This window comes from Pseudoalteromonas sp. SWYJZ12 (assembly GCF_015864395.1).
Classification (GTDB): Bacteria; Pseudomonadota; Gammaproteobacteria; order Enterobacterales; family Alteromonadaceae; genus Pseudoalteromonas; species Pseudoalteromonas arctica.
Map to the genome: position 1 here is coordinate 346,028 of NZ_JADYXH010000002.1, position 57,671 is coordinate 403,698.

The 57,671-nt window shown below is 38.4% G+C and carries 48 protein-coding genes and 2 tRNA genes (2 of these 50 running past the window's edge); 37 read left to right on the forward strand and 13 right to left on the reverse strand.

Annotation, left to right across the window (positions count from 1 at the left end):
* The 3 genes in view from tusC to I6F42_RS03780 are tightly spaced (at most 55 nt apart) and all read right to left on the reverse strand, a layout consistent with a single transcriptional unit that may run on beyond the window.
* Positions 1–312: the 5' portion of a sulfurtransferase complex subunit TusC gene (tusC, locus tag I6F42_RS03770; protein ID WP_007580210.1), read on the reverse strand. Its footprint begins 45 nt before the window's first position; only the first 312 of its 357 coding nucleotides appear in the window; its start codon is at positions 310–312; its stop codon lies beyond the left edge, outside the window.
* Positions 309–662, reverse strand: coding sequence for a sulfurtransferase complex subunit TusD (gene tusD, locus I6F42_RS03775; protein ID WP_007580212.1), 354 nt, complete (start codon positions 660–662; stop codon positions 309–311). Before tusD ends, tusC begins: the two co-directional genes overlap by 4 nt.
* A gap of 55 nt (positions 663–717) precedes the next feature.
* The gene (locus I6F42_RS03780) at positions 718–1,383 is read right to left on the reverse strand and encodes a Bax inhibitor-1/YccA family protein (protein WP_007580214.1); all 666 of its coding nucleotides are present in this window, start codon (positions 1,381–1,383) and stop codon (positions 718–720) included.
* Positions 1,384–1,634: 251 nt separating this feature from the next.
* Here I6F42_RS03780 and I6F42_RS03785 point away from each other — a divergent pair.
* The 21 genes from I6F42_RS03785 to I6F42_RS03885 all read left to right on the forward strand — a co-directional run bounded on the left by I6F42_RS03785 (position 1,635) and on the right by I6F42_RS03885 (position 30,683).
* Positions 1,635–1,725: transfer RNA gene (locus tag I6F42_RS03785), tRNA-Ser, on the forward strand.
* Between the two features lie 83 nt (positions 1,726–1,808).
* Positions 1,809–1,899, forward strand: a tRNA-Ser gene (locus tag I6F42_RS03790).
* Positions 1,900–2,077: 178 nt separating this feature from the next.
* Complete coding sequence (locus I6F42_RS03795; RefSeq protein ID WP_007586920.1) at positions 2,078–2,458, forward strand: hypothetical protein; 381 nt, start codon at positions 2,078–2,080, stop codon at positions 2,456–2,458.
* A gap of 128 nt (positions 2,459–2,586) precedes the next feature.
* On the forward strand, positions 2,587–3,045 hold the full coding sequence (locus I6F42_RS03800) for a GAF domain-containing protein (protein WP_007586917.1): 459 nt from the start codon (positions 2,587–2,589) through the stop codon (positions 3,043–3,045).
* A complete protein-coding gene (locus I6F42_RS03805) occupies positions 3,045–3,323 on the forward strand; it encodes a hypothetical protein (RefSeq protein WP_002961910.1) in 279 nt (92 codons plus the stop codon). Before I6F42_RS03800 ends, I6F42_RS03805 begins: the two co-directional genes overlap by 1 nt.
* Before the next feature lie 15 nt (positions 3,324–3,338).
* Positions 3,339–3,989: an RNA chaperone ProQ gene (gene proQ, locus I6F42_RS03810; RefSeq protein ID WP_007586916.1), complete on the forward strand. Its 651-nt coding sequence runs from the start codon at positions 3,339–3,341 to the stop codon at positions 3,987–3,989.
* A 26-nt stretch (positions 3,990–4,015) separates the two neighbouring features.
* Positions 4,016–6,040, forward strand: coding sequence for a carboxy terminal-processing peptidase (gene prc, locus I6F42_RS03815; protein WP_165726183.1), 2,025 nt, complete (start codon positions 4,016–4,018; stop codon positions 6,038–6,040).
* A 181-nt stretch (positions 6,041–6,221) separates the two neighbouring features.
* Positions 6,222–7,685, forward strand: a complete 1,464-nt coding sequence (gene nhaC, locus I6F42_RS03820) for a Na+/H+ antiporter NhaC (protein ID WP_197150988.1) — start codon at positions 6,222–6,224, stop codon at positions 7,683–7,685.
* A gap of 46 nt (positions 7,686–7,731) precedes the next feature.
* A complete protein-coding gene (gene pepN / locus I6F42_RS03825) occupies positions 7,732–10,326 on the forward strand; it encodes an aminopeptidase N (RefSeq protein WP_197150990.1) in 2,595 nt (864 codons plus the stop codon).
* Positions 10,327–10,548: a DUF2835 family protein gene (locus tag I6F42_RS03830; protein WP_024589184.1), complete on the forward strand. Its 222-nt coding sequence runs from the start codon at positions 10,327–10,329 to the stop codon at positions 10,546–10,548. It abuts the gene before it with no gap.
* Positions 10,549–10,800: 252 nt separating this feature from the next.
* Positions 10,801–12,900 (forward strand): DUF1302 domain-containing protein, encoded by a 2,100-nt coding sequence (locus tag I6F42_RS03835; protein WP_197150993.1) that lies wholly within the window; start codon positions 10,801–10,803, stop codon positions 12,898–12,900.
* A 13-nt stretch (positions 12,901–12,913) separates the two neighbouring features.
* Positions 12,914–14,278 (forward strand): DUF1329 domain-containing protein, encoded by a 1,365-nt coding sequence (locus I6F42_RS03840; protein WP_197150995.1) that lies wholly within the window; start codon positions 12,914–12,916, stop codon positions 14,276–14,278.
* A gap of 132 nt (positions 14,279–14,410) precedes the next feature.
* Positions 14,411–15,406, forward strand: a complete 996-nt coding sequence (locus I6F42_RS03845) for a YCF48-related protein (protein WP_024595577.1) — start codon at positions 14,411–14,413, stop codon at positions 15,404–15,406.
* On the forward strand, positions 15,406–17,727 hold the full coding sequence (locus tag I6F42_RS03850; RefSeq protein ID WP_007586903.1) for an RND family transporter: 2,322 nt from the start codon (positions 15,406–15,408) through the stop codon (positions 17,725–17,727). The genes I6F42_RS03845 and I6F42_RS03850 overlap by 1 nt, the downstream gene beginning before the upstream one ends.
* A gap of 208 nt (positions 17,728–17,935) precedes the next feature.
* Entirely contained in the window at positions 17,936–22,777 is a 4,842-nt protein-coding gene (locus I6F42_RS03855; RefSeq protein WP_197150996.1) for an NAD-glutamate dehydrogenase, read from the forward strand.
* Positions 22,778–22,897: 120 nt separating this feature from the next.
* Positions 22,898–23,908 carry a quinone-dependent dihydroorotate dehydrogenase gene (pyrD, locus tag I6F42_RS03860; protein WP_197150997.1) on the forward strand — a complete coding sequence of 337 codons (1,011 nt, stop codon included), beginning with the start codon at positions 22,898–22,900 and terminating at the stop codon, positions 23,906–23,908.
* 117 nt (positions 23,909–24,025) lie between these two features.
* A complete protein-coding gene (locus tag I6F42_RS03865; protein WP_007586900.1) occupies positions 24,026–24,556 on the forward strand; it encodes a cell division protein ZapC in 531 nt (176 codons plus the stop codon).
* Between the two features lie 91 nt (positions 24,557–24,647).
* Positions 24,648–26,765: a bifunctional 23S rRNA (guanine(2069)-N(7))-methyltransferase RlmK/23S rRNA (guanine(2445)-N(2))-methyltransferase RlmL gene (gene rlmKL, locus I6F42_RS03870; RefSeq protein ID WP_007586899.1), complete on the forward strand. Its 2,118-nt coding sequence runs from the start codon at positions 24,648–24,650 to the stop codon at positions 26,763–26,765.
* A complete protein-coding gene (locus I6F42_RS03875) occupies positions 26,758–26,997 on the forward strand; it encodes a glutaredoxin family protein (protein ID WP_166376836.1) in 240 nt (79 codons plus the stop codon). The genes rlmKL and I6F42_RS03875 overlap by 8 nt, the downstream gene beginning before the upstream one ends.
* Before the next feature lie 15 nt (positions 26,998–27,012).
* Entirely contained in the window at positions 27,013–28,926 is a 1,914-nt protein-coding gene (locus I6F42_RS03880; RefSeq protein WP_197150998.1) for an ABC transporter ATP-binding protein, read from the forward strand.
* Positions 28,927–28,937: 11 nt separating this feature from the next.
* Positions 28,938–30,683 (forward strand): DUF3466 family protein, encoded by a 1,746-nt coding sequence (locus tag I6F42_RS03885; protein WP_197150999.1) that lies wholly within the window; start codon positions 28,938–28,940, stop codon positions 30,681–30,683.
* A 107-nt stretch (positions 30,684–30,790) separates the two neighbouring features.
* On the opposite strand, the gene I6F42_RS03890 is transcribed toward I6F42_RS03885, so the two are convergent.
* Positions 30,791–31,297 carry a DUF2062 domain-containing protein gene (locus I6F42_RS03890; RefSeq protein ID WP_007586895.1) on the reverse strand — a complete coding sequence of 169 codons (507 nt, stop codon included), beginning with the start codon at positions 31,295–31,297 and terminating at the stop codon, positions 30,791–30,793.
* Between I6F42_RS03890 and I6F42_RS03895 the strand changes: the two genes are divergently transcribed.
* From I6F42_RS03895 to tcdA, 7 genes are read left to right on the forward strand one after another with little or no spacing between them, the layout of a single operon-like run.
* Positions 31,277–33,544, forward strand: a complete 2,268-nt coding sequence (locus I6F42_RS03895; RefSeq protein ID WP_197151001.1) for a DNA internalization-related competence protein ComEC/Rec2 — start codon at positions 31,277–31,279, stop codon at positions 33,542–33,544. The genes I6F42_RS03890 and I6F42_RS03895 overlap by 21 nt on opposite strands.
* A gap of 60 nt (positions 33,545–33,604) precedes the next feature.
* Positions 33,605–35,350, forward strand: coding sequence for a lipid A export permease/ATP-binding protein MsbA (msbA, locus tag I6F42_RS03900; protein ID WP_197151003.1), 1,746 nt, complete (start codon positions 33,605–33,607; stop codon positions 35,348–35,350).
* Entirely contained in the window at positions 35,347–36,327 is a 981-nt protein-coding gene (gene lpxK, locus I6F42_RS03905; protein ID WP_197151005.1) for a tetraacyldisaccharide 4'-kinase, read from the forward strand. Before msbA ends, lpxK begins: the two co-directional genes overlap by 4 nt.
* A complete protein-coding gene (locus I6F42_RS03910) occupies positions 36,317–36,514 on the forward strand; it encodes a Trm112 family protein (protein WP_002961789.1) in 198 nt (65 codons plus the stop codon). Before lpxK ends, I6F42_RS03910 begins: the two co-directional genes overlap by 11 nt.
* On the forward strand, positions 36,502–37,263 hold the full coding sequence (kdsB, locus tag I6F42_RS03915; protein ID WP_024592577.1) for a 3-deoxy-manno-octulosonate cytidylyltransferase: 762 nt from the start codon (positions 36,502–36,504) through the stop codon (positions 37,261–37,263). Before I6F42_RS03910 ends, kdsB begins: the two co-directional genes overlap by 13 nt.
* A complete protein-coding gene (locus I6F42_RS03920) occupies positions 37,260–37,940 on the forward strand; it encodes a TIGR01621 family pseudouridine synthase (RefSeq protein ID WP_197151008.1) in 681 nt (226 codons plus the stop codon). Before kdsB ends, I6F42_RS03920 begins: the two co-directional genes overlap by 4 nt.
* The gene (tcdA, locus tag I6F42_RS03925) at positions 37,941–38,738 is read left to right on the forward strand and encodes a tRNA cyclic N6-threonylcarbamoyladenosine(37) synthase TcdA (protein WP_182724426.1); all 798 of its coding nucleotides are present in this window, start codon (positions 37,941–37,943) and stop codon (positions 38,736–38,738) included.
* 6 nt (positions 38,739–38,744) lie between these two features.
* Here the strand turns inward: tcdA and I6F42_RS03930 are convergent, their stop codons facing one another.
* From I6F42_RS03930 to I6F42_RS03940, 3 genes are all read right to left on the reverse strand, one after another.
* Positions 38,745–39,161: a SufE family protein gene (locus I6F42_RS03930; RefSeq protein ID WP_008172666.1), complete on the reverse strand. Its 417-nt coding sequence runs from the start codon at positions 39,159–39,161 to the stop codon at positions 38,745–38,747.
* Positions 39,162–39,194: 33 nt separating this feature from the next.
* Entirely contained in the window at positions 39,195–40,421 is a 1,227-nt protein-coding gene (locus I6F42_RS03935) for a SufS family cysteine desulfurase (RefSeq protein ID WP_197151010.1), read from the reverse strand.
* A 115-nt stretch (positions 40,422–40,536) separates the two neighbouring features.
* The gene (locus tag I6F42_RS03940) at positions 40,537–41,823 is read right to left on the reverse strand and encodes a citrate synthase (protein WP_007586875.1); all 1,287 of its coding nucleotides are present in this window, start codon (positions 41,821–41,823) and stop codon (positions 40,537–40,539) included.
* 420 nt (positions 41,824–42,243) lie between these two features.
* Here I6F42_RS03940 and sdhC point away from each other — a divergent pair, with 420 nt between their 5' ends.
* The 8 genes from sdhC (at position 42,244) to sucD (ending at position 52,110) form a co-directional block, all read left to right on the forward strand.
* Positions 42,244–42,621, forward strand: coding sequence for a succinate dehydrogenase, cytochrome b556 subunit (sdhC, locus tag I6F42_RS03945; protein WP_076914908.1), 378 nt, complete (start codon positions 42,244–42,246; stop codon positions 42,619–42,621).
* A complete protein-coding gene (gene sdhD, locus I6F42_RS03950) occupies positions 42,612–42,959 on the forward strand; it encodes a succinate dehydrogenase, hydrophobic membrane anchor protein (RefSeq protein WP_007586873.1) in 348 nt (115 codons plus the stop codon). The genes sdhC and sdhD overlap by 10 nt, the downstream gene beginning before the upstream one ends.
* Positions 42,960–44,732 (forward strand): succinate dehydrogenase flavoprotein subunit, encoded by a 1,773-nt coding sequence (gene sdhA / locus I6F42_RS03955; RefSeq protein ID WP_007375750.1) that lies wholly within the window; start codon positions 42,960–42,962, stop codon positions 44,730–44,732.
* Positions 44,733–44,742: 10 nt separating this feature from the next.
* Entirely contained in the window at positions 44,743–45,459 is a 717-nt protein-coding gene (locus tag I6F42_RS03960; RefSeq protein ID WP_007375751.1) for a succinate dehydrogenase iron-sulfur subunit, read from the forward strand.
* A 94-nt stretch (positions 45,460–45,553) separates the two neighbouring features.
* Complete coding sequence (sucA, locus tag I6F42_RS03965) at positions 45,554–48,373, forward strand: 2-oxoglutarate dehydrogenase E1 component (protein WP_010552673.1); 2,820 nt, start codon at positions 45,554–45,556, stop codon at positions 48,371–48,373.
* A 3-nt stretch (positions 48,374–48,376) separates the two neighbouring features.
* Positions 48,377–49,894 (forward strand): 2-oxoglutarate dehydrogenase complex dihydrolipoyllysine-residue succinyltransferase, encoded by a 1,518-nt coding sequence (gene odhB / locus I6F42_RS03970; protein WP_007586871.1) that lies wholly within the window; start codon positions 48,377–48,379, stop codon positions 49,892–49,894.
* Between the two features lie 177 nt (positions 49,895–50,071).
* Positions 50,072–51,238, forward strand: coding sequence for an ADP-forming succinate--CoA ligase subunit beta (gene sucC, locus I6F42_RS03975; RefSeq protein ID WP_007586870.1), 1,167 nt, complete (start codon positions 50,072–50,074; stop codon positions 51,236–51,238).
* Positions 51,238–52,110 carry a succinate--CoA ligase subunit alpha gene (sucD, locus tag I6F42_RS03980; RefSeq protein WP_007586864.1) on the forward strand — a complete coding sequence of 291 codons (873 nt, stop codon included), beginning with the start codon at positions 51,238–51,240 and terminating at the stop codon, positions 52,108–52,110. Before sucC ends, sucD begins: the two co-directional genes overlap by 1 nt.
* 60 nt (positions 52,111–52,170) lie before the next feature.
* On the opposite strand, the gene I6F42_RS03985 is transcribed toward sucD, so the two are convergent.
* Positions 52,171–53,241, reverse strand: coding sequence for a DUF3083 family protein (locus I6F42_RS03985; RefSeq protein ID WP_010552675.1), 1,071 nt, complete (start codon positions 53,239–53,241; stop codon positions 52,171–52,173).
* Positions 53,242–53,459: 218 nt separating this feature from the next.
* Here I6F42_RS03985 and glnS point away from each other — a divergent pair, with 218 nt between their 5' ends.
* Positions 53,460–55,118: a glutamine--tRNA ligase gene (glnS, locus tag I6F42_RS03990; RefSeq protein ID WP_165721945.1), complete on the forward strand. Its 1,659-nt coding sequence runs from the start codon at positions 53,460–53,462 to the stop codon at positions 55,116–55,118.
* 306 nt (positions 55,119–55,424) lie between these two features.
* On the opposite strand, the gene fur is transcribed toward glnS, so the two are convergent.
* The 5 genes from fur to I6F42_RS04015 all read right to left on the reverse strand — a co-directional run.
* Positions 55,425–55,868, reverse strand: a complete 444-nt coding sequence (gene fur, locus I6F42_RS03995; RefSeq protein WP_007586857.1) for a ferric iron uptake transcriptional regulator — start codon at positions 55,866–55,868, stop codon at positions 55,425–55,427.
* A gap of 186 nt (positions 55,869–56,054) precedes the next feature.
* Positions 56,055–56,582: a flavodoxin FldA gene (fldA, locus tag I6F42_RS04000; RefSeq protein WP_197151012.1), complete on the reverse strand. Its 528-nt coding sequence runs from the start codon at positions 56,580–56,582 to the stop codon at positions 56,055–56,057.
* Between the two features lie 14 nt (positions 56,583–56,596).
* Positions 56,597–56,875, reverse strand: a complete 279-nt coding sequence (gene ybfE / locus I6F42_RS04005) for a LexA regulated protein (protein ID WP_002962928.1) — start codon at positions 56,873–56,875, stop codon at positions 56,597–56,599.
* Between the two features lie 2 nt (positions 56,876–56,877).
* Positions 56,878–57,099 (reverse strand): DUF2788 domain-containing protein, encoded by a 222-nt coding sequence (locus tag I6F42_RS04010; protein WP_002962930.1) that lies wholly within the window; start codon positions 57,097–57,099, stop codon positions 56,878–56,880.
* 95 nt (positions 57,100–57,194) lie between these two features.
* Positions 57,195–57,671 carry the 3' portion of an alpha/beta fold hydrolase gene (locus tag I6F42_RS04015; RefSeq protein WP_169043710.1) on the reverse strand. 291 nt of this gene lie beyond the right edge of the window, so only the last 477 of its 768 coding nucleotides appear in the window; its start codon lies off the right edge, out of view; its stop codon occupies positions 57,195–57,197.

The following is a 57,671-nucleotide window of genomic DNA, read 5'->3' on the forward strand; positions in this document are numbered from 1 at the left end:
TTGGCTAAAGTTGAGTGCTTTTGCCTCTATGAGCAAATCATGTTTATTTAAACCATAATCAAGCAATGACTTTTCACACACGTAGATGTTTTCAACATCATAGATTTCGAGTGTTTTAATGTTTTTAAAAAAATCTTTTAAGCCAATATTGTTTGGTTGTTGATGCTTTTTTAAAGCCAAAACGGCGGGGCCGCTAAACAACCAACTCACATTTTGGTCAACGGCAGCAAAGATCAATGTCATATCAAGTGCATCACGAATATTTAAATCGTCAAATGGACTGCACTGACTCATTACTAATACGTTTATCATTTAAATTGCACCCATTTATCAGCGTCGCTTGCAAGCATTGCAAATTCAGCTAACCCTGCGACTGCAAATACACCTGTGTTTTTAATATCTAACCCGCGTTTTTCAGCGGCGGTAACACACAGCATTAAATTTAGTTTTTGATCGGCGAGTTGCTGCCAAAGTGCTGAAATTTGAAGTTCGTCTGAGGATAAATCAAAGTGGGTAGATGCATGATAAATACCTTGCTGGTATAAAAAAATAGCATCAATGGTGTGCCCTTGGGCTAAACATGCATTCGCAAACTTAACAATGCGTTGCGTTGTATCGTGATCGGATGGTGGTGTATGTAATGAAAGAACAAAACGTGACAAAACAATTCCAATAAAAAAGCCCCAATTAAGGGGCTATTTTAACAGAACTATTTAATTAGTCATCACTTGCGCCAAGTAGAGCAAGTAAAGACGTAAATAAGTTATATACGCTTAGGTATAAAGACACTGTTGCGCGAATGTAGTTGGTTTCGCCGCCGTTAATGATTCGGCTTGTATCGAATAAAATCAAACCAGACATGATCAATACAACTGCAGCATTAAGCACCATAAACATAAGTGAACTGCCAACAAAAATATTAACAATGCTAGCTACAATCACGACGATTAAGCCAACTGTTAAAAAGCCACCCATGAATGAGAAGTCTTTTTTAGTGTTCAGTGCGTAAGCAGATAAACCAAAAAAGATAAGCGCAGTAGAACCTAACGCTTGCATAATAAGCATTGGGCCATTAGGCATTGCAGCATAATGGTTAAGCAATGGACCTAAGCCAGCCCCCATTAAACCTGTGAAAGCAAAAACCCAAAATACACCAGATGCTGTATCTGCTTTTTTATTTACAACAAATAATAAACCGAACGAAACAAGTGTAAACACAATTCCCATAAAGTAAGGTAATTGTAGTGCCATTGAAATACCGGCTGTAACTGCACTAAATGCAAGTGTCATAGCTAGTAAAAAGTAGGTGTTTTTAAGTACCTTGTTTGTTTCAATGGTAGACATTACCGGTTTCGCGGTATTGTACGATTGATTAAACGCCATTGTAGAGCTCCTTTAAGTGAAACGTGTGTCTTTCGATAATTTAACTAAAATTAGATTACCAACTCTTATATGTTTGGGCAAACCTTTGTAGATCAATAGAGTTAAATATTTAAATAAAAGAGTATTGACGGCTAAATTAAAAACACTTTGTTCTAACTTTAGACAAATTAATTGTTTTTTAAGCACTTAAACAATTAATTTAAAAAAAAGCTTCACAAAAGGGATGGGTTTCCCTATTATGCAGGCCGTGCGGAGAGATGGCAGAGTGGTCGAATGCACCGGTCTTGAAAACCGGCATGGGTTTATAGCCCATCTAGGGTTCAAATCCCTATCTCTCCACCACTTATTTAATAAGTGTGTGGTAATTAAAGTATCATTCATTTAAATAGTTATTAGTACACTCTTACTTTTAACTTAGCAGTATCGGAGAGATGGCAGAGTGGTCGAATGCACCGGTCTTGAAAACCGGCATGGGTTTATAGCCCATCTAGGGTTCAAATCCCTATCTCTCCACCATATAAAAAAATAGCCCGCTAATATAGCGGGCTTTTTTGTGCCTGTAAAATAAATAGGTACGAATAGAAATTGTGCGTTTTGTCATCATAAATTACGACCATAGTCTCTATTTCTAAGCTTTAGATCTTGGTGCATGCTTAATACATTAAAATTTATACTCTGTATTAAGGATTATTAGATGAAACATCAACTCGCAAAAAGCGTCGCGCTTTCATTATTGTCCCCGGTAATTATTGGCAGCTTGTTAGGATTGTATTATGCACTAACGCTACAGGGTGATTTCTTATCCGTATTTTTTCAACTGTTGATGACTGCTATCTCAAATGCACATATTGTAGGCTTAACGATGGCGGCCTTTGTTGTGCCAGGGTATTTACTAATGTTTAAGTATTCTAAAGTTAATTATTCAGGTGTATTAACGCTTGGTTTGTTAGGTGGCGCTATATTTAGTTACTTATTAAGTGCCTCAACTGGCGAGATATTTTTGATTAATAGTGTTATGTCAGCATTTGCAGCCGGACTGTTTTTATTTGGTCTTCGCAAATCGGTAAAAAAATAATCGCAGCATTATTAACCAAGCACGCTGATAAACGGTGCGATTTCCTTTTTTTTACCTCCAAAAGGTTCCAATTTTTCACGACAAAGAGTACCTTTAGCTACTGTATGTTTAATAAGAAGTAGTTTGGTATGCAAAAGCACGATTTTTACCAGTCATTAGTTAAGCAAACTGAATCGCTGATAGCTGGTGAATCTAATGTAATTGCCAATTTGGCAAACATAAGCGCGCTGTTATTTACCTCTTTAGAAGATGTAAATTGGGCGGGCTTTTACTTTATGGATTCTCCTACTGAATTAGTACTTGGCCCGTTTCAAGGTAATCCTGCATGCATCCGTATTCCCGTTGGGAAAGGGGTATGTGGAACAGCTGCGGCAACCGCTGAAACACAATTAATTGAAGATGTTCACGCTTTTGACGGGCATATAGCCTGCGATGCAGCGTCTAACTCTGAAGTAGTTGTACCTATCATGAAACATGGTAAAGTATTCGCAGTACTAGACATTGATAGTCCAAGTATTGGCCGATTTGATGCTGATGATAAAGCTGGCCTTGAAGCATTAGTGAAATGCTTAGAGGCGAGCCTGTAATGAAAGATTTGCTAAATGTTCAAGACTACCTATTTGCTGTGCAAGATGTTGGCGACTGGGAAGGCGAAGAAGAGCATGTAGCGGAAACGCTCAATGATTTAATTCATATTGCATGGGATCGTCTTCCAGATGATTCAGAATGTGAATTTATTGATGAAACAATTAATGGTATTTGGGAACACCTTCGGGGTGATATGGCTGTAATTGAAGCCGATTTCGAAGAGTTGGTCGACTGGGTAACACACTACGTCGATTCGTCCCTTGATGAAAAGATGTGAAAAATAGGTTCTAAAATGGAAACCACAAACAAGCTAAAAGATATTAATGAAGTGTTGGAATTTTTATATCAAGAATTCCCACAATGTTTTAAACAAAAAGATGGCATCAAGCCGCTTAAAGTAGGTATTTTTAAAGATATTGCTGAGCGTATTGAAGGGTCTGAAAAAGTAAGTAAGACTCAAGTTCGTCAAGCGCTTAGAAAATACACGTCTAATTGGCGTTATTTAGAAGCTGTGACAAAGTCAGAGTTTCGTATTGATCTTGATGGTAATCAAGGTGAAAAAGTTGAGCAAGAGCATATCGACCATGCACAAAAAGCATTGGAAGAAAGCCGCGCTAAAATGGCAAAACGCAAAAAACAACAGCGTCCTCGCCAAGATTCTGATTCTAAATCTTTCAAGAAAAAACCAGCTCATGCTAGCAAAGCAGGCGATAAAAATGCACCTGCTGCTAACAAACCTGCTAAAGCAGCGCCAGTTAAACGTTCAGGAAAAATTGAACCTTTACCAGCAACTGAGGTCAAGGTTAATAATAAGGTTAAGGTTAAACTTGGCCAAGCACTTGTAAATGCAGTAATCACTGAAGTGAACAAAGATGACGTTCATGTTGAATTAGTGACAGGTATGCAAGTTAAAACCAAAGCTGACAGCTTATACATCGTTTAAGTTGTAAATAAATTAAGGAGTTGTGTATGAGTAAAAAGTTTACGCTCATTCCGTTAGTTGCTGCCCTGTTTTCAGGTTCATTATTTGCTGCTGTAGAAGCCGTTACAATTGACGATTTACCCCAGCTTAAGCAAGAGAGTCAACATGGTACTGCTAGCAAACGAGTGGCTAGCTTATTTGCTCGTTCACACTATACACCGGTTCGATTTAACGATGAGCTTTCTAGTAAAGTGTACGATCGTTATATCGAATCCCTTGATTTTAATAAAAGCGTTTTCTTAGCCAGCGATATTGCTTCTTTTGAGCAATATCGTGATGACTTTGATAACGCTATTACTACCGGTAAATTAGACTTTACGTTTGATATTTTTAACTTAAGTCTTAAACGCCGTTTTGAACGTTACGAGTATTCACTTACTTTACTTGAAAAAGAAATGACGTTTGATAAAGAAGATGAATACTTTTTTGACCGTGAAGATTCAGCATGGCCTGTGTCACAAGCTGAGCTTGATGAAATTTGGCGTGAGCGTGTAAAGTACGACGCACTGCGTTTAAAAATGACGGGTAAAGATTGGGAAGGCATTAAAGAAGTGCTGACCAAACGCTATAAAAATGCAGAAAAACGTTTAGTACAATCTAATTCAGAAGATGCTTTTCAAATTGTTATGAATTCGCTAGCACGTAGTATTGAGGCGCATACGTCTTATTTATCGCCACGTCGTGCAGAGCAATTCAAAATGGATATGGATTTAGAGCTTGAGGGCATTGGTGCCGTACTAAGCCCTGATGAAGACTACACTGTTATTCGCAGCTTAGTGCCGGGAGGCCCCGCAGATAAAACAGATCAAATTAAAGCTGATGACCGCATTATTGGTGTTGCCCAAGATGGCGAAGAATTTGTAGACGTAATTGGCTGGCGTTTAGATGACGTAGTTGATTTAATTAAAGGTCCTAAAGGGACTAAAGTACGTCTACAGTATTTAAAAGGTGTTGACGCTCACGGCGCACCTAAAGTTGTTGAAATCACGCGTGATAAAATTCGACTTGAAGATAGAGCGGCTAAATCAGAAGTATTTGAAGCCAAATACTCTGATTTAACAAGTAAAGTTGGCGTGATTGAAATTCCAGGCTTTTACAATAATCTTTCGAAAGATGTAAAAGTTGAGCTGGCTAAGCTTAAAGAAGAAAAAGTTGATGGTATTATTATCGACTTACGCCAAAATGGTGGTGGTTCTTTATATGAAGCAACACAACTGTCTGGTTTGTTTTTTGACCAAGGTCCAGTTGTTCAAATTCATACCTTAAATAACCGTATTGAAGAGCAAAAAGATCGTGATGGTATAACTTATTACGATGGTCCTTTAACTGTTTTAGTTGACCGTTACAGTGCCTCTGCTTCTGAAATATTTGCAGCAGCTATGCAAGATTATGGTCGTGCAGTTATTATTGGCGAACAAACTTTTGGTAAAGGTACAGTACAGCAGCACAAAGGCTTAGGCCGCGCTTACGATTTATATGATAATGCGCTGGGTAGCGTACAATATACGATTGCTAAGTTTTATCGTATTAACGGTGGTAGTACGCAACATAAAGGTGTGATCCCTGATATTTCGTTTCCATCAGCAATCGACCCTGCAGAGTGGGGCGAAAGTAAGCAAGATAATGCACTTCCTTGGGACAGCATTGTTAAAGCGAAATACAAAAAATTAGGTAATTTAACACCTATTATTACGTACCTTGAGAAACAACACGAAGTACGAATTAAATCAGAACCAGAATTTGGTTATGTATTTAATGACATTACCTTATACAACGAAGAGAAAGACCGTAAAACTATCTCTTTAGTTGAAGCAGACCGTATTAAAGAAAAAGATGAAGGTGAAGCACGTGCACTTGTACGTACTAACGAACGTCTTAAGCGTTTAGGTAAAGATCCGGTAGAAAACTTAGACGATTTACCTGAAGTAATTGAAGAGCTTGACCCATTTTTGGAAGAAGCTGCATTAATTACTCAAGATTATATTAATTATGGTCGTATAGCTAAGAAGTAACAACTGGTTTTACCTCTATAAAAAAGGCGCTTTAGCGCCTTTTTTACTACCTAAAATTTACCAAATTGTTATAATCCTTGATTACATAAAGTTGAGCTAGATCAATCATGCTCAATTAATGCGCTTTACGTGCTGAAAATAATAATTAAACACACGGTAAGTGTGTCTAGGAGTCTCTACTTTGAAGCTATTGGATGACAAGCCAATCAAGCCCGCCTCGTTTTTTGATGCGTTAATTCCTATCTCTGTATTAATTTGTTTACTTGGTGCTGCAGTTTACTTATTTGGTGATAACTCTTCGTCAGGCCCTAACCAAATTGCACTTTTATTTGCTACTTTTGCAGCGGCTTTAATTGGGCTTAAAAACGGTTATACATGGAAAAAGTTAGAACAAGCCATGATAGAAGGTATAACGCTTTCGCTTGGCGCTATCCTAATCTTACTTATGGTAGGAGCACTAATTGGCACTTGGCTACTTTCTGGAACTGTACCGACTTTAATTTATTATGGCTTGCAAGTTATAAACCCAAGTTGGTTTTATGCAGCGAGTTGTTTAATTTGTGGCATTGTAGCTATGAGTATTGGTAGTTCTTGGACTACTGCCGCTACGATAGGTGTTGCTTTATTAGGCGTTGCAACGGGTCTTGGACTTGAACAAACAGTTACAGCAGGCGCTGTTATATCTGGCGCGTACTTTGGTGATAAGCTAAGCCCGCTGTCTGAAACAACCAACTTAGCGCCAGCAGTTGTAGGCGCTGATTTATTTGAGCATATTCAACATATGCTGTGGACGACAGTACCTAGTTTTGTAATTGCACTGATTATATTTATATTCATGGGCTTTAACGCAACTGCTTCAAGCGAAGCGGGGCGTATTGATGAAATAACGGCTATTTTACAGCAAAACTTTAATATTGGTTTTGAAATGCTAATCCCGCTAATTGTACTTTTAGTTTTAGCGATTAAAAAAATGCCAGCCTTTCCTGCTATCTCTATCGGTGCTGTTGTGGGCGCTGTTTGGGCCATGTTGTTTCAATCTGATTTAATTGCTAGCCAAATTGATGTTTCTCAAGGACAGCTAGTTGGCTACTTTAAGCTTGTTTGGACGACGTTTTTTGATGGTTTTAGCATAAGTACAGGCGATGACAAAATGGACTCCCTACTCAGTGGTGGCGGTATGTCCGGAATGCTTACAACCACATGGCTTATTATGACTGCACTGATGTTTGGTGCCATTATGGAAAAAACAGGCCTTTTGGATGTTTTTGTTAAAAGCATACTTAAAATAGCTAAAAGTACGGGATCGTTAATTGCGGCAACAATAGCAACGTGTATTGGTACTAACGTGATAGCGGCCGATCAATATATTGCAATTGTTGTACCTGGTCGTATGTTTAAAGATGAATATGAAAAACGTGGTTTGAAGCCTGTTAACTTATCTCGTACATTGGAAGATGGCGGTACAATTACCAGCCCACTAATTCCGTGGAACACGTGTGGCGCATATATGCAAAGCGTTTTACTAATAAATCCTTTTGATTATGCACTCTACGCTTTCTTTAACTTAATTAACCCTGTTTTAGCGGTGGTTTATGCCTACTTGGGCATTAAAATTTTACGTATTAAGCCAAAACAATCCGCCTAATTTTAAACAGCTCCTTTAACTTAAAAGGAGCTGTTTTGGAGTATCTATGACTGAATCAAGTAAACCTCAAGCACAATATCTTAAAGACTATAAAGCTCCTGATTTTTTAATTGACCACACAGAGCTAACCTTTGACTTACAGCCATTATCAACCAAAGTAAGCTCTTTGCTAACGCTTACGCGTGTTGGTGATAAAAAAGCACCTTTAGTGCTTGATGGTATTGATTTACGCTTACTGTCTTTATCTATTGATACGGTTGATATAACTGATTATGAAATTATTGGCGAGCAGCTAATAATTAATAACCTACCGGATAGTTGCCAATTAAGTATTGTGACCGAGATATCGCCTGAGACGAATACTTCTCTAGAGGGTTTGTATTTATCTGGCGGTGCGTATTGTACACAGTGTGAAGCGCAGGGTTTTAGAAAGATCACCTATTACATGGATCGCCCTGATGTACTTGCCACGTTTGATGTAACTATTATTGCCGATAAAAAGTATCTACAACTTCTTTCTAATGGTAATCAAGTAGACAGTGGTGAAACACAAGATGGTCGTCATTTTGTGAAATGGCAAGACCCATTTAAAAAGCCGAGCTATTTATTTGCACTTGTAGCGGGCGATTTTGATGTTTTAAAAGATACGTACATGACTAAAAGCGGCAGAGATGTAGAATTAGCATTGTTTGTTGATAAAGGTAATTTATCTAAAACACCCCATGCTATTGCCTCACTCAAAAAGGCAATGCAGTGGGATGAAGAACGCTTTAATTTAGAGTATGACCTTGATATTTATATGATTGTAGCCGTCGATTTTTTCAACATGGGCGCGATGGAAAATAAAGGGCTAAACGTTTTCAATAGTAAATGCGTATTAGCTAATCAAGAAACAGCCACAGATAAAGACTACCATACGATTGAATCCATTGTAGGGCATGAGTACTTTCATAACTGGACAGGTAACCGAGTTACTTGTAGAGATTGGTTTCAGTTATCGCTAAAAGAAGGGTTAACTGTATTTAGAGACCAAGAGTTCAGTAGTGATTTAGGCTCTCGTGCACTTAACCGAATTGATGCGGTCAAAGTTATGCGTACGCATCAGTTTAGCGAAGATGCAGGCCCTATGGCTCACCCAATTCGCCCTGAGAAAGTTATTGAAATGAATAACTTTTATACAGTAACTGTATACGATAAAGGTGCTGAAGTTATCCGTATGATGCACACATTACTGGGTGAAACTAACTTTCAAAAAGGGATGACGCTTTACTTTGAGCGCCACGATGGGCAAGCAGTTACATGTGATGACTTTGTAAGTGCGATGAGCGATGCATCAGGTGTTGATTTAGAGCAATTTAAACAATGGTACAGCCAATCAGGTACACCGCGTTTAAATGCAATTCAAGAATTTGATAGCAGCTCAAATACATACACTTTGACAATCGAGCAAACAGCGCCAGCTAATCAGCCAGAGAATAAAAAGCTTCATATACCTTTTGCTATTGAACTACTTGATGCCAATGGACAAAGTATTGCTCTGCAATATAAAGGTAAAAAGTTAGATCATGTACTCGATGTAACTAATGCGACTCAAACATTTAGCTTTGATAATATTTTAGAAAAGCCTGTTGCGGTTTTACTCGAAGACTTTTCTGCACCTTGTATTTTAAACCAGCAAACAACAGAGCCTGAACTATTGCATATTATGCGTTTTGCGCGCAGTGATTTTTCACGTTGGGATGCACAACAGCAGCTATTCATTAAGGCGATTAAATCTCAAATCACCGATGCAACGAATAGCGTATTAAGCAGCGAAATTATAAATGCGCTACGTGTACTTATAAACACCAAAGAGGGCGATTTAGCTTTAATTGCAGAGCTGTTTAAATTGCCGAGTTTTGACACGTTAGCTGCTGAATTTGATGTAATACCTGTAGATGACATTATTGAAATAACAGAAAAGTTTGAGCAACAAATTGCTGATGAACTTGCTGATGAGCTTCTTAGTTGTTACGAATCTCTTGAAGATGATGGCAGTATAAGTGCTAGCGCTGTTGCGAATCGTGCTTTAAAGCAAATATGTCTGCACTACCTTGCTAAAACACAAAGTCCAGAAGCTGTAACCTTTATTAAAGAAGCTGCAAGCTCGACTAATATGACTAATGTACTTGGTGCCCTAAGCGCTGTGGTAAAAGCTTCACACCCTGTTAGAGATGAGCTTTTGAGTCATTTTGATAGTCAGTGGCGTCATGATGTTTTAGTCATGGATAAGTGGTTTGCACTGCAAGCTATGCAATCAGGCAGTACTGCTATAGATGATATTAAGGCACTTTACGAACACCCGTGTTTTGATTTTTCAAATCCTAACCGTGTACGTGCACTTGTAGGAAGTTTTAGCCACTTTAATACAGCACAATTTCATCGAGCAGATGCTCAAGGCTATGCGTTATTAGGTGATTTATTAATAAAACTTAATGCAATTAATCCACAAAATGCATCGCGTATGTTAACACCGTTTATGTCGTGGAAGCGTTACGATGATGTACGCTCACAAGCAATGAAACTGCAATTACAACGCTTAGCCAATTTAGATGGCCTAAGTGCTGACTTGTATGAAAAGGTTGAAAAAGCGCTCGCATAAATGATTGAGTATTATTTTACCTTAAGATTGAGCTATAACGAGTGCATGGATTACTACCATGGCCGTTTTAGCTCTTTACAAGTTATAGAAGATGGCGGTAAAACAATTCGTTTTGCTGCTACGCATTTGAGGCCCTTCATTTCGAGCTTGGGTGTACGTGGCCGTTTTAGACTCTTATTAACCCCCGAAAACAAGTTCATCCGCCTAGAGCGAGTGGCCTGACACTCAGTTTTTATGTTATATATACATAAAAATATTGTATTTTTGTTAATTTCAATTTGTCCTATTGTTAAATTACGTGTATAAATTATCTGGTACGACGTCTTACCAATACGTAAGCGTTAACCAGAATAAAAAATATATGACAGATTAGAGCGAGTATTTGTAATTTCACTGATTCGCTTCTATCGTTATGATTACACTAAAAACAATAACTTGATCACACAAAATGACCCGCGACAGGGGGGAACCAAAATGATAAGAAGATCGCTTTTTGTTAAAAATAGAATCGCTATAGGTTTAGCAGCCGTTAGCTTAGGTTTATCTGCAGCAAGTACTCAAGCTGTAACATTTGAAGCTGGAGGTTTTGATATTACCTTCGATTCAACCTTTTCATATGGGCAAAGTGTTCGTGTAGAAGATAGAGACTTTAACCTAATTGGCAAAAGTAATAATCCAGCCTTTGATTGGACAGGATACAACCCAGCGCTAAACAACACTATTTACTCATCTCAAGATGTATGGGCTCAACCTGGGTCTTATTCAAATAACGGTGACGCGGGTAATTTAAATTTTGATAGTGGTGACTCATTCTCAAAACTATTGAAGGGCACACACGACCTTTCAATAAATAAAGATAACTACGGTTTGTTCACTCGCTTCATGTATTTTTATGACTTTGCCTTAATGGATGGGTACCACGCTTATTCAAATCCTACATCAGGGCAGGGGGTTGACCCGTGTGACGATAAAGACACCAAAGCACAAAGCTGTGCCGACATTCGTTTATTAGATGCGTTTGTATGGGCCGATTTTGATTTAAATGATGGTAATAACCCTTTATCTGTCCGTTTAGGCCAGCAAGTAGTTAACTGGGGTGAAAGTACGCTTATATCTCATGGTATTAACGTAAACCCAGTTGATATAGATCGATTAAAAGCACCTGGCGCTGAGCTAAAAGAAGCATTTATACCAATCGGTATGCTTTGGGCATCGCTCGGTATTACTGAGAACATTACGCTTGAAGGTTTCTACCAATATCAATGGCAAGAAACACGTTTACCAGCAGCAGGTACATACTTTTCTACTAATGACTTTGCAGCAGAAAATGGTTATCAGCAGAATGTTCAATTAGGCTTTACGTCTAATCCTGATATTGATGTTGCTTTTTTAACGGATAGTTTAAATAACCTAACATCTGATTTTGCATTAGCAGCAGCTGCTCGAGGTATTGATCCTTCAAGTGCTGAAGGGAGTGCTTTATTAGCTCAAATGTATCTTGCTTACCCAACTAAGGTTGCGTTAAAAGGTAAAGGAGATAATGGTAAAAATGAACCTGAAGATGGCGGACAGTACGGTTTACGTTTAGGTATATTTTTACCTGAATTTAATGATACTGAAATTGCGTTATACCACGTGAACTACCATAGTCGTCGTCCACTTATATCTGGTCGCGTATCAAACTTTTCACAGGCAGCAATTGCTCAAGATTTAGCAATGATCATGACAACAGAAATCACGTCAGATAATGTTGCTGATTTAGCCGCTTTCTCAAAAGCTGAAAATGACTACCCAGAAGATATTAAACTTTATGGTTTAAGTTTTAACACGACTATTGGTGAAACAGCCTTTGCGGGTGAATTTGCGTTTCGCCAAGATGAACCACTGCAAATTGATGACGTAGAGTTACTTTATACAGCTATGCCTGAGCAGTTAGCGCTTGCAGGTCTTCGTCCTGATTTTGCAGGTATTTCGCAAATGAGTTTTGGCGATGATATTAGTTCTGTTGGTGCGGGTGAAGTTGCTCAAGGCTATATTGAACGTGATACATCGCAAATTCAATTTACGGCTACTCACTTATTTGGTCCTTCATTAGGTGCTGATAGTTGGGCTGTTGTTGGTGAAGTGGGTGCTGTAAAAATTCATAACATGCCAGACTATGACGAAACGCGTTTGAATGTATCCGGTACTGGCCGTAGTGGCACAATTACAGGCCCTGGTACTACTGATTACTCAACATTGCAACTTGGTTTATCAAACGGCGCTGAAGAAAAATCATTTGCTACTGCGTCTTCTTGGGGTTACCGCTTAATTGCTAAAGGTGATTATTTTAACTTTTACAAAGGTATTAACTTCTCTCCACGTTTTGTATTTTCACATGACGTAAATGGTAATACACCAGATCCTATGTTCTTATTTATTGAAGACCGTAAATCTTTAGGTGCAACCATGAACTTTAACTACCAAAATGCGTGGTCACTTGATGTGAGCTATAACTCGTTTTGGGGCGGCGGCGATATAAATACTTTCTCAGATCGCGATTACGTTTCTTTTAACTTAAAATATTCTATTTAGGGGTAACATTATTATGATTAAAAAACCTACCCTCATCGCTACAGCTTTTTGTAGCTTGTTTGCAAGCAGCGCAGCTTTAGCTAAATTAAACGCTGATGAAGTTGCCCAATTAGGTCAAAACTTAACGCCAATGGGCGCAGAAAAAGCAGCTAATGCTGATGGCTCTATTCCAGCATGGAATAACGGAATTACAACAGCACCAGCAGGTTATGAACCGGGTATGCATCACCTTGACCCATATACCACTGACAAAGTGCTTTTCACTATTGATAAAAGTAATATCGAAAAGTACAAAGCTAATTTAAGTCCGGGTCAAATTGCTTTATTTGAAGCATATCCAGATACATTTAAAATGCCAGTGTATGAAACACGTCGCTCAGCGTCTTATCCTCAGTTTGTTTATGACGCAACTAAAAAGTTTGCACCAACAGCTGAATTAGTTGAAGGCGGAAATGGTATTAAAAATACGGCAATTGGTATTCCTTTCCCTATTCCTAAAACGGGTTTAGAGGCAATTTGGAATCACTTATTACGTTACCGTGGGCAGTCTATTGAACGTTTTGGTGGTCAAGCAGCTCCAACAGCGTCAGGCTCTTATAACTATGTTGGCTTTGATGAGCAGTTATTAGTTAAATATTCAGATCCGAGTGCAACACCCGCAGAGCTACAAGACTCAAACATTTTGTTTAAGTTTAAACAAAGCGTTACAGAGCCTGCACGTTTAGCAGGTACAGCTTTATTAGTACATGAAACGATGGATCAAATATTAACGCCACGTCAAGCATGGACTTATAACTCAGGACAGCGACGAGTTCGTCGTGCGCCTAATGTTGCATATGATGCACCAGGTACAGCCGCAGATAGTCTTCGTACTACTGATGATTTTGACATGTTTAATGGCTCGCCTAATCGTTACAACTGGACGCTAAAGGGCAAGCAAGAATTATACATACCTTACAACAGCTATAAACTTCATAGTGATAAATTAGAATACGATGATATTTTAATGCCGGGTCATATTAATCCAGAACACACACGTTACGAAAAACACCGTGTTTGGGTTGTTGAAGCTAACTTAAAAGATGATACACGCCATATCTATAAAAAACGTGTGTTCTACATTGACGAAGATAGCTGGCAAGTACAGGTTACGGATATTTATGATAACCGCGACCAACTTTATCGTGTAGCCATGGCTTATGGTCTTAACTACTACGAAGTACCAACACAGTGGAGTACGCTTGAGGTTTATCATGATTTAAATTCACGTCGTTATTTAGCAATTGGTTTAGATAACCAAGAAAAAATGTACGATTTTTCACAATCGTTTAACGATAACGAATTTACGTCAAGCGCATTACGTCGCGCAGGTAGATAGTTAGAAGTTAGGCACTTAACGTATGTTAAGTGCCTTTTCCTTTCACATCGCGTTTGTCTTATACCAAATCGCGCAACGCTTTCCTCAGTATATAAAGACAAACAATTCTCTCGTTCAAGGCGATTAAAATTTATGAAGTATTTAGTATATGCCAGCCTGATCATAAGTGGTGCGAGTGTTGCTCAGGATGCTCCTGAAAATGCAATCAGTGCAATTAAAGCAGATAAAACCCTACTTACTGATATAACAAACACAGGTAACGGGCTAATTGCAGTAGGCAAGCATGGTACCGTTATTAAAAGTGACACTGGTAATAAATGGCAACAAGCTGAACTTGTACCGACTCAAGTGCTATTAACAGCTGTTGACTTTAGCGATGAAAATAATGGCTGGGCATGTGGACACGATGCCACCATTATTAATACTACCGATGGTGGTATTAATTGGCAGTTACAACAAGTTAAACCAGAACTAGATAAACCCTGCCTTGATATCCTATTTGAAGATGATTTAAAAGGTTTTGCAGTGGGCGCCTATGGTATGTTTTATCAAACCACCGACGGTGGTAAACATTGGCAAAAGCGCTTTTTAGATTCGCTATTATTTAGTGATGATCGTGATTACTTGAACGATTTAAAAGAAAATGACCCCGAAGGATACGAAGCCGAAACTGCTTCAATTTTACCGCACTTTAATCGAATCGAAAAAACAGATAATGGTTTAATGCTGGTTGGTGAGATGGGCTTGATGGCCAGAAGCATTGATGATGGTCAAACTTGGCAAAGGATAGAAGAAATTTATCCTGGGTCATTCTTTGCAGTTGCATCAGATAGCACACAAGAAATTGTGGCAGGGCTTCGAGGTAATGTTTTTGCAAAGCAAAATGGTGAACAGCAGTGGCAGCATTTCGAAAATGTTAAAACAGCGACGATCAACAACATCATTAATTATAATAACAAACAATGGCTTATGCTTGCCAACAGTGGCGTTATTTTTCATCTTCAAGATGGGTTACTCACCCATGAGCAGCTTGCTGACGGTAAAGCGATTCTTGATGGTGTAATTTTAGATAATAGGCTGATCATGGCTACAGAAGATGGCATTAAAGTGAAGGAGTTAACCCCTTAATGCATAAACTACTCGATTTTATTGAAAAGGCGATTTTTAGACATCGCTTAATTATGCTTATAAGTTTTGCACTTATAACCTGTTTACTTGTATTCAAAGCGACTCAAATTCAATTAGATGCATCGTTTAATAAAAATATCCCGTTAAACCACGATTATATGAAAGTGTATACCAAGCATGAAAAGCAGTTTGGTGGTGCAAACAGTATTTTGATTTCAGTGTGTGATGACAGTGGTGATATATTTAATCCAGAGTTCTTTACCCAATTAAAAGCGGTTCACGATCAGCTTTATTTCATTCCTGGCGTAAATCGTCCATTAGTTAACTCAATATTTTCACCCAGTGCTCGTTTTGTTGAAGTAGTGGAGGATGGCTTTGCCGGTGGCCCAATTATTCCTGCTAACTTTAAAGCAGATAAGCGTGGTTTAGGTGTAGTAAAGGAAAACATTGAAAAAGCAAAAGTTGTAGGACGTATGATTGCCAGCGATTATTCGTGTGCAATGGTAACTGCTCAACTTTTAGAAACTGATCCTCAAACACAACAAAAATTAGACACATTAGCTTTTGCACAAAAGCTAGAAAGTGATTTAAGAGAGCCTTTAAGTACAGACAAAGTAAGTATTCATATTATTGGTTTTGCAAAAATGGCTGGTGATATAGCTGAAGGTGCAAAAGGGGTGGTTGTATTTTTTGCCATTGCTATCGCCTTTACTTTTATTATGGTTTGGCTGTTTTGTGGCAGTTTAAAGCTGACTATTTTGCCTATCGCATGTTCCATTATTGCTGTTATTTGGCAATTAGGCCTGCTTTCAAGTTTAGGTTTTGGCCTTGACCCTATGTCTATTTTGGTACCGTTTTTAGTATTTGCTATTGGTGTAAGCCATGGTGTGCAGATGATAAATGCGATTGGTAAAAAAGTAGGTGAAGGTAAAACAACACGTATTTGTTGTCAGTCAAGTTTTAGGGCTTTATTAGTGCCAGGCGGTATTGCACTTCTTTCAGACACCGTAGGCTTCTTAACATTACTTACCATCGATATTGGTATTATCCGTGAACTTGCCATTACAGCGAGTTTAGGTGTAGCAGTAATTATATTTACTAATTTAATCTTATTGCCTGTTTGGGCTTCGTACATGAACTTTGAAAACAGTGTACATATTCAATCTGGTGATGCAGCAAAACCAAACATGCTTGATAAAATCCGCGACTTACTTGTTAAAGCGACTGATCCTAAAGTAGCTAAAATGATTATTGGTTTTACCCTTGTTCTATTTGCTTTAGGTTACTGGCAAGCAGATAAAATGCGTATAGGTGACTTACATGCAGGCGCGCCATCACTGCATCAAGATGCTCGTTATAATCAAGACACGTTTTTAATATCAGACAAGTACACTATCTCGTCTGATATCTTAAAGGTAATTGTAGAAGCGTATCCTGCAGCATGTACTGAGCATGATGTGATGGAGCGTATAAGCCGTTTTCAATACAAAGTAGAGAATGTAGCAGGTGTGCAGTCTGCTGTAAGTTTGAGCTCTGTAGCTCAATCGGTTAACGCAGGCTACAACGAAGGCAATTTGAAATGGCAAAGCTTGCCACGAAATTCAGCAAGTTTAGTGCAGTCAACGTCTCGAGTTGAAACTAGTACAGGTTTACTTAACGGTGATTGTTCAGTTATGCCAGTGATTATATTTTTAGATGATCATAAAGCACAAACTATAGATACTGTAATTAAGAGTGTTAAGCAATTTGCGCAAGAAGAGGGCACTGATAAATTAGCATTTAAATTAGCTTCAGGACCTGTTGGTGTAATGGCAGCGACTAATGAGTCAGTTGCAGAAGCGCAAATACCAATGATGCTTTATGTTTATGGTGCCGTTATCATTTTATGTTTAATGAGCTTTAGAAGCGTAAAGGCAACGATTGCTGTGGTATTGCCGCTTTATATCGTATCAACACTTGCACAAGCACTTATGGTGCAATTAGAAATAGGCTTAACCGTTTCTACTTTGCCAGTTATTGCTCTAGGAGTAGGTATTGGGGTCGATTACGGTATTTATATACTGTCGTCGATGATGGGGCAGCTTAAGCAAAATGTACCATTAAGTGTTGCTTATCGAAATGCGCTTGTTGAACGTGGCAGTGCGGTTCTATTTACCGGTATTACACTTGCGATTGGTGTGAGTACGTGGATATTCTCAGATCTTAAATTCCAAGTTGATATGGGTATACTGTTAACCTTCATGTTTTTAGTGAATATGTTAGGTGCAGTGTTGTTATTACCCGCTATTGGTAGCCTTCTCTGGACTGACCAGAAAAAATAATGTGAATAATTTTGCTCCTAAATGGCCTGTAAAGGCCATTTATATCTACAATTTGTGAATAGATGACCAAATAGCTGAAATGCTTAAAATGTTTTCATCGAAAAGGCTGTTTATTAGCTGTAAAAGGGTTAGAATTTAATTGACTCCACGCTAATGAATAGCTGTACAAATTCCTGCTCCTGAGCAGTAATAGATTAAGGAACATACAATGACACGAAATGAAGGCCAAGCCTCGGTTATCCTAGATAATGTCTGTAAGCTGATCCAGAAAAAAGTTCGCGCTGATAATGTGTTACTCGTTGAGAAATTCGCCAAAGCCTTGTACAGCAATATGTCTAAAGAGGATTTGGCAAACCGCAACGATAGTGACCTATATGGCGCAGCATTAAGCCTTTGGAACTCGCTAGAAAAAAATACTACCGACGACGCAGTTATCCGCGTTTTCAACCCTGAAGTGGCAAAAGATGGCTGGCAGTCATCACATACAATCGTAGAGATTATTACTAAAGACATGCCGTTTTTAGTTGATTCTGTTCGTATGGCCATGACTCGTGAAAATATCGCCTCTCACTTATTACTTCACTGCCCATTAAAAATTAAGCGCGATGAAAACGCTAAAATTTCTGGATTATCAAATTTAAAAGCAGAGCAAGAATCCTCATCTACTAAAACAGTATTTTTTATTGAAATTGACCGTCAAACAGATTCTTCTGTGATTGAGTCTTTCAAGAAAGAGTTAGAGTCGGTTCTTGTTGATGTATCAGTTGCTGTTGATGATTGGCAGCCAATTCGTAAAAAATTGATTGCAGTAACCAAAGAGTTACCTAAACGTCATCATAATAAAACGACAGAAGAAGTTTCAGAAACAACTGAGTTTTTAGATTGGTTAGCGAAAGATAACTTTACCCTAATGGGTTACCGTGAATATGAGCTAAGCCCAGTTCAAGGTGATTACCAATTAAAAGGTAAAATGGAATCAAGCCTTGGCTTGATGAAAAACTCTACTGAAGAACACACACGATTATTATCAGAATTACCAGAAGTTGCTCGCCAAGAAGCACGCAGCAGCAACCTACTGATCTTGACAAAAACAAACTCTGTTTCTCGCGTTCACCGTCCAGCTTACATTGATTACGTAGGTATTAAGCGTTTTGACGATGAAGGCAATGTAATTGGTGAAGACCGCTTTATTGGTTTGTTCTCATCAAGCTTTTACAATAACAGTGCTACTGATGTACCTGTATTAAAAAGTAAAATTAACCGCATTATGGAAATGTGTGATTTTGCTAAAGGTACACACGCTTACAAAGCTGTTTTAAATATTTTAGAAACCTACCCACGTGATGAGCTAGTTCAAGCGCGCGAAAGTGAGCTACTTGAAGTTGCTATGGGCGTTTTACAAGTACAAGAGCGCGATATGTGTCGCTTGTTTGTACGTAAAGATGCGTATGGTCGCTTTTTATCTTGCATGGTTTATGTTCCTCGCGAACGCTATAACACGGCTCTGCGTCGTGAAACGCAAGATATATTAGCTAATGCATTTAATTCTGACGATAAAGTCGAATTTACTACTTATTTCTCTGAGTCAACACTGGCGCGTACTCATTACACCGTTCGTGTGACCGACAACAAGATCGAATATAACGTGAAAGACATCGAAAACAATTTAGTAGAAGCTGCACGTACGTGGGAAGATAAACTTCAATCTGCACTTTTAGAGTCTGCGGGTGAAGCACGTGGTAACGATTTAAATCGTAAATACTGTAATGCGTTTGCACGCTCATACAAAGATGAAGTGCTTCCAAGTGCAGCGGTTGTTGATATCGAAAAGTTAGAACTACTTAGCGATGAAAACAAGCTAGAAATGCTGTTCTACCGTCCTCAAGAAGAAGCAAACAGTAATATTGTACGATTAAGCTTATTCCATAAAGATGAGCCAATTCACTTATCTGATGTTATGCCAATGCTTGAAAACTTTGGTCTGCGCGTTGTTGGTGAAACACCATATTCAGTTAAAACTAGCGATGGTCGTATTAACTGGATCATGGACTTCTCGATGCTTATTGACAGCAAAGGGATGGCAGACTTTGATAAAATTTCAGCACGTTTTCGCGCTGCATTAACAAATGTTTGGGGCAACCGCCTTGAAAATGATGGTTTTAACCGTTTAGTATTAATGGGTGGCTTAACTGGCCGCGAAGCCTCTATTTTACGTGCTTACGCTAAGTACATGCGTCAAATTGGTGTAACGTTCTCACAAAGTTACATTGAGAGCACATTTGCAAATTATCCAAACATTGCAGCGCAAATTGTTAATTTATTTGCTAAAAAGTTCTCAGTTAAGAGCCCAGCAAGTGCTAAAACACTTGAAAAGTTAAGTACGCAAATTTACTTAGAACTTGAAAATGTAGCAAACCTTGATGATGACCGCATTATACGTTTATACGTAGATATGATTGTTGCTACGCTACGTACTAACTATTTCCAAAAAGACGATGCAGGTCAGTTTAAGTCTTATGTTTCGTTTAAAATACAGCCTAGTTTAATTCCGGATGTACCGCTTCCTCTTCCTGCGTTTGAGATTTTTGTATACTCTCCGCGCGTTGAAGGTGTGCATTTACGTTACGGTAAAGTAGCGCGTGGTGGACTGCGTTGGTCTGACCGTCGTGAAGATTTCCGTACTGAAGTACTTGGCCTAGTTAAAGCACAACAAGTTAAAAATACAGTAATTGTACCTGTTGGTTCTAAAGGTGGTTTTGTATGTAAACAACTACCTAGTGAGCGCGAAGCGTTTATAAAAGAAGGCCAAGAGTGTTACAAAATCTTTATCCGTGGTCTTCTAGATATTACAGATAACATAGAGCGCGGTGAAGTAGTGCCAGCTCGTGATGTTGTTCGCCACGATGAAGATGATGCTTACTTAGTAGTTGCTGCCGATAAAGGAACCGCGACTTTCTCTGATATCGCAAACGGCATAGCTAATGAATACAATTTCTGGTTAGGCGATGCATTCGCATCAGGTGGCTCGGTTGGTTACGATCATAAGAAAATGGGTATTACAGCTAAAGGCGCATGGGAGTCAGTTAAACGACATTTCCGTGAAATGGATATCGATTGTCAAACGACTGACTTTACAGTGGTAGCTATAGGCGATATGGCTGGTGATGTATTTGGTAATGGTATGTTGTTATCTAAGCATATTCGTTTACAAGTTGCCTTTAACCATATGCACATTTTTGTTGATCCAAACCCAGATGCTGCTACTTCTTACCCTGAGCGCGAACGTTTATTCAATATGCCGCGTTCATCGTGGGATGATTACAACAAAGAGTTAATTTCTGCCGGTGGTGGTGTTTTCTCTCGTGCTGCTAAATCAATTACGCTTAGCCCAGAAATGAAAAAAATGTTGGGCACTAAAAAAGCAAGTATGACCCCAAATGAGTTAATGAAAGCTTCATTGATGATGGAGTTCGATTTACTGTGGAATGGCGGTATTGGTACATACATTAAAAACTCTAAAGAAACTGATGCAGATGTAGGGGATCGTGCAAACGATGCACTACGTATCAATGGTAGAGATTTAGGCGCTAAAATAATTGGTGAGGGCGGTAACTTAGGTGCAACTCAATTAGGTCGTGTTGAATTTGCAGCTAAGGGTGGTCGTGTTAATACTGACTTTATTGATAACGTAGGGGGCGTTGCCTGTTCAGATAACGAAGTTAACATTAAGATTTTACTTAATGGCTTGGTTGCTGAAGGTGACTTAACACGTAAACAACGTGATGAGCTACTTTATTCAATGACAGATGAAGTATCTGAATTAGTATTAAAAGACTGTTACCGTCAAACACATACTATTTCAATTACGCAGTCTAAAGGTACTTCAACGCTTAAAGAAAAGATTCGTTTTATTCATGCACTTGAAAAAGATGGCAAGTTAAACCGTGCTATTGAGTTCATTCCAAGTGATGAAGAATTGGCAGAACGTGCAGCCGCAGGTAAAGACTTAACTCGCCCTGAGCTTTCAGTGCTAGTGTCTTACGCAAAAATGGTATTAAAAGAGTCTTTAGTAAGTGATGAAATTACTGAAAACCCTTACTATCGTCAATTGCTTGTGAAGTCATTCCCACGTCCTCTACGTGAGAAGTTTAACGATGCGATGAACAACCATCCACTTCGTAAAGAAATTATTGCAACCAAACTTGCTAACAGCATTGTTAACGATATGGGTTTAAACTTCATGGTACGTATGCATGAAGAAACCGGTGCCAACGAAGCTGAAATTGCAATGTGTTACTCAATTGCTAGCGAAATATTTGAAATGCGCGATACATGGTCGTCTATCAGCGCACTGGATAATAAAATACCAGCAGCGGTACAAACTGAAATGCTTTACCAACTTCGTCGTACTGTTCGTCGTACTACGCGTTGGTTCTTACGTCATCGTAATAAGTCACAAACGATTGAACAAGGAATTGAATTCTTTGCGCCAACATTTAAAGATTTAAGCGATAATTTAAATACGTACATGATTGAAAAAGAAAATGACCGTATTGTAATTGAAGCTAATAAGTTAATTGATGCCGGCGTTCCTGCAGATATAGCTAAGCGTATTGTTTCGTTATCAAGCTTATTCTCTGTGATGGATTTAGCTGAGGTTGCTAATAATTCAGGTAAGAGTATTTCGATGGTATCGAATACTTACTTTAAACTAGGCGCGAGAATGGGTCTGCATTGGTTCTTAGAGCAAATAACTAAGCAACCAGTAGCAAATCATTGGCAAGCACTTGCTCGTTCATCTTATCGTGAAGAGCTTGATTGGCAGCAACGTACGTTATCTGAAGTGGTGCTAAATAGCTTTGAAGGTGACGAGAGCGATGTTGATAGTCAAATAGATGAGTGGATGGATAGCCAAGATTTATTACTTCAGCGTTGGAAACAAATGTTGGCTGAGTTTAAAACATCACAAAGCCACGACTTTGCTAAGTTCTCAGTTGCACTTCGTGAACTTATGTTATTAAGTCACAACTGTGATACATCAGGAAAATAATTTAGCTTTAATCAGTTATTTGTTTAGTAAATAAATAACTGATTGTTAAAATTGTTATACAATACCTCAGCCTTGTCTGAGGTATTTTTTTGTCTGAAATTTAAAAAGAGGATTATATTGATGTTTTATGATTTAGCTCGCCGTTTTATGTTTACCCGTGATGCGGAGTGGGCGCATGAGTTTGCACTTAATAATCTTCGTCGTTTTGCTAATACGCCTCTAAATATAGCTTGGTCACAAAGTGTTTCAGATAAACCCGTAAACTTTTTAGGTCTTGAATTTAAAAATCCAGTAGGGCTTGCCGCTGGCCTGGATAAAAGTGCAGAATGTATAGATGCATTTAGCCAAATGGGATTTGGTTTTATTGAAGTTGGAACGGTTACACCGCGTCCTCAAGTTGGTAATGATAAGCCACGTATTTTTAGACTTCCAGAGTCAAACGCAATTATTAACCGTATGGGCTTTAATAATAAAGGTGTTGATAATTTAGTCGAAAATGTAAAAGCAGCAAAGTACAGTGGCATACTCGGTATCAATATTGGTAAAAATAAAGATACACCTAACGAACAAGGTAAAGATGACTACATTCATTGTATGCGTAAAGTATTTGAGCATGCCTCATATATTACGGTAAATATTTCATCACCAAATACCCCAGGGCTTCGTGATTTACAATATGGTGCTGCACTTGATGATTTATTGCAAAGTCTTAAAAATGAACAGTTAGATTTAATTGCAAAGCATAATAAGCAAGTTCCTATGCTTGTAAAAATTGCACCGGATCTCGATCAAATACAAATAGAGCAAGTAAGTGAGTCACTTTTAAATAATAAAATTGATGGTGTAATTGCCACAAACACAACGCTTGAGCGAGCCGCAGTCATGGGGCAGCAATATGCACAAGAGGCGGGCGGTTTATCAGGTCACCCTGTTAGAATGCGCTCTACAGAGGTAGTAAGTGAGCTAAAACGCTTAACACAAGGTAAGCTACCAATCATCGGAGTCGGCGGTATTGATGATGCTACATCTGCAAAAGAAAAGTTAGATGCAGGCGCAAATTTAGTTCAGGTTTATACTGGGTTCATCTACAAAGGTCCACAATTGGTAAAGTCGATCGTTAACGGCTTATAAGGATCAGTTATCTAAGCTTTTGATCGTTAGCTAAATGTTCTAAGCAAACATTTTAAAAGTGGTCAAAAGCGGTTATACTCTGAGCAATAATTATTCAACATACCCAAGGAGGAGTAAATGTTACAAGCATCAAAGCAATGGCAGTGGATTACTTGTCCTGATAAAAATCGTTTGTTACTTGATTTAAATGACGACATGCAATTATGCACGCCTTATAAATTAAGACAGCTCACCGATTCTGTTTTTAAAAATCCACGTTTTAGTCTCGAAGATGCTGCATTTTACGAACAGGTTTATAATTATCTGGATGGATTTGAATTGTGGTCTGCGGCACAAATTTGTCAAATATCATTAAATGCGACTGCTGTTAAGTATCACTTAAAACCCGTTTTAGCAAAAAGTTGGTTTTTTGAAGAATACACAGGGACAGAACCAAGCGTAGAGGCAATAGTAAAATTAACATCTAAAGCGCAGTCAGGTGATTTTTTAATTGTAGAGCATTGTCCTGATGCATCTATTTGTTTGAATTTAAGTGAAACCTTTAAATTAGACGAAAACTTATCTTTAGCGCAATTTGAAGTAATCCGTATTTTGAATAATCGAGTCCACCCCATCCTAAATCAGCAATATCAAAGTCAAACCGCCTAACCAAATTTAAGTCTTAAGCGTGTCTTTATGGCGTGTTTGTCGCCCAACCTATGTTATAATCCTGCGCAATTAGCTATTAAGGGTTATTACTTTGCAATTTATCGCACTTACTTCTATCGGAATCGAAAATTTATTGGTTGATGAACTAACAGAACTTGGCGCAACCGTGTCTAAGCAAACTGTTGGTTCTGTTCGTTTTGAGGCTGACTCATTACTTGCGCAAAAGGTTTGTTTATCAACTCGTTTTGCAACGCGTGTGCTTATGCTTATTGAAGAAAAAGAAGGCGTAGATGACAAAAATAGCCTGTATAATTTTGCGCGCTCGCAACCTTGGCAAGAATGGTTTGGACCTACGCAAACATTCGCTGTCGACTTCAACGGTACCAATGACTCATTAAAAAACACGCAATTTTCGGGTCTTGTAATCAAAGATGCGATTGTTGACTATTTTAATGATTTATACGAGCAACGTCCTAACGTTGATAAGCAAGATGCTAACGTGCGCGTAGTTGCACGATTAAATCGTTACGGCGTATCGATGTATATTGACTATTCAGGTCCTCGTTTGTCAGAACGTGGTTACCGCCAAGGCCAAGGTAAAGCGCCTATTAAAGAGCACTTAGCTGCTGCATTAATTAAGCGAAGTGGCTGGCTTGAAAATGTAAAACAGCCTTTATTCGATCCATGTTGTGGTGCGGGTACTATTTTGATAGAAGCTGCCGGTATGGCACGAAACGAAGCGCCAGGATTATTCCGTGAAGGTTTTGCTTTTGAGCGTTTACCCAGTTTTAGAGCCGCTAAGTTTAAAGAGCTTAAAGAAGAGTTACTCGCTAATATTACTGATCCTAAATTGTGGTTAATTGGCCACGATTACGATGAGCAAGTATTAAGTAAAGCAATTGATAATGCTAAACGTGCAGAGCTTGACGACGTGATTAAGTTTAAGCAAAGTGATGCAACTAAACTTACAGCTGTTGCAAAATTACCGGGTGTTGTAATTTCAAACTTACCTTATGGTGAGCGTATTGGCTCTATGGCTGAGCTTGTTGATTTACACCGTAATTTAGGCGTTGGCTTTAAAAAGCACTTCAATCACTGGAAACTTGCCTTATTGGGTATGGACGAGAGCCTATTTAAACTTTTAAAACTTGTGCGCCTTAAGCGTTATAAATTTAAAAATGGCCCATTAGATGTTGAGCTTAACTTATATCAATTAGATGATAAGCAAGTAAGCTTGACTACAGATGACAAAAAAGCACTCAATTTTGAAGGCTCAACGTCATTCGCAAATAGATTGAAAAAAAATAAGCAAGGCTTAAAAAACTGGCTTAAACAAAATAAAATAGACGCTTACCGCGTTTATGAAGCGGATATTCCTGAATATAATGTTGCTGTAGATATTTACGGTGACTCTGCTGTAATTTTTGAATATGCAGCGCCTAAAGAAATTGATGAAAAAACATCAGAAAAACGCCTGCAAGACGTAATAAGTTTAACGGCTCAACAGCTTGAGATTTCACCTGAAAACATTGCTGTAAAAGTACGTAAAAAGCAGAAGGGCGAAGATCAATACACCGCTATGTCTAAACAAAACCGTACTATGGTTGTTGAAGAGTTTGGTGCTAAGTTCAAAGTTAATTTATTTGACTACTTAGACACAGGCTTGTTTTTAGACCATCGCTTAATGCGCCGTTATATTCAAGAAAATGCTAAAGATAAACGTTTCTTAAACCTTTTTGCATACACAGGTACAGCTTCTGTACATGCTGCTCTTGGTGGTGCTAAAGCCATTACTACAGTCGATTTATCAAAGACCTACTTAAAATGGGGCCAAGATAACTTTGATTTAAATGGTATTAGTAATACACGATACCGTTTTGAGCAAGCTGATTGTTTAAAATGGTTAGAGCACGCGACAGCACAATATGATTTGATATTTTTAGATCCTCCAACGTTTTCAAACTCAAAACGTATGAAAGACGCGTTTGATGTACAGAGCGATCACATTAAATTATTAACGTGGGTTAAAAAGATTTTAAGCCCATCAGGTACCTTAATTTTCTCTAATAACAAACGTGGCTTTGTGATAGATGAAGTTGGTCTGATTGGTTTAGGTTTAAAAGCCATTAATATTTCAGATAAAACGTTATCACCAGACTTTAAACGTAATAAAAAAATCCATAATAGCTGGTTAATCACACATGGCTAAATGGGTTTTATACCACACTGATGGTTGCCACTTGTGCGAGCAAGCTGAGCAACTTATCACTGAGGTACTTTGTGATACTAGTGAGTTATTACTAATCGATATTATGACTGATGAGCAGCTTATAGCTGAGTATCAAATTACTATTCCTGTATTAAAAAGTGAAAAAGGCGAGCAATTATTTTGGCCTTTTACTTTACACACTGTGCGCGAATTTTTAGCACAAGCAGAATAAGAGCAAATAAGAACTATGGATTTAATTAGAATTTTAAAAGCACAACTTGCTTTTGGTACGCATGCTTTGCTTAACAAAGCAGATGCCGTTATAGAAAGTGGCGAAAGAGTGTGTGTTGTTGGTCGAAATGGCGCGGGTAAGTCAACTCTATTAAAAGTGCTTGATGGCGAAGTTGTATTAGATGATGGTGAAATAAATCAGCTAGGCGGGATTAGAATTTCTCGTTTAGAACAAGATCCACCAAAAGGCGCAAATGGCACTGTATTTGATTACGTTGCGCAAGGTATGCCTGAGATTGCAAACTTACTAATTGATTTTCATCATGTAAGTAATGAGTTGCAAACAGTGTGTACTGATAAGTTATTAAACAAGCTTGAACGTTTATCAAATCAATTAGAAGCGGCTGATGGCTGGCGCTTTGATAGCCGAATTCAATTAGTGCTAACACAATTAGAATTAACGCCAGAAGCTAAACTTGAGTCTCTTTCTGGTGGTTGGTTACGTAAAGTAGCACTTGCACGTGCACTTGTTAGTGAGCCTGATTTATTATTACTTGATGAGCCAACAAACCATTTAGACATGGCAAGCGTCATGTGGCTTGAGCAATTTTTAAAAGAGTTTAAGGGCGGAATCGTATTTATATCGCATGACCGTGCGTTTATTCGCGCTGTTGCTACGCGTATTTTAGATTTAGACCGTGGTAAGCTTATTTCGTACCCTGGTGATTACGCTACGTACTTAGAGCAAAAAGCCCATGATTTAAAAGTAGAAGAAAGCCAAAATGCATTGTTCGATAAGCGTTTAGCCGAAGAAGAAACATGGATCCGCCAAGGTGTTAAAGCGCGTAGAACGCGTAACGAAGGTAGAGTTCGTGAGTTAAAGCAGCTTCGTACAGAGCGTAAGCAACGTGTTGATCAAGTTGGTAAAACTGATTTCAATATTGAAACAGCAGATCGCTCTGGTAAGTTAGTTTTTGAAGCTAAGAATCTTTGTCATGCATTTAAAGACAAAGTTATTGCTGATGATTTTTCTACACTGGTAATGCGCGGTGACAGAATCGGTCTAGTAGGCCCAAATGGTATTGGTAAAACAACACTATTAAAACTAATGTTTGGTGATTTAGAACCAGATAGCGGCATAACTAAGCAAGGTGTTAATTTAGAATTTGCTTACTTTGACCAATACCGTGAAAAACTTGACGAAGAAGCAACAGTTCAAGATAACGTTGCCGAAGGTAAACAAGAAGTGATGATGGGCGGTCGTTCACGCCATGTTTTAGGTTACCTGCAAGACTTTTTATTCCCTCCAGCACGCGCTCGAACTCCTGTTAAAGCACTCTCTGGTGGTGAAAAAAACAGATTACTATTAGCTAAATTGTTTTTAAAACCGTCTAATATCCTTGTTCTCGATGAGCCAACAAATGACTTAGACATTGAAACGTTAGAGTTACTAGAGGACATTATTAATCAATACCAAGGTACAGTGCTGATTGTAAGCCATGACCGTGAATTTATTGATAATACATGTTCAAGTGTATGGGCGTTTGAAGGTAACGGTAAAGTTACAGATATTGTAGGTGGCTATAGCGACTATGAGGCTTACGTTAACTATTTAGCTGAACAAGAAAAAAAAACGCAGCAGCAACCAGTAAAAAAAGTTGAAAAAGTAGTCGCTCCAGTTGCTAAACCTGCAGCTAAAGCAAATAAACTCTCTTACAAATTAAAACTTGAATTAGAGCAACTACCGAATAAAATGGAAAAACTAGAAGCTGAAATTGAAGCTCAACAAGCTGTAGTTAGTGACTCAGACTTTTTTAAACAAGAGAGTGATGTAACAACTAAAGCATTGAACCATTTGGCACAACTTGAGTCTGACCTTGAAGCTGCGCTTGAGCGCTGGGAAGAACTTGAAGAATTACAGAATCAGTAGTAAGGACTAAAATGAAATATAAATTACTCGCTGCCAGTATTTTAGCGACATTAAGCACTTCAGCAACAAGTGCTACGTACCAGTTAAGTGAATTAGGGACTCTTGAAGACGCTAAATATTCTTATGTAACAGATGTAAGCGAAAGCGGGCATATTATTGGTTTCGCAAATGGTTTATACAATTTACCTATTGATATCAGCTATATAGATTTTACTGAAAATATTATTGAAAATAGCTACGATAATACAGAGGCTGCATTTGAATTAAGTGATAAAGAGATTACCTTTACACTTGATGACATTGAAAATAATGATGCTGTACTCACTAATGCTGATGCGCATACTTTCATGGTTAGTTTTTTATCTTCAATTTCTACAAATTTTGAATATCAAAAATTAAGCTCATTAGTTGGCATAAAGTACAATGACACACAAGTAACAGAGCAACCGTTATTTGATGTTGCATCGGTTGATTATGATGGTTTAACGCGTTCAACTATTAACCTTTTTAATGCTGTAAGTGAAGACGGCGTTACTGTTGGTTGGGGCGGTGCTCCTTACGATAAAGTGTCTTTTACACCTGATGGTGAAGATGAAGCAGAAACGTGGTTCACACATGAGTTTATAGAGCGTGGGATTGTAATAAGCGCTGATGGCATGATCAAAGTTCCATTAGAACCAGAGTTTAATGAATACGGTGGCACAAGCCGCGCTAACGATATAGTCAAAACAAATAGTGGTTACACTGTTGTAGGTAATATCTCTACAAGTATTCCTGATGACAGACAAGATAATATTGATGATAACTGTGATAATGAAGACGAACCAACATCAGTGTGTATCAATTTATTAAATTCTAATATTTCACGAGGCTTATTTAATAAGCGTGCTGTTAAATGGGAACTTGACGAATCACTGAATGTTATTTCTGTTGAAGAGTTTGGTATGGCACTTACACCTGATGAAGGTGAAACGGAAGATGATGCATTTACAAGTACAGCTTTAGCTATTAATGCAATAGGCACTGTAGTTGGTTCATCAAATACGCGTTATTACAAAAATGATGATACGATTCTTACAATGCCAGTCTATTTTAAAGATGGTGCAGTCACTGACTTTATTAATCAAGAAGATGACTGGCAGGCTGGTAAATCAATCGCTATTAATGATAATGATGTAATTACAGGTTATGCGACAAAGCGTATTGAAGGTACTCTTCGTAATAAATTCTTCTATCATGACATCGAAACAGGTAATACAGTTTTCCCAACTGATTATTTCTCAAGCTCAAGTTCTTATGGTAACGATATAAATAATCAAGGGTATATTGTAGGCGAAGGTGAAGTGGGTGTATCTGATAGCTCAAGACTTAAAGAAGCCTTTATTTACAAAATTGGTGAAGATAAAATCACTAATCTAAACGATTTACTGCCTTGTTATGATACCGATGGCGAAACTGATTACGCTTATTCTATGGTTGAAGCAACAGCTATCAATGAAAATAATGAAATATTTGGCACTGCGACTAAGACAGTTGAAAAACTTGATTCTTTAGGCGGTGTTGTAACTGATATCAATGGTGAAATTGAATACGAGAGTATTGCTATTGCAGTTAAATTAACGCCAATTGCAAACGGTGAAGTAGAAAACTGTGCTCCAGTAGAAGCAGAAGTGTATGAGCGTAACTCTGCTAGCTTTCCTTGGTATACATTATTGCTATTACCATTAGTTGGCTTAAGACGTATATTTCGCTTTTAAAGTTTACTAATATTGATTATAAAAAACCAACTTAATAAAGTTGGTTTTTTTTCGTCTATAATATTTTATAAGATTAGTATTACAGTGGTTATTTAGTTTTAAGGCTACTAATTATTTCGCGATAACCATGCTTTTTTAACAGAACGGCGCCAAATAATATCAATACCAAAATAGCCGATAATTGATGCAATAGAAGCACATACTAACGAACCTAGTAAAAATGCAGGACCAATAGTTTCTATGCTCTCTAGAAACCAAGACCAACTAGCTTCGAATACAAAGTGTTGCTCAGGCTGATTAAGTATTAATGTACCCACTAAGTATGAGCCATAAAAAATAGGTGGCATAGTTAAAGGATTTGTAAGCCATACTAATGCAACTGAGATAGGTAAATTAACTCTAAATAATATAGCGCCGGCTGCTGCTAAAACCATTTGAAAAGGAACAGGGATGAAAGCAAAAAATAACCCGACTGCAAATGCACCTCGAGCAGAACGTCTATTTAAATGCCAAAGATTTGCATCTTGTAAAAGGCGTCCAAATATTCTTAGTGATTTATGATGTCTAATTTTATTTGGATCAGGTAAAAATCTTTGGATCGTTTTTTTAGCCATTTAAAGCAACCATTTACATCAGTGTGGATAAGTCTTGGGTTTGTAATTGGCTGTATAGCAACCGTATTTTATTATCAAACTCTCGAATTTACAGTATTCACAATTTTCATTGTTATAGTGAGCGCTTATTTTAAGCCGTTTTTAAATGTATTGTTAGGCTTTATTTGTGCAATTTGCTTCGTTGGTCTGCATTTTTACGTTTTTTATAGTTTTGAAATACCAAAACCGGATGAAAAGTATGCACTTGATTCTACATTAATTGTTGAAGAGGTTATTTCTGACAAAAAACCTCAATATATTAAAGTTAAAATAGTGGCATTAGAAGGGAGTGATTTTTCGGATTTTAGAGCACCCAAAGCAATGCTCAGTGTTAATTCTGCACAGCCTTTAATAGTAGGTGATGAATTTTCTGCTTTAATTCATTTAAAACATTTTCGTAGTAATAAAAATTTTAATGTATTTGATAATGAACGTTATGCTTTTATAAGTAGAATATTATTTAAAGGTAAAGTGCTTAATAAAAATCTTAATATTATAAATAGCGACAAACAAAGCATAATTTTAGATTATCAACACTTCCTTAAAAACACTTATACGGATACAAAACTACAGTGGCTCTATTATGCATTGCTTAGCGGTGAAAAATCTTTGATGAGCTACGCTGATAAACAATTAATGCAATCTCTTGGGCTAAGTCATTTACTTGCTATATCGGGGTTACATATTGGTTTGATTTTTAGCTTCGGTTATCTATTTACTCGATTCATTTTTGCAAAAATTAATTCTTCGATCGGGCAATCATTCAACCTGACTCTTTATTACAGTTCATGCGGATTTTTAGTAGCCTTGGTTTATGTGTACTTAAGTGACTTTTTAGTATCGGCAACGCGAGCGCTTATCATGCTGGGTTGTTATTTATTATTGTATTTTCTTGCTAAGCAGCCGCTGCGTTGGCGGAGCATTTTATTTGCCTTGGTTATTGTTCTTATTGTTAACCCATTTAATTTACTCAATCCAGGTCTCTACTTTTCATTTTTAGCGGTTGCTATCATTTTTACAGTTATTAATAAATTACCAATATTAAACACTCGCATAAAAAACAAAGTTATTTCACTGTTTGTTATTCAAATAGCGTTATTTATTGGTTTATTGCCACTTTCACTCTATTTTTTTAATGGGGTAAGTATTGCAGGTTTGATAATAAACTTAATTGCTATACCGCTGCTTTCAATCATTATCTTACCTTTTTTAATTGTTTTTACATTACTGAGTATTTTCTTAGATATAAGTATTTTAATAAACCTGTTTGATACTGGCTTATATGCGCTATTTAAATTGCTTAATGAAATACCAGAATCGTTAAGGTGGATAACGACTGGCAGAATTGACTCAATATTTGTCGTTTTTACTTATATTATTATGTTGATGGTTTATTTTCTTCCTTATAAATGGCTCGCTTTTATTCCAGCAATAACGCTTTTATTAAATTATTGGCTAACAGAAAAGTCTAAGTGGCAACTACATGTATTTGATGTAGGGCATGGACTTATGGCATTAATTGAAAAAGATAAACAAGTGCTTATTTATGATTTTGGCCCCAGTTATTTCAATCGCTTTAGCCGTACGCGAAGTATTTTATTGCCTTATATTAAAGCAAATAATTTAACAGTGAAAACGGCGATTCTAAGTCATGAAGATAATGATCACGCTGGAGGATTACAACATTTCATAGATGCTGGATTTGGTGAAACATTACAACAATTTCATCCTAAAAATACACATAATGTATGTGAAGTCATAAACATTGATTTTGCTGGATTAAAAGTACAAAGCTTTAGTACAAAAGGGTTTGGAAATGAAAATGATGATTCATGCGTTGTTAGGGTATCAGATAATACTCATAGCGTGTTACTTACCGGTGATATATCAAAGGTGCGTGAAGCATCGCTATTAGCGGATAATAAATCGTTGAAAAGTACAGTAATGTTAAGCCCGCATCATGGCAGCGATACATCCTCAAGTGTTAATTTTATAAATAACGTTGCTCCCCAAGTAGTTATTCATTCAAGTGCCTATAAAGGGCAATGGGAATTCCCTAAGCCTCTTGTCGTCGAACGTTATAACCAAATAAACGCTCAGCAATTTACGACAGGCGTTGAAGGGCAAATTAGTATTAAATTTTATGCAAAGAATTTGGCTATAGAAACAGCAAGAGGGCAGGAAAGTTACTGGTTTATCAAAGATTGACGTTTAGTTTTATCTCATCGGAGGATACAATACAGATTGTTACTGTATTTAGAGAGTGTTATGGATCAAAGTACTACACAAATTTATAAACGTCTTGTCTCATATGTTGGCACCTACAAAAGCGTCGCATTTGTCGCAATTATTGGGATGATAGGCTATTCAGCAATGGATGCTTTATTTATTCAATTAATGAAGCCGTTTATTGATCAAGGTTTGAACCAGCGTAATACAGAAGTTTTAAAGTACGCTCCTTTTGTCGTTATCGCGTTAGTTCTAGGGCGTGGTGTTTTTAACTTTATGTCTTCCTACTGCTTAAGTTATGTAGGCTCCCAAGTTGTACGTTCTTTACGCCAAGAGTTATTTGAGCACATATTGCACTTACCCGTTTCTTTTCATGACAAAAACTCAACGGGAGATTTAATTTCAAAAATCACATTTGATACAGAACAAGTTCAACAGGCGATTACTAAAGCCTTGCTAATACTTGTACGTGAAGGGGCATTTGTTGTATTTTTACTTGCGGTAATGTTCTATACCAGTTGGCAACTATCACTGATATTTTTAGTGATCATCCCACTTGTTGCTATTATTGTCGCCGTCGTCTCTAAACGTTTTCGCCACATTTCTAAAAACATTCAATCTGCCATGGGGCAAGTTACCCGTAGCTCAGAACAAATGCTGAGCGGACATAAAGTTATTCATGGTTTTGGTGGTCAAGATCAAGAGATTAATCACTTCTCGAAAATTAATAATCATAATCGTCAGCAACGTATCAAAATGGACGCAACTAAAGCGCTTAGTGTGTCTATAATTCAAATTTTAGCGGCAAGTGCCATGGCAGTTATTTTGTGGGCGGTGTCGTTGCCATCAATGATTGATACGATTACATCTGGTGACTTCATGGCATTAATTGCCTCAATGATGATGTTATTACGTCCGCTAAAACAACTTGCCAATGTGAATAGTGATATGCAACGTGGTATCTCTGCAGCGCAAAGTATATTTTTAGTTTTAGACGAAGAAATGGAAAAAGATACAGGCACTGTTTCGGTTGATAAAGTTAAAGGTTTAATTGAAGTTAAGAACGTAACCTTTAAGTACCCAACGAAAGATGAAGCCGTATTAAACGATTTGTCGCTAACGATTGATGCGGGTGAAAGTATTGCCTTAGTAGGGCGCTCAGGCTCTGGTAAGTCAACAATTTCTAACTTGTTACCCCGCTATTATGATTTAGAACTACCGAGTGAAATTTTACTTGATGGCATAGCACTGCAGGACTATAAATTAACTGATCTGCGTCGCCAATTTGCTTTAGTCTCTCAGCAGGTTGTGTTATTTAACGATACGATTGCCAATAATATTTGTTATGGCATAAAGCACGATGTCTCTGTTGAAGAGTTAGAACAAGTTGCCAAACAAGCGCACGTGTGGGAATTTGTTAAAGACCTGCCAGAGCAATTAAACACCATGGTAGGCGAAAATGGGGTAATGCTCTCAGGTGGTCAACGCCAGCGAATAGCGATAGCGCGTGCAATATTAAAAGATGCACCTATTTTGATTTTAGATGAGGCAACGTCAGCACTTGATACCGAATCTGAAAAGCTTATTCAGCAAGCGTTAGAAACGTTAATGAAAGATAAAACCTCTATTGTTATAGCACATCGCTTATCTACTATTGAAAACAGTGACCGAATTTATGTTATTGATAACGGTCGTGTGATAGAAAGTGGCGATCATAGTAGCTTATTAGCAAATGACGGTACTTATTCAGCACTTTGCAAAATGCAGTTTGGTGATCAGGCGTGAGCAAAATAGAGCAGAGCTGGTATAAACCATTTGGTCTAATTACTTTATTGTTATTACCATTAAGTGCTTTGTTTTGGGTTGTATCGGCATTTCTAAAACTCTTGTACAGCGCTAAAATACTTAAACCTTTTGAGTGCAAAACGCCTGTTATTGTAGTCGGCAATATAAGTGTAGGCGGCAATGGTAAAACACCTTTTGTTTTGTGGTTGTATGAGTATTTGACCGAGCAAGGTTTATCAGTGGGTATTATTAGTAGAGGTTATGGTGGGCAATCAGATAATTACCCGCTGTTAGTCACTTCAGTTGTTGACGCCCAACAGGCTGGAGATGAGCCTGTGCTTTTATACCATCGTTTAAAGTGCCCAATAGCAGTTGGCCCTAATAGACAGCATAATATCGATTTATTAGAAAAAAATTATACGCTAGATGTCATTATTTCTGATGATGGGATGCAGCATTATAAAATGCCTCGTAGCATTGAGTGTTGTATTGTTGATAGTGAACGCCGCTTTGGTAATGGTTTTGTTATGCCCGCAGGGCCACTACGCGAAACAACTAAACGCTTACAAAGTGTTGATATAGTAATTGAAAATGGCGGGGAGGCTAATAATAGCTACGTGCTGCAAGTAAGTAACCTTCGCTTAGTTAATTCAGGTGATGATGCAAAACATACGGTAACTCACGCACATGCAATAAGTGCAATTGGGAACCCTAAACGGTTTGAAAACTCATTAGAAGCACAAAATATTAAGCTATTGTCGACTCATCATTTTAGAGATCATTATGCTTATACAGCAGATGATTTTACCCAGTTTGGTGATGATTGCATTATAATGACCGAAAAAGACGCGGTTAAATGTAAGTCCTTTGCAAAACCTAATTGGTATTATTTACCTGTAGATGCAGAGCCTTCCGATAGCGTAATAAACACATTAAATTCATTATTAAAAGAAAAAGGAATACTCAATGGCCTTTGATACAAAATTACTCGAGATAATTGCTTGCCCAGTTTGTAAGGGTAAATTACGCTTTGATAGAGAAAACAACGAACTAATTAGTACTGCAGCTAAGCTTGCTTACCCCGTTCAAGATGATATTCCAGTATTGCTTGAAAACGAAGCACGTGAGTTATCTTTAGAAGAGGTTGAAAAGTGGAATTCGTAGTTGTAATTCCTGCACGTTTTGCATCAACTCGACTACCTGGTAAGCCGCTTGCTGATATTTGCGGTAAGCCAATGGTTCAACATGTTTACGAAAAAGCATGTTTATCAGGTGCAAGTAAAGTGGTTATAGCAACCGATCATCAAAAAGTGTTTGATGCAGTAAGTTTATTTACTAGTGATGTTGTAATGACTCGCGAAGATCACCAATCGGGTACTGAGCGTTTAGCCGAAGTAGTTGATTTACTTGATCTCGACAGCAATACAATTGTGGTTAATGTACAAGGCGATGAGCCCTTACTTGCGCCAGAAAATGTATCCCAAGTTGCTGCACTATTAAGTGATTCAACAGCACCAATGGCAACGTTAAGTGTTGCTATTGAAGAGCGTGATGAAGTATTTAATCCTAATGCCGTTAAAGTGGTTAGCGATATAAATAAAAATGCGCTGTATTTTTCTCGTGCAAGTATTCCGTTTGATAGAAGCACAATGATGAATGACAGCAGTGCTCTTAATTTAGCGCCATTTCAGCGCCACGTAGGTATTTATGCGTACAGAGCGGGTTTTATTAAACAATATATAGAATTGAGCGTATCGCCACTTGAGCTACTTGAATCGCTTGAGCAGTTACGTGTGTTGTATCATGGTTATAAAATCAAAATAGAACAAGCTCAAATAGCCCCTCATGCAGGTGTCGATACGCCCGATGACTTAGCTAAAGTGATAGCGCATATTAAAAGTAAAAACGTGTGAGTGAGCAAGTAAGTAAGATATTAAAAGTTGTTTATACACATAACGATTTTTATATTTTAGAAAAGCCAGCGGGTCTTAATTTTCATTCAGAAGAGGGCCCCGGTTTTGTTGTGTTAGCCGAACAACAATTATCGCAAAAGCTTTATGCCGTTCATCGTTTAGACAAAGTGACATCAGGGCTGATTATTTTAGCGCGAAACAAAGCCGCTGCGGCCAGCTTTACTGTTATGTTTACTGAGCATGCGATTGCTAAATTTTATTTAGCAATTAGTGACGCTAAACCAAAAAAGAAGCAGGGGTGGATCAAAGGCGATATGGCTAAGTCTCGCCGTGGCTCGTTTAAGTTACTAACGAGTAAGCTTAACCCTGCAATCACCCGATTTTATTCGCTAAGCTATAAGCCTGGGTTTAGAGGGTATATTTTAAAACCTTACTCAGGAAAGACGCATCAATTAAGAGTGGCACTAAAAAGTATTGGCTCACCTATTTTAGGCGATGCAATGTATGCAGGTACGTCTTCAAATCGTACCTATTTACATGCATATGCGTTGAGCTTTTTATGGCAAGGTGAACAAATACAGCTAACTTTATTACCCGATAATGGTGATGAGTATTTGGCGTTAATTAAACATCAAGATTTTCAAGCATGGCAATCGCCATGGCAACTGGATTGGTAAATGAGCGAAAAAGTTACAGATATACGTTTTGGCGGAATTAAGCGTTTATATGGTCATCAACAGTTTGATTGGCTTCAAGAAGCACATTTTTGTGTAGTAGGGATTGGTGGTGTAGGGAGCTGGACAGCAGAAGCACTTGCACGTACTGGTGTTGGTAAAATAACATTGATTGATTTGGATGATATTTGCGCGACTAACGTCAATAGACAAATTCATGCGTTAACGGGCACTATTGGTCAAGCTAAAGTAGATGCAATGAAAGCGCGCTGCGAGCTTATTAATCCACAGTGCCAAGTTAATGTGATAGATGATTTTATTACGCTTGATAATATTCAAGAGCATATTCAAGGTTTTGATTATGTGATTGATTGTATTGATGCAGTTAAAGAAAAAGCAGCATTAATTGCTCACTGTAAACGTAATAAACTACCTATAATTACAACTGGTGGTGCTGGCGGGCAAACAGATCCTAGCCAAATAACTTTTGGTGATGTAGCCAAAACTACGCAAGACCCATTACTTGCAAAAGTGCGCTATATTTTGCGCAAGCAATATAATTTTAGTAATAATCCTAAACGTAAGTTTAATATTGATTGTGTTTACTCAACAGAGCAACTGGTTTACCCAGGAAGCGATGGCAGTGTATGTCATGCTAAGCAAAGTGCTGATGGCACGATGAATATGGACTGTAATAATGGTTTTGGTTCTGTGACTATGATCACAGGAAGCTTTGGTTTTTTTGTTGCGGCAAAAGCGGTGCGTAAATATCTAGATAAAAAACAACGCTCACAAGCTTAGTTTTTGCTAACTAAGCTTGTGTTGTGCCATGGTTTGTATTTTATCAACCATGGCTTTAATACCATTACCACGTGATGCGCTTAAGTGGCTTATAAGGCCGAGCTTTTCAAATTCTTCATACGCATTTTTATTCACTACTTGCTCTGGTGTGAGGCCATTGTAAAGCGCTAAAATAATGGCTAATAATCCTTTTACTATACGTGTATCTGAGTCACCAATTACAACAAGTGTATTTTCTGTTAAATCAAATTCAACAAACATCCATACTTTGCTTTCACAGCCCGGTACAAGTGCATCATCAGTCTTCAAAACATCAGCTAAAACAGGTAAAGTTTTTCCTAAAAGCATTATCTCACGATATTTTTGCTGCCAAGCGGGCGCATTTTTTATAGATTCTGTGACTTTGTTAAACGTATTTGTCATGAGTTATCCTAATTAATTCTATTAAAGTGACGTTTAGTCCAGTAAAGCGATACATTTTTTAAGTGAATCAATGAATATATCTACATCTTCATAGGTATTATAAAAACAAAAGCTCGCTCTTAGCGTTCCATTAAGCCCTAAATGTGTCATTAATGGCTGTGTACAATGGTGTCCACTCCTTACTGCAACCCCGTACCCGTCAAGTAAAGTTGCCAAATCATAAGGATGTTCATCATTTAAGTTGAAGCAGAGTGTACCAATATTGTCAGATAGGTTGCTATATATTGTAATACCATCAACCTTTACCAATTTTTGAGCGGCATAACTAAACAATTTTTGCTCATATTGCTGGATTTTTGCGTGATCTAATTCATTTAAATAGTCTAATGCGGCACCAAAGCCTAAAACTCCAGAGATATTTGGTGTTCCAGTTTCAAATTTTGCAGGCGCAGGACGATAAGTACTGTGAGTTAAGTACACTTTATCGATCATTTCCCCACCTGATTGGTAAATATCAAGGGTATTTAATTGCTCATATCGACCATAAAGCACACCTAATCCTGTTGGGCCGAGCATTTTATGGCTTGAGCAGACATAAAAGTCACAGTTTAATTCACGTAAATCGGGTTTTAAATGCAGTGCACCTTGTGCACCATCCACTAGAACAAGAGAATTGACGTCTTTTGCAGCTCTAATTAGTGGTTTTAAATCGGTTATATTACCCAGTGTGTTAGATGCTTGTGTAATAGCTAATAGGGCAGGTTTTGTTTCTTTTATAAATTCACAGCATTCTTTGGTGTTCAGCGTGCCATTTTTATTTAGTGGAAGCGCTATTAATTTAGCACCCGTTTGTTGACTCACTATTTGCCAAGGCACTATGTTTGCATGATGCTCAAGCGGAGATATCATTATGGTATGACTTTCATTTAAGCGCTTTTTTAATCCGTTAGCGACCAAGTTAATGGCTTCTGTAGCGCCTTTAGTCCATACAATCTCTTTACTAAATACATTGAAATACTCTGCAGTTTTATCCCGTACTTGTTCATATGAATAAGTTGCTTGCTCGCTAAGTGTATGGCGTCCACGGTGTACATTAGCGTTTTGAAACGTATAGAATTCAGTAATTGTATCTATAACTGATTGAGGCTTTTGTGAGGTTGCTGCTGAGTCTAAATAAACAAGCGGGCAGCCGTTTATTGTTTGATTTAATGTTGGGAAGTCGTTTCTAATTTTATTTATATCAAACTTTAAAGCAAGCATGGCTCATCTACATAGTGTTTTTAAGGCAGGAATTGTAATCGGTTTATGATAATTCTCAAGTGTTGTTAATAAAAAAGGCCGCAAAATGCGGCCTTTTTAAACTAACCAACGTTAATTAACGCTTGTCAGTTGATACGTAGTCACGTTGAGTGTAACCAGTATAAAGTTGACGAGGACGGCTGATCTTATGACCAGGTTGAGATAGCATCTCATCCCAGTGAGTGATCCAACCAACAGTACGTGCCATTGCAAAGATTACAGTGAACATGCTTGTTGGAATACCAATCGCTTTTAAGATAATACCAGAGTAGAAATCTACATTAGGGTATAGTTTTTTCTCTACAAAGTATGGGTCTTCAAGCGCAATTTGCTCAAGCTTCATAGCAATATCAAGAAGTGGATCTTGGATGTTCAGCTCAGCTAAAACTTCGTGACACGTTTGACGCATTACTGTAGCGCGTGGGTCAAAGTTTTTGTAAACACGGTGTCCAAAGCCCATAAGGCGGAACGGGTCAGCTTTATCTTTAGCTTTAGCTACGTATTCATCGATACGGTCAACAGAGCCAATCTCTTCTAACATGTTTAAACATGCTTCATTAGCGCCGCCGTGAGCAGGTCCCCATAAAGATGCAATACCAGCTGCAATACATGCATACGGGTTAGCACCAGATGAACCAGCAAGACGAACTGTTGAAGTTGATGCATTTTGTTCATGATCTGCATGAAGCATAAAGATTTTATCCATTGCTTTTGCAGTTACAGGATTAACTTTATATTCTTCAGCAGGTACAGAGAACATCATGTGTAAGAAGTTTTCTGCGTAGCTTAAATCGTTACGTGGGTATACAAACGGTTGGCCGATATTTGTTTTATAAGCCATTGCTGCGATTGTTGGTAACTTAGCAACAAGTTTAACTGCGCTTGTTTTACGTTGTTCAGCATCAGTAATATCAAGGTCTTCATGATAGAAAGATGATAATGCACCTACTACGCCACAAAGCATTGCCATTGGGTGAGCGTCAAAGCGGAAACCTTGGAAGAAGTTAGCAATCTTCTCGTCAAGCATAGTGCTTGTAGTTATTTCATTCTTAAAAACTTCATATTGTTCTTTAGAAGGTAACTCACCATTTAAAAGTAAGTAACAAAGTTCAATGTAATTTGAGTCTTCAGCTAATTGCTCAATTGGGTAACCACGGTGAAGTAGTACACCTTTACCACCATCAATATAGGTGATTGCAGATTCACAAGAACCAGTCGACATGAAACCTGGGTCATAAGTAAAGTGACCGTGTGAACCTAACGTACGTACGTCGATTACATCTTGGCCAGCAGTGCCTTGATAAATTGGAAGTTCGATTGGATCTAGTCCATCAATTTGGACTGTGGCTTTTTTATCTGCCATCGTTATGTATCTCCTATTAAGATATCTATTCTGATTTTTAGATTTTAAAGTTCTGAAATCTGTTTTAAGCACATCTTCTCATTTTAACGTGAAAGAGGGGGTTAAAGTCAATTTTTATAAACATTATGCATATATGTATAATAAATATTCGGTATTAATTAAATATAATACTATTGGCTAATTCGCAAACATCTCTAAATAAACAAGAATTGTAAAAAGCCCTGTGGGTATATATACTAACGGTGGTTTTAAACCGTATTGTATTTGGGTAAACATATTCTTAACAGCTTAAAATTTACAGGTTTGTGAACTTTAATTGTTTTGGTACGTTTATTTTGATAGTTCCATCAGTAATATTTGGTGGGTTTTTAGAAAAACAAGTAGATGAGCTCCACTGTGAGCAAAGATGGGCAAGTAACTGTGAAAAAGCAAAGACCTGTAAATCTAGATCTAACAACTATATCTATGCCGGCAACGGCTAAAGCTTCAATTTTTCACCGCGTCACCGGTGTTGCATTATTTTTTGCTTTAACGTTTGTCATTTGGGCTTGGTCTGAGTCTCTCTCTTCAGCTGAAAGTTTTGAATTCGTCAAGGGTCTGTTTAACGGATTCATTGCCAAATTTATAGCTTGGGGCACTGTTTCTGTATTAGGTTATCACCTTATTGGTGGTATCCGTCATATGATTATGGATATGGGACATTGGGAAGAACTTGAATCAGGTAACCTCAGCGCTAAAGTTTCAATGGCTCTTGGTGTTGTGTTTGCCGTATTGGCAGGGGTGTGGATATGGTTTTAAATCAAGCAACTCTAAAACGTGATGGTGTACAAGATTTCGTATCTTTACGTACCACGGCATTAATAATCAGCGCTTACGCGATTTTTATTATCGGCTATTTTTTAGCGACGCCAGAAGTCACTTTCGAAGCCTGGACAGGCCTCTTCTCTAACCTAGCAATGAAAGGGTTTACGTTAATTACCCTTGTTTGCATTATGGTTCATACCCGCATTGGCCTTTGGCAAGTTCTTACAGACTATGTTAAGTGCGCAAAGCTTCGTGCAGTTTTAGGTTTTGTATTAAACCTAATGGCCGTTGCTTACGTAGCTATTGGTCTAATCGTATTATGGGGTGTTTAAGTGAAATATTCTGTTCGTGAATTTGACGCCGTAGTAATTGGTGCAGGTGGTGCAGGTATGCGCGCTGCTTTAGCAATTACAGAATCTGGCAAAACGTGTGCATTAATATCTAAAGTATTTCCAACGCGCTCACACACTGTATCTGCTCAAGGCGGTATTACGGTTGCGCTTGGTAATTCACACGAAGATAACTGGGAATGGCATATGTACGATACCGTTAAAGGTTCCGATTTTATCGGTGACCAAGACGCTATTGAATACATGTGTCAAACTGGCCCAGAAGCTATTACCGAATTAGAAAACATGGGTTTACCATTTTCTCGTTTTGAAAATGGCCGTGTTTACCAACGTCCTTTCGGTGGTCAATCGAAAAACTTTGGTGGTGAACAAGCCGCACGTACTGCAGCAGCTGCTGACCGTACTGGTCATGCTTTATTACACCTTCTATATCAACAAAACGTTAAAAACAAAACAAATGTATTCTCTGAATGGTATGCACTTGATTTAGTTAAAAACGATAATGGTGATGTAGTAGGGTGTACTGCAATTGAGATTGAGACAGGTGAAGTTACCTTCTTCAAATCTAAAGCTGTTGTATTAGCTACTGGTGGTGCAGGTCGTATATTTGCATCAACCACTAATGCTCACATTAACACTGGTGACGGTGTTGGTATGGCAACACGTGCTGGTATTTCTATGCAAGACATGGAAATGTGGCAGTTCCACCCAACGGGTATCGCAGGTGCTGGTACGCTAGTAACTGAAGGTTGTCGTGGTGAAGGCGGCTATCTTTTAAATAAAGATGGCGAACGCTTCATGGAACGTTACGCACCAAACGCAAAAGACTTAGCGTCTCGCGACGTTGTTGCACGTTCAATGATGACTGAAATCCGTGAAGGTCGTGGTTGTGATGGTCCTTGGGGTCCACATCTTAAGTTAAAACTTGACCATTTGGGTGAAGAAACACTTAACTTACGTCTTCCAGGCGTATGTGACCTTGCTAAAACATTTGCTCATGTTGACCCTGCAAAAGAGCCAATTCCAGTAATTCCAACTTGTCATTATATGATGGGTGGTGTTCCTACTAATGTAAATGGACAAGCGCTACAAATCGATGCTCAAGGCAACGAAACAGTAGTTCAAGGTTTATTTGCAGTAGGTGAGATTGCATGTGTATCTGTACACGGTGCAAACCGCTTAGGTGGTAACTCATTACTTGATTTAGTTGTGTTTGGTCGTGCTGCGGGTAACTTCTTAGGTAAGTACCTAAATGACGTTGAAATATCTAAAGCTGCTTCAGAATCAGACTTAGAAGCGTCTCTTGCACGTTACAATCGTTGGGAAAATTCAACGGCTGGCCAAGGTGAAGATCCAGTTCAAATCAAAAAAGACCTACAACAATGTATGCAGCTTAACTTCTCGGTATTCCGTGAAGGTGACTCAATGGCTGCAGGTCTTCAAGAACTTAAAGAAATTCGCGAACGTCTGCAACATGCTCGTCTTGATGATAAATCATCAGACTTCAACACGCAGCGTATCGAATGTCTTGAACTAGACAACTTAATGGAAACAGCTTACTCAACTGCAGTAGCTGCAAACTTCCGTACAGAAAGCCGTGGTGCACATTCTCGCTTTGACTACCCAGATCGTGATGACGAAAACTGGTTATGTCACTCAGTATTCAATCCTGTAACGGATGAAATGAGTAAGCGTGATGTAAACTATGCGCCTAAAACGCGTGAAGCTTTCCCACCTAAAGCACGTGTTTACTAGGAGATAGACGATGGCACAAGTACAATTTTCAGTTTATCGTTATAATCCAGATGTTGACAACGCTCCTCGTATGCAAGAATACACCTTGCAAACAGAGGAAGGTCACGACATGATGGTGTTGGATGCACTTATTCTTCTAAAAGAACAAGATCCTACATTATCTTTCCGTCGTTCATGCCGTGAAGGTGTGTGTGGATCTGATGGTGTTAACATGAATGGTAAAAATGGTTTAGCATGTATTACTCCTTTATCTACGCTACAAAAAAATGGCAAAGGTAAAATCGTAGTACGTCCATTACCAGGTTTACCTGTGGTTCGTGACCTTGTTATTGACATGAGTCAGTTCTACACTCAGTACGAAAAAGTTAAACCTTATTTAATTAATGATCAGCCTGCAGCAGGCGAACGTCTTCAAACTATTGAAGAACGTGATAAATTAGATGGGCTTTATGAGTGTATTTTGTGTGCATGTTGTTCAACATCGTGTCCTTCGTTCTGGTGGAATCCAGACAAGTTCATTGGTCCAGCAGGCCTTCTTCATGCTTACCGTTTCTTGGCTGATAGCCGAGATACAGCAACTGAAGAACGTTTAGCGGATTTAGACGATGCGTTCAGTGTGTTCCGTTGTCACAGTATCATGAACTGTGTTAGCGTTTGTCCTAAGGGTCTTAATCCGACCAAAGCAATTGGACAAATCAAATCTATGTTACTAAACCGAGCGGTTTGATAGCTTAGTAAAGGTAAGATGGCTAATATTAAATTATATTAGCCATCTTGTTATAATAACTATTAATTTCTGCGCTAAAAAAAAGGGCTTATAAATGCACGAAGGTGTGATGAAGGCATGGCTAGAATCTTCACATTTAAACGGCGGCAACGTTGCTTATGTAGAAGAGCTTTATGAAGCGTATTTAGACGATGCGACTTCTGTGCCAGACGAATGGCGAGAAGTGTTTGAACAATTACCTAAAGTTGATGGTGTGGATGTTGAAGTAAAACATTCAGAGGTTCGAGCACAGTTTGCACAGCTTGCAAAAAACAAGCATAGAGAAGTAGTGGTAGCAGAGGGTAGTGGCGGTGACCTTAAACAGGTTAAAGTTCTACAACTTATTAATGCTTTCCGTTTTCGTGGGCACCAAAATGCAAACCTAGATCCATTAGGTATTTGGCAACGAGAGCGTGTACGAGATTTAGAGCTAGAGTACCACGACCTATCTTCAAGTGATTTTGACCGCGAGTTTAACGTAGGATCGTTTGCCGTAGGGCGCGATACTATGCCTTTAGGTGAACTATACCAAGCACTAAAAACTACATATTGTGGTTCAATTGGCGCTGAGTATATGCACATCACATCAACAGAGGAAAAACGTTGGTTACAACAACGTCTAGAATCTGTCCAGTCTAGGCCTAAATTCTCAAAAGATGAAAAGCTACGTATCCTTAAAGGGCTTACTGCAGCAGATGGTCTAGAAAAATATTTAGGGTCTAAGTTCCCTGGTGCTAAGCGCTTTTCACTTGAAGGTGGCGATGCGTTAGTTCCAATGCTTAAAGAGCTTATTCACCGCGCTGGTGAAAGCGGCCAACAAGAAGCTGTTATTGGTATGGCTCACCGTGGTCGTCTAAACGTTTTAGTTAATGTACTTGGTAAAAACCCATCAGAATTATTTGATGAATTTGCTGGTATACATAAAGAAACGTTAGGTTCTGGTGATGTTAAATATCACATGGGTTATTCGTCTGACTTTGCTACCAAAGGTGGCAATGTACACATGGCGCTTGCGTTTAACCCATCTCACCTAGAAATCGTAAACCCTGTTGTAATGGGCTCTGTGCGTGGTCGTCTCGACCGTTTAGGTGATAAGTCAGGCATTAAAGCACTACCTATTACCATCCATGGTGATTCTGCTATTGCTGGACAAGGTGTTGTTCAAGAAACGTTTAACATGTCACAAACTAATGCGTTTAGTTGTGGTGGTAGTATTCGTATTGTTGTCAACAACCAAGTAGGTTTCACAACCTCTAAGCAAGATGACGTTCGCTCAACGCCATACTGTACTGACATTGCTAAAATGGTTCAGTCTCCAATATTCCATGTTAATTCTGATGATCCTGAAGCCGTTGCATTTGTTACTCAACTTGCTCTTGATTTTAGAAATCAGTTTAAGCGTGACGTAGTAATTGATTTAGTTTGTTACCGTCGCCATGGTCACAATGAAGCTGATGAGCCTAATGCAACTCAGCCTGTCATGTACCAAAAAATTAAAAAGCATCCAGTGCCGCGTTTAATCTATGCAGACCAACTGATTGCTGAAGGCTCTTTTTCTGAACAAGAAGTTAAAGCCTTAGCTGATGAGTACCGTGATGCACTAGATGAAGGCAGCTGTGTTGTTTCAGAAATACAGCCAGAGACGTCGCATTCTTCTGAGTGGGCCAAATATATTGGTCATGAATGGAATGTTGACTACGATGCTAGCGTATCTGTAGAGAAGCTTAAAGCTCTTGGTGAGAAAGTAGCTTCTTACCCAGAACAACATAAAGCTCAATCTCGCGTTAAAAAGATTTATGACGATCGTAAGCTAATGGCCACAGGTGAAAAACCACTTGATTGGGGTATGGCAGAAACACTTGCCTATGCAACAATTGCGTCTGAAGGTACTGACATTCGTTTAACAGGACAAGACACAGGTCGAGGAACATTCTTTCATCGTCATGCTGTTGTTCATGGTCAATCTGATGGTACAACTTACACTCCTTTAGAGCATTTAAGTGAAGATCAAGGCACATTTGAAGTCTTTGATTCTGTTTTGTCTGAGGAAGCTGTCGTTGCGTTCGAATATGGGTATGCTACCGCTGAACCTAAGTCTCTCGTAATATGGGAAGCGCAATTTGGTGACTTCGCCAATGGTGCACAAGTTGTATTTGACCAGTTCTTAAGTTCTGGTGAGCAAAAGTGGGGCCGTTTATGTGGGCTTACAATTTTGTTACCTCATGGCTATGAAGGTCAAGGCCCAGAGCATAGTTCAGCGCGCTTAGAGCGTTTCTTGCAACTATGTGCTGATCACAACATGCAAGTGTGTGTTCCTTCAACGCCGGCGCAAGTTTACGCTATGCTTCGTCGTCAGTCAGTTCGACCACTTCGTCGTCCTCTGATTGTTATGACGCCTAAGTCGCTACTTCGTCACCCGCTTGCAACTTCATCACTTGAAGAGCTTTCACATGGTGTTTACCATAATATGATCGACGAAGTTGATGATATTAATCCTGAGAAAGTAGAGCGCGTTGTATTTTGTAGCGGTAAAGTTTACTACGAGTTACTACAAGAGCGTCGTAAGCTTGAGCAAGATAATATTGCAATTGTACGTGTTGAACAGTTATACCCGTTCCCACACGATGAAATGCAAACAATTATAGAGCGTTACCAACACGTAACTGATTTTGTATGGTGTCAAGAAGAGCCACAAAACCAAGGTGCATGGTACTGTTCACAACATCACTTTATTGATGCAATCCCACAAGGTGCTAAATTAAAATATGCAGGACGTAAAGCGTCTGCATCACCAGCGTGTGGTTACATGTCAGTACATACTAAAGAACAACAAGCGCTCGTTGCCGACGCGCTTACTATAGAAAATAAAGGATAAGCAATGAGCACAGAAATTAAAGTTCCTGTTCTTCCTGAGTCGGTTGCAGATGCTACCGTTGCTACATGGCATGTAAGTGTTGGCGACAAAGTAACTCGCGATCAAAACTTAGTAGACATTGAAACAGATAAAGTGGTTTTAGAAGTTGTTGCACAGCATGACGGTGTAATAACAGAAATATCACAAGAAGAAGGTGCAACCGTACTTGGCGACCAAGTTATGGGTTTACTTGGTGATGCTGATGCAGCGCCAGCAAGTGAAGGTTCAACTAAAGAAGAATCAGCACCAGCTAAATCAGAAGACGCGCCAGTGGCGCAATCAGCACCAGCATCAGAAGGTAAAGAAGTGGATATTAAAGTACCTGTACTTCCAGAATCAGTTGCAGACGCAACAATTGCTACATGGCATGTACAACCAGGTGACGCGGTAACACGCGACCAAAACTTGGTAGATATTGAAACAGATAAAGTTGTTCTTGAAGTAGTAGCTCAAGAAGATGGCATCATGGGTGATATCATTCACGGCGAAGGCGATACTGTATTAGGCGAGCAAGTAATTGGTTCGGTTAAAGCAGGCGGTGCACCAGCGGCTCCAGCTGCAAAAGCAGACGCAGCGCCAGCAGCAGATTCAAGCGAAAGTTCAGATGTGTTAACACCATCAGTTCGTCGTTTAATTGCTGAGAAAGGCCTAGACGCTTCTAAAATTAAAGGCACGGGTAAAAATGGTCGTGTAACTAAAGAAGACGTTGATACTTTCTTAAAAGCACCAGCGCCAGCAGCTAAAAAAGCAGAAGCTTCTGCTCCAGCTGCACCGATGGGCGATCGTACTCAAAAACGCGTACCTATGACTCGTTTACGTAAAACGATTGCGACACGTCTTCTTGAAGCTAAAAACTCAACTGCAATGTTAACTACATTCAACGAAGTGAACATGGGACCAATCATGAGCCTTCGTAAGCAGTACCAAGAAACGTTTGAAAAGCGTCACGGCATTCGTTTAGGTTTCATGTCTTTCTATGTGAAAGCTGTAACTGAAGCTCTTAAGCGTTTTCCAGATGTAAATGCTTCAATTGATGGTGACGATATTGTTTACCATAACTATTTCGATATCAGCATTGCAGTATCTACTCCACGTGGCTTAGTTACTCCAGTACTTAAAGATTGTGACAAACTATCTGTTGCTGAAATCGAAAAAGGTATTCGTGAGTTAGCACTTAAAGGTCGTGATGGTAAGCTAACGCTTGCTGATATGACGGGTGGTAATTTCACTATTACTAATGGTGGCGTATTTGGTTCATTGCTATCTACACCTATCATTAACTTGCCACAGTCTTCAATCTTGGGTATGCATAAAATTCAAGACCGTCCGATGGCTGTAAATGGTAAAGTTGAAATACTACCTATGATGTATTTAGCACTTTCTTATGACCACCGTATCATTGATGGTAAAGAATCTGTTGGTTTCTTAGTAACTATTAAAGAGTTACTTGAAGATCCAACTCGCTTATTGCTAGATGTTTAATCTAGTTGTATGAAATGTAAGCTGTGAATGAACATTCACAGCTTTTTTTTTGCGCCTTTGGTCGTACTGGGGTTTTCATGTTAAGCCTTGGGATCTATACTAGGTGCGCAATTTGGGATAGTTGTTTATTTGAAAAAATATTCAGCTCTTTTAGTATAAAAAATTGGATAAAGCATCATGAATTTGCATGAGTATCAGGCAAAACAACTTTTTGCCGAATATGGTTTACCCGTTTCTACAGGTTACGCTTGCGATACACCTGAAGAAGCTGCTGCAGCTGCTGAAAAAATTGGCGGCGATATGTGGGTTGTTAAAACTCAGGTTCACGCAGGTGGACGTGGTAAAGCTGGCGGTGTAAAGCTAGTTAAAACTATCGAAGAAGTAAAAGCGTTTGCAGCTAACTGGTTAGGTAAAAACCTAGTTACTTACCAAACAGACGAGAAAGGCCAGCCAGTAGCTAAAATTTTAGTAGAAAGCTGTACTGACATTGCTAACGAATTGTACCTAGGTGCAGTAGTTGACCGTGCATCTCGTAAAGTAGTTTTCATGGCGTCTACTGAAGGCGGCGTTGAAATTGAAACTGTTGCTGAAGAAACACCAGAGCTTATCCACAAAGCAGAGATCGACCCGTTAGTAGGTCCTCAAGCTTACCAAGCACGTGAACTAGGTTTCAAATTGGGTCTTAACCCAGTACAAATGAAACAGTTTGTTAAGATCTTTATGGGTCTTGGTAAAATGTTCACTGATTTTGATTTCGCATTACTTGAAATCAACCCGTTAGTAATTACAGACGAAGGCAACCTTCACTGTCTTGACGGCAAAATCGGTATTGATGGTAATGCACTTTACCGTCAACCTAAAATCCGTGAATTCCACGATCCATCTCAAGAAGATGCTCGTGAAGCACACGCAGCAAGCTTCGAGCTTAACTACGTTGCTCTAGACGGTAATGTTGGTTGTATGGTTAACGGTGCAGGCCTAGCAATGGGTACTATGGACATCGTAAACCTACACGGCGGCAAGCCGGCTAACTTCTTGGATGTTGGTGGCGGTGCTACTAAAGAACGTGTTTCTGAAGCATTCAAAATCATTCTTTCTGACGACAATGTTAAAGCTGTTTTAGTAAACATCTTTGGCGGCATCGTTCGTTGTGACATGATTGCTGAAGGCATCATTGGCGCAGTTAAAGAAGTTGGCGTAACCGTACCAGTAGTTGTACGTTTAGAAGGTACTAATGCTGAATTAGGTCGTGAAGTTCTTAAGAACTCTGGTCTAGATATCATTGCTGCTGAATCACTAACAGACGCTGCTGAAAAAGTTGTTGCTGCTGCGGAGGGCAAATAATGTCTGTATTAATCAATAAAGATACAAAAGTTATCTGTCAAGGTTTCACTGGTGGCCAAGGTACTTTCCACTCAGAGCAAGCGCTTGAGTACGGTACACAAATGGTTGGTGGTGTTAGCCCAGGTAAAGGCGGTCAAACGCACCTTGGTCTTCCTGTATTCAACACAGTTCGTGATGCTGTAAAAGAAACTGGCGCAACTGCTTCAGTTATCTACGTACCAGCTCCTTTCTGTAAAGATGCAATCTTAGAAGCTATCGATGCTGGCATCGAGCTAATAGTTTGTATTACTGAAGGTATCCCTACACTTGATATGGTTGATGTTAAAATCAAACTAGATCAAACAGGTACTCGTATGATCGGTCCTAACTGCCCAGGTGTTATTACTCCTGGTCAAACTAAGATTGGTATCATGCCTGGTCATATCCACAAACCTGGTAAAGTAGGTATTGTTTCTCGCTCTGGTACTTTAACGTACGAAGCAGTTAAGCAAACTACTGATGCTGGTTTTGGTCAGTCTACGTGTGTTGGTATTGGTGGTGATCCAATTCCAGGTACTAACTTTATCGACGTTCTAGAAATGTTCGAAAAAGATCCACAAACTGAAGCAATCGTAATGATTGGTGAAATTGGTGGAACTGCAGAAGAAGAAGCTGCAGAGTACATCAAAGCTAACGTTACTAAACCTGTAGTATCTTACATTGCTGGTGTTACTGCACCAGAAGGTAAGCGTATGGGTCACGCTGGCGCAATCATTGCCGGCGGTAAAGGTACTGCTGATGAGAAATTTGCTGCATTAGAAGCTGCGGGCGTAAAAACTGTACGTTCACTTGCTGATATCGGTAAAGCACTTAAAGAGAAAACAGGCTGGTAATCGCTTGTTTTTCTTTAAAAAGGCCCGCATATGCGGGCCTTTTTGTTATTAGATGAAAATTTAGAACGGGTAACTAATATGCTGGAAAAAGCGTACAGATAAGTCTTGGCGTTGTTTATTTATAGCCAGCTCATTACACAGAGTATGGATTGTTTTTTCTACTTGGTTCATAAATCGACCATAGCCCATTTCATGTTTATCCTGCTGCGTTGCGACTACTACAAAATGCAGCGTTTCTACCAATTTACTTGCTTCATAAAAGTGCTTAATTTGATTTTCATTAGATTCAATATCAAAACTTAACTTTTGAAGTTCATCATTGCCTTCACTTTTATCTATTTTACTGTTGCGTATAATAGGCGTTGCACCGTTAGCAACCATAGCGCCATGGTTTAAGTTATTATTTTGACACGCACGTATAAATGCATAAGCAAAGTAGTCATAAAATTTAGCATAATCGTTTGTGTTCATTAGTGTTTGAAACTGCGTTTTAATAGCGCGCGAAACCGGTATAGTAAAAGTGGCGTAAGTCATTTCTGCATAATCATTGGGTATGCTGCATTGTCTTGATTGGTAGCGAGGGTAGAGACTTCTTAATTTGTAACCATAGCTTTCCTTGTTGCCTTTTTCTTTAGCAAATAGGTCATACGTTAAGTGTTGATGGTCGCGTAGTTTAAACTGGGGCTGATTTATTAAGAGTTGTCCTTGTAAAGTGTCTAACACTTTTTGAACTTTATTATGAAATTCTGCAGAGTTGGCTCGCAAATCATCGCCTGTTGCTAAAAATAGAATGCGTATTTTTTTACTCGGTGTACCTTCAGTGTAATAAATCTTATGCGCTTCGTGATAACGGGGATTATAAAAAAAGAGCATTTGTTTATCTGTTTCTAATTGATAAGACTCATCATTAAATCTTACAACGGGTAGTTTATCATTCGCTAATAAGTGCACATTATAAAGCTCGTACTCATCACAAGAAGCAAACAGCTGGCGTGCAATACGTTCATAGCAGCAATTTATATCACTAAAGCTTTTATAAAAATCGTGATTAGGGGTTATTTCAGCTAAAAGGTAGTGGTTAGCGCGTGCATTAGTTGGAATATATACACGATGTTGATTAAGTGTCGCCATCTTTAAATCCTTATAATGTAGGTTATTTACCTACTATAAACTGTTTAGATGACTTAAATATTGCGTTAAAACAAATTTTATTCATAAACAATGGTTCAGCTGAATTAAAGTTAAGCAATATCAAAAATAAACCTTAATCTAGTGCTGTATGTTAGTGTATGTTTTTGTAATAATGCATTAGTTTTGTTATTACGTAATATTTAGAGGACTACACTCCTATGGCGGAAATTGAGAATCGCCCAAGTAACTTTATTAGAACCCGAATTGATGAAGACTTAGCAAGTAAAAAGCATGCAACAACGCATACACGTTTTCCACCTGAACCAAATGGCTTTTTGCATATTGGTCATGCCAAATCAATTTGTTTAAATTTTGGCATCGCAAAAGATTACAACGGTTTATGTAACTTACGTTTTGACGATACAAACCCAGAAAAAGAAGACATTAACTACGTTAATTCTATAAAAGAAGACGTACAGTGGTTAGGTTTTAACTGGGATGGCGATATAAAGTATTCTTCTAACTATTTTGATACTTTATATGGTTACGCTGTTGAGCTTATAAATAAAGGCTTAGCGTACGTTTGTTTTTTAACAGCAGACGAAGCACGCCAATACCGTGGTACATTGAAAGAGCCAGGTAAAAATAGCCCGTACAGAGATACATCAGTTGAAGAAAACCTAGCGTTATTTGAAAAAATGCGTGCTGGCGAATTCAAAGAAGGCGAATGTGTCCTGCGTGCTAAAATTGATATGGCTAGCTCATTTATGGTGCTTCGCGATCCAATTATTTATCGCGTACGTTTTGCTCATCATCATCAAACAGCAGACAAGTGGTGCATTTACCCAATGTATGACTTCACGCACTGTATTTCTGATGCACTCGAAGGTATTACACATTCATTATGCACACTCGAGTTTCAAGATAACCGTCGTTTGTACGACTGGGTACTTGATAACATTAGTTTAGAGTGTCACCCACAGCAAATTGAGTTTTCACGTTTAAATCTTGAATACACAATTATGTCTAAGCGTAAGCTAAGCGATTTAGTGGTAAATAACCATGTAGAAGGGTGGGATGACCCACGCATGCCTACAATTGCAGGCCTACGTCGCCGTGGTTATACACCAGGTTCAATCCGTGAGTTTTGTTTGCGTATTGGTGTAACAAAACAAGAGAATATGGTTGAAATGGGTATGCTTGAAGCATGTATCCGTGAAGATCTAAACGAAAATGCACCACGTGCAATGGCCGTACTCGATCCTGTTAAAGTTGTTATTGAAAACTACGATGCAGACAAGGTTGAGGTTTTATCTGTGGCTAACCACCCAAATAAAGAAGAAATGGGTCGTCGTGATGTACCGTTTACTCGCGAAATTTACATCGAACGAGAAGACTTTAAAGAAGAAGCAAATAACAAGTTTAAACGTTTAGTGCTTGATAAAGAAGTACGTTTGCGTGGCGCTTATGTTATTAAAGCACAGCGTGTTGAGAAAGACGAAAATGGCGAAATTACAACTATATTCTGTACTTACGATACTGAAACACTTGGTAAAAATCCAAGTGATGGACGTAAAGTAAAAGGTGTTATTCACTGGGTTTCAGCACCAGAGTGTATTACGGCAGAAGTTCGTTTATACGATCGTTTGTTTAGTGTTCCAAACCCAGCAGCCGCTGATGAGTTTGAAACAACATTAAATCCAGAGTCACTGGTTGTTTTATCAAACGCTAAATTAGAGCCATCGCTTGCTAATTCACAAGCAGAGCAGGGCTTTCAGTTTGAGCGTACGGGTTATTTCTCTCGTGATTCTAAATCAGAGAACGTTGTATTTAACCAAACAGTGGGTCTTCGTGATTCATGGTCTAAAACTCAATAAGTAATATCTAAAAACCTGAACCCTGGATAATAAATCTATCTCGAGCAGCTATTTTCAGCGCTAATTGCGTTGAATTTACTTGCAATAGGTCAGCTATTGACGCGTGAATTCGCCTTGTTTTCACTTAAAATCTCTGGCTAGAGAAATAAATTTAAATATCACCATGATTCAATACGTTGGTAAATCTCTTAACCAGAGTTCAGGTTTAATATCCCCAGTATTTACTGGGTATATTCATTACAAGCGTATTTTAGACACAAAAAAACCTGCACTTAGCAGGTTTTTTATTGCTTTTTAAAAGCGGTATTAGCTGTTAGCGTCGCTAAATTCTTTACACGCTGCTTTATCGTTACACTCACCGTATAAATATAAAGAATGGTTTGTAAGTGTAATACCATTTTCTTCAGAAATTTCAAGTTGACGACGTTCAATCATCTCATCTTCAAACTCTACAACTTTGCCACACTTCAAACATACTAAATGATCGTGGTGTGTGCTTCCTGAAAGTTCAAATACTGATTTGCCACCTTCAAAGTGATGACGGCTTACAATACCCGCATCGTCAAATTGGTTAAGTACGCGATATACAGTTGCAAGACCAATTTCTTCACCTAGATCCAAAAGAATTTTGTAAACATCTTCAGCACTGATGTGTTGGTTATCTGGAGATTGTAAAATCTCTAATATTTTAATACGCGGTAAAGTTACTTTTAAACCGGCTTTTTTAAGTTCCAAGTTATGATCAGTCATTAAATCTGTCTCAATTTTATTTGGTTATACTAGACATCTTGCAAAGATGTACACGACACATTAGCAACAAACAGGATAACGTGCCTAAGCGTTAAGTGCAAAGAACAATTGATTTATATTGCCACTAAAGCTTAAAACGCTAACTGTTTGATAATTATTTAAACAGCTAGCGATATATGCAGTAAATTAGTCACCTAATTCACTTAAACACATCTCTTCATATACTTGAGCAGACCATGCTTTAACACGTTGTTCTGTAAGCTCTGGTTGACGGTCTTCGTCGATACCCAAACCTACAAAATGCTTATCATCAGCCATGCCTTTAGATGCTTCAAAGTCATAGCTTTCGCTCGGCCAATGACCAACAACAATAGCGCCACGTTCAGTAACGATATCGTTGATCATGCCCATCGCATCTAAAAAGTACTCAGCGTAATCTTCTTGGTCTCCACAACCAAAAATAGCAACAAGTTTACCTTCAAAGTCTACTTCTTCAAGTTCTGGAAAAAAGTCATCCCAGTCACATTGTGCTTCGCCGTAGTACCAAGTAGGGATACCGAATAAGATTAAATCAAATTTAGCAATCTCTTCTTTAGAGCTTTTTGCAATATCATGAACAGCCACTAGCTTTTTACCCAATTCTTTTTGGATCATTTTTGCTACGTGTTCTGTGTTACCTGTGTCACTTCCGAAAAAAATGCCTACACTTGCCATGGATTTAAAACCTTTTATGTATCAATAGCCAATCTTTCTTGTAAAATCGTTTCAATCAGCGCACTGCGGCTAATATTTTGTGCATCTGCCATATCACTCAATGCTTGATATAACTGCGATGAAACTTTAAATTCAACACGCTTTAAGCCACGTGCTTTATCTCTTTTTATTTGATTACGTTTATTTACCTTTAACTGCATATCCCGTGAAAGGGGATTGGTTTTAGGTCTGCCTGGGCGTTTTTCGTATTCAAATAAATCGAGTGTAGTTCTATCTGTTTCTGACTTCGCCATGCTTAACCTACACCTGCGCCTTGCCAAAATACTTGAATAAGACCTTTAGCAATAAAGCCTGAACAACCTAAAAAGAGCACGCCCCAGACAATGTATTGTCCGAACTTAGGCACATTGCCACTTTTTAGTACGTCTTTAATTGCCATGCCGATGAATATGAAAATACCGGCTAAGCCAAAATACAACCCTAGGGTATCAAATTCGTTAATTAACTGACTGACCATCAACGTATAACCTTTAAATTAAACGGCGCGTACTATAGCATATAATTATTCATATATTTAGTGCGCAAAATCAAAAACACGCGATTAAAATTGCTTTAAACCGCAGTTAAAAAGTCGTTTATCGCTTTATTTACAGCAAGTGGCTTTTGAGCATGAAGCCAATGGCCTGCGCCATGAATTATTTTTGCCTTGGTATTTTTAAAGCGAGCTTTAATTGCAGTACGATGCTCGGGCAAAATATAGTCAGAATCATTACCTTTAATGAAAAGAGTATCGCATAAACAAGAATTGTTTTCATTAACATTGGATGTGATTGTAGAATATTTTTCGTTAAGCACATTTAAATTAAATCGCCATGCAAAATGACCTTCCTCATTTTTAGCGAGGCTTTTAAGTAGAAACTGTCGAACTCCCAGTTCTTCTATGTAAGGCTGCATTAGAGCATCAGCTTGTTTTCTATCGTCAATTGATTGTGCTGAAACCGCTTTTAATGCCTGTAATATTTTTGTGTGCCGAGCAGGGTAACTAACAGGTGCTATATCAAGTACAACAAGCTTATTTACAAGTTCAGG

Bases quoted from the DNA above. Each gene is read 5' to 3' on its own strand.
- I6F42_RS03805 (WP_002961910.1), top strand. From the start codon at position 3,045: ATGAAAGATTTGCTAAATGTTCAAGACTACCTATTTGCTGTGCAAGAT.
- I6F42_RS03960 (WP_007375751.1), top strand. From the start codon at position 44,743: ATGGCACAAGTACAATTTTCAGTTTATCGTTATAATCCAGATGTTGAC.
- sucA (WP_010552673.1), top strand. From the start codon at position 45,554: ATGCACGAAGGTGTGATGAAGGCATGGCTAGAATCTTCACATTTAAAC.
- I6F42_RS03855 (WP_197150996.1), top strand. From the start codon at position 17,936: ATGACACGAAATGAAGGCCAAGCCTCGGTTATCCTAGATAATGTCTGT.
- sucD (WP_007586864.1), top strand. From the start codon at position 51,238: ATGTCTGTATTAATCAATAAAGATACAAAAGTTATCTGTCAAGGTTTC.
- I6F42_RS03935 (WP_197151010.1), bottom strand. From the start codon at position 40,421: ATGCTTGCTTTAAAGTTTGATATAAATAAAATTAGAAACGACTTCCCA.
- ybfE (WP_002962928.1), bottom strand. From the start codon at position 56,875: ATGGCGAAGTCAGAAACAGATAGAACTACACTCGATTTATTTGAATAC.
- I6F42_RS03875 (WP_166376836.1), top strand. From the start codon at position 26,758: ATGGCTAAATGGGTTTTATACCACACTGATGGTTGCCACTTGTGCGAG.
- glnS (WP_165721945.1), top strand. From the start codon at position 53,460: ATGGCGGAAATTGAGAATCGCCCAAGTAACTTTATTAGAACCCGAATT.
- tcdA (WP_182724426.1), top strand. From the start codon at position 37,941: ATGAGCGAAAAAGTTACAGATATACGTTTTGGCGGAATTAAGCGTTTA.
- pyrD (WP_197150997.1), top strand. From the start codon at position 22,898: ATGTTTTATGATTTAGCTCGCCGTTTTATGTTTACCCGTGATGCGGAG.
- I6F42_RS03940 (WP_007586875.1), bottom strand. From the start codon at position 41,823: ATGGCAGATAAAAAAGCCACAGTCCAAATTGATGGACTAGATCCAATC.
- I6F42_RS03890 (WP_007586895.1), bottom strand. From the start codon at position 31,297: ATGGCTAAAAAAACGATCCAAAGATTTTTACCTGATCCAAATAAAATT.
- I6F42_RS03885 (WP_197150999.1), top strand. From the start codon at position 28,938: ATGAAATATAAATTACTCGCTGCCAGTATTTTAGCGACATTAAGCACT.
- prc (WP_165726183.1), top strand. From the start codon at position 4,016: ATGAGTAAAAAGTTTACGCTCATTCCGTTAGTTGCTGCCCTGTTTTCA.
- I6F42_RS03830 (WP_024589184.1), top strand. From the start codon at position 10,327: ATGATTGAGTATTATTTTACCTTAAGATTGAGCTATAACGAGTGCATG.
- pepN (WP_197150990.1), top strand. From the start codon at position 7,732: ATGACTGAATCAAGTAAACCTCAAGCACAATATCTTAAAGACTATAAA.
- I6F42_RS03795 (WP_007586920.1), top strand. From the start codon at position 2,078: ATGAAACATCAACTCGCAAAAAGCGTCGCGCTTTCATTATTGTCCCCG.
- I6F42_RS03780 (WP_007580214.1), bottom strand. From the start codon at position 1,383: ATGGCGTTTAATCAATCGTACAATACCGCGAAACCGGTAATGTCTACC.
- I6F42_RS03880 (WP_197150998.1), top strand. From the start codon at position 27,013: ATGGATTTAATTAGAATTTTAAAAGCACAACTTGCTTTTGGTACGCAT.
- sucC (WP_007586870.1), top strand. From the start codon at position 50,072: ATGAATTTGCATGAGTATCAGGCAAAACAACTTTTTGCCGAATATGGT.
- I6F42_RS03835 (WP_197150993.1), top strand. From the start codon at position 10,801: ATGATAAGAAGATCGCTTTTTGTTAAAAATAGAATCGCTATAGGTTTA.
- I6F42_RS03840 (WP_197150995.1), top strand. From the start codon at position 12,914: ATGATTAAAAAACCTACCCTCATCGCTACAGCTTTTTGTAGCTTGTTT.
- I6F42_RS03985 (WP_010552675.1), bottom strand. From the start codon at position 53,241: ATGGCGACACTTAATCAACATCGTGTATATATTCCAACTAATGCACGC.
- fur (WP_007586857.1), bottom strand. From the start codon at position 55,868: ATGACTGATCATAACTTGGAACTTAAAAAAGCCGGTTTAAAAGTAACT.
- I6F42_RS03930 (WP_008172666.1), bottom strand. From the start codon at position 39,161: ATGACAAATACGTTTAACAAAGTCACAGAATCTATAAAAAATGCGCCC.
- sdhD (WP_007586873.1), top strand. From the start codon at position 42,612: ATGGTTTTAAATCAAGCAACTCTAAAACGTGATGGTGTACAAGATTTC.
- I6F42_RS04010 (WP_002962930.1), bottom strand. From the start codon at position 57,099: ATGGTCAGTCAGTTAATTAACGAATTTGATACCCTAGGGTTGTATTTT.
- I6F42_RS03865 (WP_007586900.1), top strand. From the start codon at position 24,026: ATGTTACAAGCATCAAAGCAATGGCAGTGGATTACTTGTCCTGATAAA.
- I6F42_RS03800 (WP_007586917.1), top strand. From the start codon at position 2,587: ATGCAAAAGCACGATTTTTACCAGTCATTAGTTAAGCAAACTGAATCG.
- odhB (WP_007586871.1), top strand. From the start codon at position 48,377: ATGAGCACAGAAATTAAAGTTCCTGTTCTTCCTGAGTCGGTTGCAGAT.
- I6F42_RS03845 (WP_024595577.1), top strand. From the start codon at position 14,411: ATGAAGTATTTAGTATATGCCAGCCTGATCATAAGTGGTGCGAGTGTT.
- msbA (WP_197151003.1), top strand. From the start codon at position 33,605: ATGGATCAAAGTACTACACAAATTTATAAACGTCTTGTCTCATATGTT.
- fldA (WP_197151012.1), bottom strand. From the start codon at position 56,582: ATGGCAAGTGTAGGCATTTTTTTCGGAAGTGACACAGGTAACACAGAA.
- proQ (WP_007586916.1), top strand. From the start codon at position 3,339: ATGGAAACCACAAACAAGCTAAAAGATATTAATGAAGTGTTGGAATTT.
- I6F42_RS03850 (WP_007586903.1), top strand. From the start codon at position 15,406: ATGCATAAACTACTCGATTTTATTGAAAAGGCGATTTTTAGACATCGC.
- I6F42_RS03910 (WP_002961789.1), top strand. From the start codon at position 36,317: ATGGCCTTTGATACAAAATTACTCGAGATAATTGCTTGCCCAGTTTGT.